Below are 55,629 nucleotides of genomic sequence, written 5' to 3'. Positions count from 1 at the left end.
CTGCTCGGAGCAGGTCAACCGGCCCAGGAGCGCCGGTTCGGCGATGGCGATCGCTTCGGCGTACCGCTCTCGCCAGGTCAGGTGATGAGACTTGGAGGTCGGATCGCAGCCCGCGCAGTCGGAGTTCTCGTCGCGCGGGGCGGCGTCCCACAACCCGTAGTAATGGTCGGCCTGCTCGGCATCGCCCACGTGAGAAGCGACCACATACCGGTACGCGTACACGGCGTGCAGGCTGTGGCCGCCCGATCGGAAACGACGTTCCATGTCGTCGAGGACGGCGTGCGTACGCACCAGCGGCACCTCGGGGAACTTGGCCATCGAGGACACGATGTACTTGAAGAACCAGAGGAGCAGGTGTTCGTCCTGCGCGCTGCGGCGATCCGGGTTGTCGTCGTACTCCTTGAGACACCGTGCGAAGGTGACGAACGCCTTCGCCGGTTCGCCGCCACGATGGAACGCGTTGGTCGCCACCATCCGGGCGTCGAACGCCAGGTCGGCGTCGCCACTCGCCTCGGCGTGCAGCATCGCCTCCTCGACCAGCGCGATCTGCCCCGCACCCTCCGGCGCGTCCCAGGCCGCGGCGATCATCTCGCGGATCTCGTCCTCGCTCGCCATCCTCAGTCCTCCCCCTCCGGCTGCCCGTACTCCGCCGCGGGCACTGCCTGTTGCAGCAGTCCGAGGAAGGACCGGTTCAACAACGCCGAATCGGCCGGGCGCAAGGGGTGGTGACCGAGCAGCAACGCCTGCCCGTACAGCGATTCCACGGCCAGCCCGACCAGTTCCGGCGACGGCAACGCCGTCACTCGGCGTACCAGTGGATTGCGATGATTGAGCACCAGCTGGGGCCGCGTCGCGGCCTCGGCCCGCTCGAAGGCCGCGAGGACCCCGGCCCAGACCTCGTCGACGACCTCCTGGGTCTCGCGAAGCTGGCGCTGGAAGGTCGACTCGCGGTCGACCAGATAGAGGGCCGCGAGGCCGGGCGGATCGAAGGCGCGCACGACGACCTCGCAGCCCAGCGGGTCCATGCGCCGCTGAGCGATCGCTAGGAACGGGCGCAGTGCCAGCTCGGTCGCCGGATCGAGGGTGTCGAAGCGAGTGGCCAGATCGCTCGGATCGAGCCGGTCGACCAGCACCTCCGGGTCGAGCAGCGGCAACCGCTCGATGATGTCGGGCTCGTAGACGTAACCCGCGTTCACGACGGCGAGATCCTGCGCGGCCGCGACCGCCGCGAGCTGCCGGAATTCGTCCACAGTGGTGCAATAGCGCACGGTCGAGTAGCGCCGCCGGAACTCCGCCAGCGGCATGCGGCCCATGTTGGTCTCCATCGGCCACCACTCGTCGACCAGGCGCAACATCTCCAAGTCGTGCAGCGCAAGGGTCTTGACGCCGACATTGTGCACCGACAGGAAGTGCTGCAAGCGTTGCGGCTCCCGGCGAGCGAGCGCCAGCATCCAGCCGCGCAGCTGGTCACCGAGCTGCTCGCGGACCGATTCCAGCAGCCCGTCCTCAAACAGCGCCTCGCGGCTGGCAGTCGGGCGCAGCTCGCTGGTGTCGATCACGCAGCGGACGAAGAACGCCCAATCCGGCAGCAGACCTTCGGTCCCCTCGCCGAGGAGCATGCGCTTGAGGTAGACCCGGTGTCCCGCCTTGGCCGCCGGATTCGCCGGGTGCGGCAGCACGAAGGCGAGACCGCGCAATCCCGCCTCGGGCACCTTGACGTCGATCACGTCGAACGGCATGAAGCCGAAGGTGCGCTGGGCGTACGCGAAAAGCTCGACTCGACCGAGGTCCCACGGCGGAGTCTCCACAGTGATCAGTTCACCGTCGACGCGTACGCCGACCGGCAGCATCTCGCCGAACGTGCGGGCCAGCTCGACGACGCGTTCGGCGGCGAGCCAGTCGGTGGCGTCCGGCCGGGGCACCAGCGTCACCGTCGTGCCGACCTCGGCCCGCTCCGGCCCCGGCTCGACCGAGTACCGCCCGTCGGAGTACCCCGTCCAGTAGACGGTCGGCGTTCCCTCGTGCCGGGTCTGCACCCGAATCTCGTCGGCGACCAGGAACGCCGAGAGGAGGCCGATCCCGAACTGCCCCAGGAACTCCTGCCGGGAAAAGCCCAGTTCATCCCGCTTACCACTACGGCCGATCGTGGCCAGCAGTTCGTGCACCTGATCTTCGGTCAGCCCGACTCCGGTGTCGTGTACGCGCAGCGTCCCGTCCGGCGTCTGCTTCGGCGTCTCGATCCACACGGATGCCGGCGCGCCGGGATGGGCCACTCGACGTGCGGTAATCGCGTCCACCGCGTTCTGCAGCAACTCCCGGACGTAGACCCGTGGGCTGCCGTAAAGGTGATGGCTCAACAGGTCGACGATGCCCCGGAGGTCCACCTGGAACGAGTGACTCACGCGCCAGAGGGTACCGGCGTTGCCGGACAAATGCCGACCCGAGATGCCCTACGGGGGATGAGTGAAGGGCGGCCACCCTATGGGTGACCGCCCTTTCACAGCGTTGTCGGGTCAGCTGACCTTGAGGTCGATCCTCGCCTGGTTGTCGGCAGGATTCTTGTCGCGGATTCCGACAACTCCCTGCTCCCACAGCGAGACGACGAAGACCTGGTCGTATCGAACATCGAACTCGATCTTCAGGATGACGTTCACCGATTCACCGGCTGCCAACCCCGGGTGGACCGTGTTGAATCCCTCCACCAGGTTGCCCCCGCCCGAGTTGGAAAAGAGCATGAACGAGTTGGAGGCAGAGGGCCCGTTGTTCGTCACCTTCGCCGTGATCGTCGCGGTCCGTCGGTGATCCTTGATCTCACCCCAGACGGTCTTGGTCACGGTCACCTTCATGTCGATCGGCTTCGAGTGCGACGTGAAGGTAGTAGGCCCGGCGAGCTGGGCAATCTTGGTTCCGTCCCAGCCGAAGGTCCGGGTCTGGTGCAGTTCCATGATCTTCGGTGTGTCACAGCAAGCCTGAAAGTCGGAGACGTCGACATCGATCCCGCCAGTCGCATTCGCCGTAACGCTCCAGGCATTGCCACTGAAGACCGTGCCTACGGTGGCGATCTTCCCGGTAGCGTCTCGATCGAACGCGACTACCTGGCGCAGCTCCGCCTCGCCGGGTGCGCACATGATCAGCGCTGCGGTCTCCAGTGCCGCATCGGCGTCGAGGTTCGCATAGGCGACTTCCTGCACGTACGACGTCAGCATCGGGTTATGTTCGACGGCCTTGACCAGCTTGGTCCGCCCGTCGTTGCAGGACCCGTCCATCGTCGTCCCGGCCTTGCCCCATTTGGGCAGGTCGACCTTGCCCGCCGTGAGCTGCGCGATCGTGATCCGGCCGTCCGGCGCCGGGCTGGCCGGCGTACTCGGACTCGGGCTGGGCGACTCGCTCACCGACGGAGTCGGCACAACGCTGGTCCCCGGCGTCGGCGGTCCCTGGGACTCTCGTCCGAAGGCTGCGTACCCGGCCACCGGAAGCGCGACGACTAGTGCGGCCACAACGCTCAACGCGACGGCTCGCACCTTGCGCCGGTGCGCCACTTCACCGCGTACGGCCTGTGCGCCGAGCGGGCGCACGGTGGGGGCAGCCGCCGAGGAGAATTCCGAGAAAGCGCCCGTGAGCAGGGCGTCCTGGTCGAACTCGTTCATGATCAGATTCCCTTCTGGGCGGGGTCGGACAGGCGACCGGCGAGCGCGGTACGCCCTCGGCTGAGCCAGGACTTGACGGTTCCTTCGGCGACGCCTTCCTGGTGGGCGATCTCCGCCACGGAAAGCTGCGCCATGTAGTGCAAGACGACGGCCCGCCGCTGCTGGGCCGGGATCTCGGCCAACGCCCTGACGAGCGCGACCCGATCGGGCGACGGCTCGGCCGTCCGTTCCTCCCGTTGGCGGCGCAGGAAGTTCAGCGCCGTCTTCTGCTTGCGGAACCGGCTCGTCGCCAGATTCCAGGCCACTCGGCGTACCCAGGCGACCGGGTCGTCGTAGCGACGGATCTGCTTCCATTTGCCGAATGCCCGGCAGAACGCTTCCTGCACGACGTCCTGCGCCTCGGCCAGATCACCGAGGTACGCGTAAAGCTGCAGCGTGAGCCCTTGAAAACTGGCGGCGTACAGCTCGTCGAAGTCGGCACCCGTCTCGACTCCCACCCCGACGGGTGGTGAGTCGGCCCCGTACATGGTCACTGCGACCATGGCCCCTTTCCTCCCCTGTGCCAACCGGGTCCGTCCCGGTTGTGCCGACATCACGCGCGACGCCGGCCGGCGGTTGCAGGGGAATTCTGAGGCCTACATCGGCATTAGCGTGGGCCGCTTGGCGGTGATGTTGTCGCCGGAGGACCGGCCGGTGAGCCGTCGTTTGACCCACGGCGCGAGGTGTGTGCCCGCCCAGCGGACGTCCTGAGCTCGGGCGATGGGCCACGACCGCTTCCGCGGGTACGCCGGCGGCTCCCACCATTCCGCGGGCGGTTGAACGTCGAGCGCGGTCAGGACATGCGCCGCCACCCGTTGGTGGCCCCGGGGCGCGAGGTGCAGCCGGTCGACGCTCCACATCGCCGGGTTGTCGAACTCCCGGTCGTTCCACAGGTCGACGAGCCGAGCGCCGTGGTTCGCGCCGACCTCGCCGACGGCGTCGTTCAGGTAGCGGACGCGAGGACCGATGAGCTTCGCGCCCGGCAGCCGGTCGACGACGTTCGCGAATCGGAAGATCAGGACGTCGGCACCGGAAGCGCGCAGCTTCTCGATGGTGCCGTCGAACCGCCGCATCAACGCGACCGGATCACACGAACGCCGCAACACGTCGTTTCCACCGGCGGCGAAGCTGACGAGATCGGGGCCCATGGCCAGCGCCGGCTCCACCTGCTCGGTGACGATCGCGTCGTAGAGGCGGCCGCGGATGGCGAGATTCGCGTACCGGAAGTCCGGGGAGCTGCGAGCCAGCTCACTCGCGGTCAGATCGGCCCACCCCCGGAAGACGTCGCGCGCCACCGGATCGGGATCGTCGAGCCCCTCGGTGAAACTGTCGCCGAGTGCCACGTATCGCTGCCACGCCACCGTCCCGGCCTCCTTCCGTACCCGGTAGTAGTTTGTCCCACATCCGGGAATCGCGATGACCGGCGGGTCGTTGGTCTGTGGCGTGGATATCGAGATCTTTTCCGACGTCGTGTGCCCGTGGTGCTGGATCGGCGAGCAGAAAGTGCTGACGGCTGTGTCCGGCTTCACATCGGAGACCGGCGAACCGGTGAAGCTTCGGTGGCGGGCGTTCCAGCTCGACCCGAGCGCCACCTCGGAAGGAATCCCGCTGGTCCAGTGGCTCGGCCGTCGCTACGGCGGCGAGGCCAACGCCCAGCGCATGTTCACCCAGGTCACCTCGGTCGCCGCCGAGGTCGGGCTCACCATGAACTTCGACCGGGCGATCAGCGCGAACACCCTCGACGCCCACCGCCTGATCTGGTGGGCCGGTCGCGACGGCGCCGATCAGCGTCCGATGGTCGAAGCGCTGCACGAGGCTCACTTCACCCACGGCCAGGACGTGGGCTCGCTCGACACGCTGGTCGCGGTCGCCGCGGGTCTCGGTCATGATGCCCGACTGGTACGCGAATTCCTGGAGTCGCCGGGCGGTCTCGAAGAGGTCGAGACTGACCTGGAAATGGGCCGGGAGCTGGGCATCACCGGCGTTCCCACGTTCGTCTTCGCGGGCAAGTACGCCATCAGCGGCGCGCAGGACCCCACGGCTTTGCGCGAAGTCCTGGACGAGGTGTTGCGCCGCGAAGGCCGGTCGCCGCTGACCGTGCTGGCACCGCAGGGTGCCACATGCGACGACGACAGCTGCGCGGTCTGAGTCTCAGTTCTTGCCGAACAAGGCCCTCAAGGCCCCGAGAATTCCGGCCCGCTTCTTCGGTAGCCGCCGTCCTCGGCGGATCGTCGGGCGGGCCGATTCCTTGGCGAGATCGCGGAGCAAGATGCGTAACGTGTCGTCGACTTGACTGACTTCACTCACTTCGACGATCCGCCGATCATCAGACCTTCCAACTCGGGCGCGATCTCCCGCAACCGCGCCAGCGCCTTGGAGGTCTGCGACTTCACGGTGCCGACGCTCACCCCGAGGGCGTCGGCCGCCTCCACCTCGCTGCGGTCCTCGAAGAACCGCAGGACGAGCACGGCCCGCTGCTTCGCGGTCAGCCGCAGCAACGCTGCCCGCAGCGTGATCCGGAGCGTGATCTGCCCGGAGTCTTCCGCGATCTTGCTGCGCTGCCGATCCGGCAACTCCCCGGGCAGCACCTCGGCCACCCGGCGTCGGCGCCACCAGCTCACCTGCAGGTGATACATCACCTTCCGGGTGTACGCCTCGGCGTTGCCGCTGTCGTTCAGCCGGTTCCAGGAGCCGTGCGTCCGCGCGAGAGCGGTCTGCACGAGGTCTTCGGCCAGGTGCTGATCCCCGGTGAGCAAGTACGCCGCCCGCAGCAGCGCAGGCTTGCGCGCGCGGACGAAGGCGTCGAACTCGTCTACGTGCTCGCCCTGATCGGGCCGGACGGCGGTCAGCTGTCCCACGGCGATCAACCCCCTTCAAGGGTGCCTGATGTCTCCATGGTGGGAGACGTTCCAGACGCTGTCGAGGTTGCCGACCCGGGGGAATTCCTTTCCCTTAAGGGTGGGGTTAGCCCGACAGAGAACTCTCCAGGTCGCCGGATTCGGAAAAAGGTCGCAATCTTCGAGCCTTGATCCATGGCGAATTACGCGACGTATCCCGAGGTCTACCGGCGCCCGACGAGCAGTTTTGCCGACGTCATCGGCAACGGCAAGGCCGCTCTGTTCACCCTGGCCGTCTCGGCCGCCTCGATGCTGGTGCTCATCTTCGCGTACGCCGACCAGGTGAATCCTTTCGCGACACCGGCCAGCCTCTACGTGTACGCCGGAGCCAAAGCGGCCACGCTGTTCACCGGAGCGGTGTTCGCGCTGGCGTTCGCCGGTGCCGCCGTCACAACCGGCATCCGCCGCCTCGGCGTACGCCTGGCCGGAATGCCCACCGTTCTGATGAGCGCCTGGATCACCTCGGTGGTCCTCGTCGCCCTCTTCCCCACCGATCCCGGCGCTGGAGTCACCTCCACCTCGGGCTGGATCCATCGGGTGGCGGCAGTCGGCGTACTGGGCATCCTCCCGATCGCCGGCCTGTTCCTGGCGCGCCGCATCCGACCCGAATCCGCCCGCGCGGCGACGGCCGTACGCTGGCTGTCAGCGGTCGGCTGCGCCCTGATGCTCGGCTGCCTCGCGAGTCGGCTGCCCGACATGGCACCGGGCTGGTCCGTGGCGCAGTTCCTGCAGCAGTACCCGGTCGACGGCCTGCTCCAGCGGATGCTGTTCGGTGTGGAGATCGCCGTACTCGCCATCCCCGCCGGAATGGTGGCGCTGGCCCGCCGCAGTTGAGCAGAGGTGCACCGAGTGCATCATGGTCGCGTGGACGCTGTGGCGACGCTAAAAGGACTGCACTCGCCCGCCGAGTACCAGGACCTCGCTCATGATCCGGAGACCGGCGACGAGGTTCTGCGCGCCCTAGCCGACTCCCCGTACTCGTTCGTCTGGACAGCGCTGGCCGCCAACCCGAATACCCCTCGTGACGTGCTAGCTCGGTTGTGCGGCCAGCGAAGCGGCATCTGGAACGACAATCAGCTGCTGTTGCTCATTGCCCTTCATCCCCACGCGGACAGAGCGGTTCTTCTGGAGGTGCTCGACCAATTGCGAGCCAAGCTCGCCAAAAGAGAGAGCCGTCCGTACGCGGCGGTGCTGGCGATGGCCGACCGGGTGGAGATCGACCCAGCAGAGATCTGGGATCTTGGTCGTACTCCGGGCGCATCCGCTCGTATGCGCCGCGGGCTGCGGAGGCGGATCGCGGACCGCTCCGCCAGAGGATCGTGAGGAGTGGAGCCTAGGAGAATCGAACTCCTAACCCCCGCCTTGCAAAGGCGGTGCTCTGCCAATTGAGCTAAGGCCCCGACGCTGTGAACATTTCTACCACAGCGGATTCGGCGACCGGCGAGGCTAGCGAGCGTCTGTGGCGGTGATCGCCTCGTGCCAGACTTCCCGGTCGTGGTTCGCGTCCTTGACCTTCTTCGCGATGAGCGCGGCAGCGCCGACGACACCAGCGATGATCAGAAGCTTCTTCCACATGATGCACACCTTTGTGCTCGTAGAGACGACGCTCGTGCATGGGGTGAAGAGTGGGGCTAGCTGGAATCGAACCAGCGACCTCAGAGTTATCAGCTCTGCGCTCTAACCGACTGAGCTATAGCCCCTCAGCGACAACGAACCTTACCGCACGATCTGGGTCCGACCCAAATCGGTATCGGGTGTGGCGCGGCCGGGTGGTCATGGATACCACCCGGCCGCGTCCGTCGTCGTCAGTCGCGCTCGGCGAGCGTCACCTCGATGCCACCGACCAGGTCGGAGCAGACGTTGTAGATGAACGCGCCAAGCGTGGCCAGCGCGGTGAACAGCACCACGTTGACCGCTCCGATCAGGGCCGCAGTGCCGATGACGCCGCCTGCCGTGATCTTGAAGTCGGCCGCGCCGGTGCCACCGCCGCTGGAGCTCGCCAGCTCACCGATGCTGCTGTTGATGGAGTCGAAGACGCCCATCGCGTTCAGCGCCAGGTAGAGCACCGAGGTCGCGACGATCACGACCAGGAAGAGGACGAGCGACACGGCGAAGGAGAACTTCATCACCGACCACGGATCGATCCGCTTGATCGCCAGACGCGCGCGCCGCGGGCCGCGGGAGGCGGCGGCGCTCACGTTGGATCTGGCGGCGCGGACGGCCTCGGTCACCCGGGCCGCGCCCAGCTGACCGGCCGCCTGGACCGATTTCAGCGGGGTACGCCCGACGGTGGCCGCGCCCCGGGGCGGAGCCCCGGCCGGCGGTCGCTCCGTCGGCGGGTTCATCCCCGGCGGGCGGGTGAAACTCGTCGTACTGCTGCCGGTGGTCTCAGCCTTGGGAGCCTCGGCCGAAGCGGACCGCCCGGAGGCGGTGTCTCCGGAGTCCGCAGCGGCTTCCTCCCCGGTGGACGTGATGCTGTCTGCGGGGACTGTCGCGCGACCGACGGCCGTCCGGGCGGCGGCGGTTGCCTCCGCGTCGCCCTCATCGACCGGATTCGCCGAGGCCCCCGCGGCTCCCGACATCGCCTGTGTCTCCGTCATCCATTAGTCCTGTTCGTCCGGTTCGTCGGCATTGCGAGCAATAGCGACGATGGTTACGCCCTCTGGGAGGTCCATGAGCTTCACACCCATTGTGTTCCGATCGCGCGTCCGCCGTACAGGCTTCACCGGAGTTCGTATAACTCCGCCGTTGCTTGTGATGGCGAAGAGTTCATCGTCCGGGCTGATAACGACCGCGCCGACCAGTCCGCCACGGCGCTCGGTGATCTTAGCGGTGAGAACTCCCTTTCCGCCGCGACCTTGTACAGGATATTCGTCTATCGGCGTCCGTTTGGCGTAACCGCCATTCGTGGCGACCAGAACGTCGAATTCCATGCCCTCCCGGACGACCTCCATGGCCAGCAGCTCGTCTCCGTCGCCGAACCGCATGCCGATGACGCCGGAGGTGGCCCGGCCCATCGGGCGCAGCGCCTCGTCGGTCGCCTTGAACCGGATCGCCTGCGCCTGCTTGCTCACGAGCAGCAGGTCGTCCTCGGAGCCGGCCAGCGCGGCCCCGACCAGTTCGTCGTCGTCCTTGAGGTTGATCGCGATGATGCCGCCGGACCGGTTCGAGTCGAACTCGGTCAGCGCCGTCTTCTTGACCAGGCCGTTCTTCGTCGCGAGCACCAGGTAGGGCGCCACGCCGTAGTTCTGGATCTCGATGACCTGGGCGATCTGCTCCTCCGGCTGGAAGGCCAGCAGGTTGGCGACGTGCTGGCCCTTGGCCACCCGCGACGCCTCCGGCAGCTCGTACGCCTTGGCCCGGTAGACCCGGCCCTTGTTCGTGAAGAACAGGATCCAGTCGTGGGTGGAGCAGACGAAGAAGTGGCTGACGATGTCGTCCTGCCGCAGCGTCGCCCCGGACACGCCCTTGCCGCCGCGCTTCTGCGACCGGTAGAGGTCGACCTTCGTGCGCTTGGCGTACCCGGTGCGGGTGATGGTGACGACGACGTCCTCACGGGCGATGAGGTCCTCCATCGAGACCTCGCCGTCGAACGGCACGATCTTGGTACGCCGCTCGTCGCCCCACTTGTTGACGATCTCGGTGAGCTCGTCGGAGACGATCTTCCGCTGCCGCTCGGGCTTGGCCAAGATGTCCTTGAGGTCGGCGATCTCGATCTCGATCTTGGCCAACTCGTCGATGATCTTCTGACGCTCGAGTGCGGCCAGCCGGCGCAGCTGCATGTCCAGGATCGCGGTGGCCTGGATCTCGTCGATGTCCAGGAGCTGGATGAGGCCGTTGCGGGCCTCCTCGACCGTGGGCGAGCGCCGGATCAGGGCGATGACCTCGTCCAGGGCGTCCAGCGCCTTGACCAGACCGCGCAAGATGTGCGCGCGCTCTTCGGCCTTGCGCAGCCGGTACGCCGTCCGCCGCTGGATGACCTCGATCTGGTGCGCCACGTAGTACCGCACGAACTGGGCGAGGTTGAGCGTCCGCGGTACGCCGTCCACCAGCGCCAGCATGTTGGCGCCGAACGTCTCTTGCAGCTGTGTGTGCTTGTAGAGATTGTTCAGGACGACCTTGGCGACCGCGTCCCGCTTGAGCACGATCACCAGCCGCAGACCGGTACGCCCGGAGGACTCGTCGCGGATGTCGGAGATGCCGGCGAGCTTGCCCTCCTTGATCAGGTCGGCCATGCGCTCGGCGAGGTTGTCCGGGTTGACCTGGTAGGGCAGCTCGGTGACGACGAGGCAGGTACGCCCGCGCTTGTCCTCCTCGACCTCGACCACCGCGCGCATCCGGATGGAACCCCGGCCCGTCCGGTACGCCTCCTCGATGGTGGAGACGCCGACGATGAGGCCGTGGGTCGGGAAGTCCGGCCCCTTGACGATCTTGATCAGCTCGTCGAGCGTGGTGGCCTCGTCGACCTCGGGATTGGCGAGGCACCACTGCACCGCCTCGGCGATCTCCCGCAGGTTGTGCGGCGGGATCTTGGTCGCCATGCCGACCGCGATGCCCTCGGAGCCGTTCACCAGCAGGTTCGGGAACCGGGCCGGCAGGATCGTCGGCTCAGTGGTGCGGTTGTCGTAATTCGGGACCATGTCGACGGTGTCCTCGTCGATGTCCCGGAGCAGTTCCATGGCGAGTGGGAAGAGGCGGGCCTCGGTGTACCGCATGGCGGCGGCCGGGTCGTTACCCGGCGAGCCGAAGTTGCCGTTGCCGTCGATCAGCGGGTAGCGCAGCGACCAGGGCTGCCCCATCCGGACCAGGGTGTCGTAGATCGCGGTGTCGCCGTGCGGGTGGAACTGACCCATCACGTCACCGACGACCCGCGAACACTTCACGTATCCGCGGTCGGGCCGGTAGCCCGAGTCGTACATGGCGTATAGGATCTTGCGGTGCACCGGCTTGAGGCCGTCCCGGACGTCCGGGAGCGCCCGGCTCATGATCACGCTCATGGCGTAGTCGAGGAACGAGCGCTGCATCTCCACTTCGAGCCCGACGGGCTCGATGCGGTTCCGTTCCGTCGCGTCTGCGAGGTTCTCTTCGGCGTTCTCGTCGAACGGAGTCTCAGTCACTTCTGTGATGTCCTTGCGTAGTCAGCCTGCGAGGTCGGGGTGGGGGTCAGATGTCCAGGAACCGCACGTCCTTGGCGTTGCGCTGGATGAACGAGCGCCGCGCCTCCACGTCCTCGCCCATCAGGACGCTGAAAAGCTCGTCCGCTGTTGCCGCGTCGTCGAGAGTGACATGGCGGAGCGTACGCGTGGCGGGGTTCATGGTGGTTTCCCACAGCTCCGGGTAGTTCATCTCACCCAGACCCTTGAACCGCTGGATGTCGTCGGGCTTGGCGTTGGCCCGCTTCTCCTGACGCAGCGCGATGAGTCCGTCGCGCTCCCGGTCGGAGTACGCGTACTGCGCGTCGTCGCCCTTCTTGTTCCACTTGATCTTGTAGAGCGGCGGGGACGCCAGGTAGACGTGGCCCAGCTCGACCAGCGGCCGCATGAACCGGAACAGCAGGGTCAGCAGCAGCGTCTGGATGTGCTGGCCGTCGACGTCGGCGTCGGCCATCAGCACGATCTTGTGGTAGCGCAGCTTCTCGATGTCGAAGTCATCGTGGATGCCCGTGCCCAACGCAGTGATCAGCGCCTGGACCTCGTTGTTCTTCAGCACCCGGTCGATTCGCGCCTTCTCGACGTTCAGGATCTTGCCGCGGATCGGCAGGATGGCCTGGATCTTCGGGTCACGGCCCTGCTTGGCCGAGCCGCCGGCCGAGTCGCCCTCGACGATGAACACCTCGCACTCACGAGGGTCGGTGGACTGGCAGTCGGCCAGCTTGCCCGGCATCGAGCCGGACTCCAGCAGCGACTTGCGCCGGGCCAGCTTGCGCGCCTGAGCGGCGGCGATCCGCGCCCGGGCGGCCTGCGAGGCCTTGGTGATGACGGTCTTCGCCTCGGCCGGGTTGCGCTCCAGCCAGTCGGCCAGCCGGTCGTTGCAGACCTTCTGGACGAAGCTCTTGATCTCGGTGTTGCCCAGCTTGGTCTTCGTCTGACCTTCGAACTGCGGGTTGGCGACCTTCACCGAGATGATGGCGGTCAGGCCTTCCCGGATGTCCTCACCGGAGAGCTTGTCGTCACCCTTGAGCAGCTTCTTGTCGATGCCGTACTTGTTGATGACGGTCGTCAGCGCGGCTCGGAAGCCCTCTTCGTGCGTACCGCCCTCGTGGGTGTTGATCATGTTGGCGAAGGTGTAGACCGACTCGCCGTAGGACTCGTTCCACTGCATCGCGACCTCGAGCGCGTGACCGTCGCCGTCGGCGTTGAACTCGACGACCGTCTTGTGGATCGGCGTCTTGGTCGCGTTGAGGTGCCGGACGAAGTCGGCGATGCCACCCTTGTAGAGGAAGGTGACCTCGGTCGGCTCGGCGTCTTCCTTGCGCTCGTCGCGCAGGCTGATCTTGAGCCCCCGGTTGAGGAACGCCCGCTCCTGGAGCCGCCGGTAGATCGTCTCGAACGCGAACTCGGTGGTCTCGAAGATGTCGCCGTCCGGCCAGAACGTGACGGCCGAGCCCGTCGTGGACGACTTCTCGCCCTTCTCGAGCGGACCCGCCTTGGCCCGCACGAACTCCTGTCGCCAGACGAATCCCTGCTGGCGGATCTCCAGCGTCACCCGGGTCGACAGCGCGTTCACGACGGCCGCACCCACACCGTGCAGACCACCGGAGACCGCGTACGCCTTCCCGTCGAACTTGCCACCCGCGTGCAGCTGGGTGAACGCGACCTCGGTGCCGGGGATCTTCATCTTGGGGTGGATGTCCACCGGAAGACCACGCCCGTTGTCGGTGACCCGCACGCCCCCATCCGCGAGGAGCACCACGTCGATGGTGTCGGCGTATCCCGCCAGCGCCTCATCGACCGCGTTGTCGACGATCTCCCAGACCAAGTGGTGCAGACCCCGCTCACCGGTGGAACCGATGTACATACCGGGCCGTTTGCGCACCGCTTCGAGACCCTCGAGAACAGTGAGTGATGCGGCGTTGTAATCCTGCTTGTTAGACGCGGCCACGCTCGTCCTTCCGTCAGTGCCTGTCGGCAGCCGCGCCCATGCGAGCGCGAGCGACTGCCCCGGCAATCCTACTGGGTGACACCGACATCCTGCTTGCGCGGCACCCGCCGAGTCGCAACTGAATGGCTCCGGCGGGGTATCTGACAGCTCCGTAGCGGCCCGAACACGCCCGTCCGCAACTCCCCCCACGCGGGTACGGTCAGACCGACCGCGTCCGGTCGCCCTGTCCGGCACCGGACAGCCGCCCGAATCACAGACCCCGCGCGGGATAGCGGAGTGTCGGCGGGATGCCGTAGGTTCCCCCCAGCGCACACACCGAAGGGGACTGACGATGGGGCTGGACAACGTCGCCGTGCAGTGGCCGGCGACCGGCCGCTTCTACGACCCGGTCGCCCCGGCCGAGTTCGTCGACTTCGCCGGCATCGCGGAGAAGCCTTCGACCGAGGCGCCGACCGCTGCCCTGGCCGGGCACATCGCCCGCACCGGCACCGTCCGGGCGACGGCGTACACCGAGCTCATCGACCTCCTGCTCGGGCTGGAGGGCGTGCTCTACGCCACCGACGCAGCAGCCGAGGACGAAGATCCGGTCATCGATCCGGACACCTGCGCGTGGATCGCAGGCGGCCTGGAGAAGTTCGTCGCCGGGCATGCCGGTCTGGGGCCGACTGTCACCTTCGACACGGTCGCGGACGTTCTGAGAACAGCGCTCTCGGAAGGTCGGCTGGCCGAGCAGCAGCTCAAATGGCTGGAAGGGCGGCTCGACGCGCTGCGCGACGACGACGGTGGTGCACCGCAGTGGAGCTTCCCGCTCTCCGAGCTTGCCGTGCTCGCCAGCTTCTACCGGCGCTGCGCCGACCGCGGCTTCGCCGTCTACGCCGAGTTCTGAGCCGGCGGCGGATCAGCCGTAGGTATCGCCCGGCCCCTGTCCGCGTACCCGTCGAGGGCCCTTGGACCAAGACGGCGCGGCCGGACCGTGGATGCGGACCCGGACCACGACGTTGTTGCCCACCTCGGCGGCGATCCGCCGGATGATCGTCGGTGCGATCGCCCGCAGCTGCGTCGCCCAAGCCGTGGACTCGGCCTCGACCGTGAGCTCTTTCTCCTCGAGCTTGACCGGGCGGCAGCGAGCGGCGATCTCCGGGCCGACCACCTTCTCCCACGCGCCGAAAACCGTGCCCTCGGCCGCCGGCTTCTGCCAGCCGCGGGCCTTGATCAGGCGGGCCAGCACATCGCCGAACTTCGCCGGGTCGCGCGGGTCGGGGCCGGCTCCGCTGTAACCGCGCGGCCGATATTCCTCCGGCGACTTGCGCGGCTGGGACGCGCGCGCGACCCGCTTGGCCTTCGCCGCGTCGAGCACGGCTCGCGCCAGCTCGGGGCCCTTGAGGTCGTCGTCACTCACGGTTCACCTCTCCAGGGGTGACGGTGAAGCGAGCGCCCGCCAGCTCGGCGGGCACGTCGGCCGCGACGGCGCACGTCACGATGACCTGGGCCGCGTCGCCCACCAGCGCCGCGAGCCGCTCACGCCGCCCGGTGTCCAGCTCGGCGAAGACGTCGTCCAGCGCCAGAACCGGTTCCAGGCCGTCCGCTCTCAACAACTCGTACGCCGCCAGTCGCAACGCCAATGCGAAGGACCACGATTCACCGTGACTCGCATAGCCCTTCACGGGGAGCTGCCCCAGCGACAGGGCGAGTTCGTCACGATGCGGGCCGACCAGCGTCATCCCCCGGTCGACCTCGGACGAACGTGCCTCCAGCAACGCCGAGAGCACTGCTTCCGGAGTCGGTTCGGGGACGGTGCTCTGATACACCGCGCTCGCGGCGGCGCCCGGCATCGCTCCCCCACCCGACACCGCGTCGTACGCCTTGGCCAGGTGCGGCGCCAGCGCGTCGACCAGCGCCAGCCGGGCGGCGAGCAGGGTCGCGCCGTGCTGAGCGAGATGCTGATCCCAGACGTCGAGGGTGGAAAGATCGCCCGCCGTCCGGGTGACCCGCCGGGTCAGATAGGAACTGCGCAGCAGAGCGTTGCGCTGTTTGAGCACGCGTTCGTAGTCCGAGCGTACGGCCGCCATCCGGGGCTGCCGCAGCACCAGCAGCTCGTCCAGGTACTTGCGGCGTTCGGCGGGATCGCCACGAACCAGCGAGAGATCCTCCGGGGCGAACAAGACGAGGCGCAGTGCGCCGAGGACGTCCCGCGCCCGGCGTACGGGAGACCGGCCCAGCCGGGCACGATTGGCCTTGCCCGGCACGATCTCCAACTCGACGAGCAGCTCGCGACCCTCGTGCACGATCGCGCAGCGGATCACGCCACTTCCAGCACCCGCCCGGACCAGTGGAGCGTCGGTGGCGACTCGGTGGCTGGACAGCGTCGCGACGTATCCCATCGCCTCGACGAGGTTCGTCTTGCCGACGCCGTTCGGGCCGACCAGCACGTTCGGACCCGGCTGGAGGTCGACGGCCACCCGCGCGTACGAGCGGATGTCGACGAGCTCCAGCCGGCGGACGTACATGGCTAGCTCTTGGTGACGGCGTGCCCGCCGAACTGGTTACGCAGCGCCGCGATCGCCTTCATCGCCGGGGAGTCGTCCTGGCGGGAGGCGAACCGGGCGAACAGCGAGGCGGCGATGACGTGCATCGGCACCGCGAGGCGAATGGCCTCCTCGACCGTCCAGCGACCTTCGCCGGTGTCCTCGGCGTAGCCCTTGAGCTGGTCCAGGTGCGGGTCGGCGGTCAGCGCGTTGTCCATCAGGTCCAGCAGCCAGGAGCGGATGACGGTGCCCTCCCGCCACGACCGGAAGACCCCGGGCACGTTCTGCACCAGCTCGGACTTCTCCAACAGCTCGAAGCCCTCGGCGTACGCGTGCATGAGGCCGTATTCGATGCCGTTGTGGACCATCTTGGCGTAGTGCCCCGCACCCACCGGACCGGCGTGGACGAAGCCGAACTCACCGGCCGGCTTCAGCGACTCGAAGATCGGCATCAACCGGGCCACGTCGTCGTCGGAGCCGCCGACCATCAGCGCGTAGCCGTTCTGCTTGCCCCACACACCACCGGAGACGCCCGCGTCGATGTAGCCGATGCCCGACTCGGCGAGCTTCTCGGCCCGGGGTCCGTCGTCGGAGAATCGGGAGTTGCCGCCGTCGATGACGATGTCGCCCGCGCTCAGCAGCGGAGCGAGCGCTTCGATCGTGGCCGTCGTGACACCGGCGGGCACCATCACCCAGATCGCCCGCGGTGCCTGCAGCTTGCCGACCAGCTCTTCCAGGCTCGCGGCGTCCGACAGGTCGGGGTTGCGGTCGAAGCCGACGACCTCGTGACCGGCGTCGCGCAGGCGGTCACGCATGTTGCCGCCCATCTTGCCGAGGCCGATGAGTCCGAGTTGCATGGTCACTCCACTCAGGTGTGCTTGCCGTGATCGAGACGGACGCCGGACGCGGCGATCTTCGGCGCGCGGCCCGCCCCCCTGAAGGTTCAGGCTAGCGCCCTACCCGAATCGGCATGATCAGATAGCGGTATCCCGGCACAACCTCGCCGTCGTCGCCGGCCGGCATGAGGACGGCGGGCTTGAACGCGTCGGTGAAACCGAAGACGGCGGTCGCGGAGCCGAGCGCGCCGAGGCCGTCGATGAGATACTGCGGATTGAACGCGATCGTGAACGGCTCACCGGTGAAGGTGGCCTCCATCGCCTCGCTCGCCCGCGCCTCCTCGGTGCCACCCGCCTCGACGACGAGGCCTTCCTCGGTGAACGACAGCCGGATCGGGGTGGCCTTCTCGGCGACCAGCGACACGCGCTTGACGACCTCGACCAGCGCGCTCACCGGCACGCGGGCTTCGGCGTTGAAGGACGCCGGGAACAGCGATCGCACCGGCGGGTAGGACTGGCCGTCGAGCAGGCGGCTGGTGGTCTTGCGGGCTCCGCCGGCGAAACCGATCATGCCCTCGCCCGCACCGGCAGTGGCGAGCGCGACGGTGACGCTGCCGCCCAGCGGGCCGAGAGTCTTGGCGGTGTCGGCCAACGTGCGGGCCGGAACGAGGGCGGTCGTCTCGACGTCGTCGGCGGCCGGCTCCCAGGTGATCTCGCGGACGGCCAGCCGATACCGGTCGGTGGCGAGCAGCGCGATCGTGGAACCGGACAGCTCCAGGCGTACGCCGGTCATCATGGGCAGCGTCTCGTCGCGACCGGCTGCGATCGCGACCTGAGCAACGGCGGAGGCGAACGTGGCCGCGTCGACCGTCCCGGCGCTCTGCGGCAACTCGGGCAGGGTCGGGTAGTCCTCGACCGGCATCGTCGGCAGGGTGAACCGGGCGCTGCCGCAGACGAGCTCGAGGTGCGAGCCGACGGCGGCGATCTCCACCGGCTTGGCCGGCAGCGCCTTGGTGATCTCGGCGAGCAGCCGGCCGGAGACGAGCGCGGCTCCGTCGGCGTCGGCCTGGACCTCTACGTCGACTTGGCTGGACACCTCGTAGTCGAAGCCGGAGACGTGCAGGCGGCCGTCGGCGACGCGCAGCATCACACCCGCGAGTACCGGCACCGACGGCCGGCTGGGCAGGCTCTTTGCGGTCCACGCAACGGCGTCGGCAAGCGCGTCGCGCTCAACACGGAACTTCATGCGAGGCCTCCGGAGATCTCAAGTCAGGGCGTCGGGTCTGGGTCGGCTCGGTGAGAGCTTCTTACGGACTATCGACCCTAACGGCGAGGTGTGACGGTGAACCACCCTATGGCTTCTCGGTGCGGGTGCTCTCGGAGGGTCGGCCCGACGGCAGCCCACCAACATCCACACAGCGAAGATTGGTTTTTCTTCTTCTTAGAAATCTCTACCGTCGTAATAGTAGGGGCTGTGGAAACTGGGGATAACTGCCGTTTCCGCTGCTCATCAGGGTTTAGGGCCGGTGGATAACCGGTGGACGGAGCCGTGGAAAAACCGCTCCTTCATCCACAGGACATTCGGTGTACACAGAGTGTCCCGGCTTACCCACACGTTCCCCACAAGCCTTCCACAGGTTATCCACCGGGTTATCCACCGATCGGGCGGACCGCCGGAAGGCCGTTGTACACAGGGATATCCACGGATCATGGAAACCTGTCCACGGATCTTGGTCGGTTGTCCACACTGAATCCACAGGGACAATTTTTCATCCACACATATCCACAGCCAATCCACAACCTTCATCCACCGTCTGGGGATAACTCGACGAGACTCGTCGATATAAAGCTGCGGGCGGCGCGACCGACTGGTCACACCGCCCGCAGGAATGTCCTTTGTGCAGGTCAGGGCGTTTGCTTGATGCGGTTGGTGAGTTCCGCTATCTGGTTGTAGAGCGACCGTCGCTCCGCCATCTGCTGCCGGATCTTCCGCTCGGCGTGCATCACGGTGGTGTGATCGCGGCCGCCGAACGCCGATCCGATCCGGGGTAGCGACATCGCCGTCAGCTCCCGGCACAGGTACATGGCGACCTGCCGGGCGTTGACGAGCACCCGGGACCGGGAGTGGCCGCGCAGGTCTTCCAGGCTCACCCCGAAGTAGTCCGCTGTGGACACCATGATCTGGTCGGCCGTGATCTCCGGGGCGGTGCCGTCCGGGATGAAGTCGCGGAGCACCTCCTCGGCGATCTGGAGACTGACGGGCGATCGCGACAGCGACGCGTACGCCGTCACCCGGATCAACGCGCCCTCGAGTTCCCGGATCGAGTTGGAGATGCGCGAAGCGACGAACTCCAGCACCTCGGGCGGGGCGAACAGCCGATCCTGAGCCGCTTTCTTCTGCAAGATCGCGATACGCGTCTCCAGATCCGGCGGCTGGATGTCGGCGAGCAGGCCCCACTCGAACCGCGTACGCAGCCGGTCCTCCAAAGTGGCCAGTTGCTTCGGCGACCGGTCGGAGGTGATCACGATCTGCTTGTTGGCGTTGTGGAGGGTGTTGAAGGTGTGGAAGAACTCCTCTTGCGTCCGCTCCCGGTTCTCGAGGAACTGGATGTCGTCGATCAGCAGGATGTCGACGTCGCGATAGCGGCGCTGGAAGGCGCTCTGCTTGTCGTCGCGCAGCGAGTTGATGAAGTCGTTGGTGAACTCTTCGGTCGAGACGTACCGCACCCCTCGGGCGTTGCCGAGCTGTTGCGCGTAATGGCCGATCGCGTGCAGCAGGTGCGTCTTGCCCAGCCCCGAACCGCCGTAGATGAACAGCGGGTTGTACGCCTTCGCCGGCGACTCGGCGACCGCCACCGCCGCGGCGTGCGCGAACCGGTTGGACGAGCCGATGACGAAGGTCTCGAACATGTACTTCGGATTGAGCTTGTTACCGCCCGTCTCCTGAGCCGGCTGCCTTCCGCCGAGCGGGCCGCGTCCTTCGTTGGGCGACACCGAGGGTGCCGGGGCGACAGGCGAACCGATCCGGCCCGGCCCACTCTCGGGCGCGCCGTCTGACACGGGCTCCCGGGGCGTCGGCTGGGTCGGCACGGCGAACAGCGCGTCTTCCCCGTCGGGCGGCGGAGTGATCGCCACCGGGGGGTACGCCCCACTTGGATACGACAGCGCCTGCTGAAGATCCTTCCGAGGTTCCTCCGCCGGGATGACGCGGGTCACGGGCGGGCTCGCCGGAGCCGGAGTGCCGTAACCGCCGCCCATATATAGCGGAGCGCGCTGAGTGTCGTCCTCCGGCGGGCGGACCGTGACGGCCACCTGGATCGGCCGGCCGAGGTTCCGGGAGAGCGCATCGGTGATCTGCGGGCGCATCCGGCTTTCGATGAAGTCCCGGGTGTACGGGTCGGGTACCGACAGCAAAGCGGTGTCCTCGACGATCGCCCGCAGCCGAGTGAGCTGAAGGTACGCCCGCTGCTGCGGCGAGATGATCTGGTCGGCGAGATCGTTGACGGCATTCACCCAGACCGCGTCGAGGTCTCCCACTCTTCTCGCCCCCCAACCTTCTCCCCGGACGCCCGCGGCGTCGACGATGCGCACAACGGCATCGAGCTAAGTTATCCACAACCCCCGCGCCGCGTGGCCCCGGGGCAGCCTCGTGGCACTGACTGCAGTTCGCGTACCGGGCCCCCACCCGGGTCCCAGCAGGATAACGAGGCAGCGACCACAAGACCACCGTGCTTTGGCCGCAGATCGACGCAGCGTGTACCCTGGACAGGTTGCTCCGCTGCTTAGCGCTCCTGACAAGGATGCTAGGGTGGCGGCCGAAGAGACCTCCCCCGCCGCCGTCCAGGGGCGGGGATGACCGCAGGAGAGCCTGACGTGAGCAAGCGCACGTACCAGCCGAACAACCGTCGGCGCGCCAAGACCCACGGCTTCCGGCTGCGCATGCGCACCCGGGCCGGCCGTGCCGTCCTGTCCGCCCGCCGGGGCAAGGGTCGCGCCCGCCTGGCCGTCTGAGCCGAGCGGGGCGGTGCCGCATGCTGCCGGCCGCGAATCGACTGCGGAGCAGCCGCGAATTCGCTGACGCCGTCCGTACCGGCCGACGCGTCGGCCGTGGCACCGTGGTTGTCCACTTGAAGATCAGCATTGACCAGCCCGGGACCGTAGAGGCCCCGGGCTGTGTCATGTCCGCTCCCCGTGCCGGTTTTGTGGTATCGAAGGCCGTCGGCGGCGCGGTTGTCCGGAACAAGGTCAAGCGCCGACTCCGTCACCTTGTGGCGTCTCGGCTCTCTGCGTACCCGATGGGCACGACTTTGGTAGTGCGCGCGTTGCCGGCGGCGGCCCGCGCACCGTTCGACCAGCTGAGCACGGACCTGGACGCCGCGCTCGCGGCCGCCGCCCGACCACGCCGGCCGAGGGAGGGCTCGTGAAGACCCTGCCTGGGGTGGCGCGACCTGCGACACTCCCCAGTCGCGTGCTGGCGCTGGGAGTTATCGCGTACCGTCGTTGGATAAGTCCGGGCCTGCCGGCCCGCTGCCGGTTCTATCCGTCCTGCAGTGCTTACGCATTGGAGGCGCTGAGCGTCCATGGCGCGCTGCGTGGGAGCTGGCTCGCGATCCGGCGGATCGGGCGGTGTCACCCCTTCCACCCTGGTGGGTTCGATCCGGTTCCGCCGGCCGCCCACCGTCGTAACGAGGCGACTGGAGCGCAACCCTAATGCTTGATCCGATCTACTACGCGGTGTCGTGGGTCATGCTCGCCTGGCACTGGGTCTTCGATGAGATCGGCGTCGGCGAATGGCTGTCGACCAACTGGGACTGGGTCCTCTCGATCGTCTTCCTGGTGCTCACCGTCCGAGGCATCCTCTTCCCCCTCTTCGTCAAGCAGATCCGCTCGCAGCGGGCGATGCAGGCGATCCAGCCCAAGATGAAGGCGCTGCAGGAGAAGCACAAGGGTGACCGGGAGACGCTCCAGAAAGAGATGATGGAGCTCTACCGCACCGAGAAGGCGAACCCGCTGATGGGCTGCCTTCCGCTGCTGATCCAGATGCCCATCTTCCTCGGCGTCTTCCACGTCATCCGGCGGCTCGACGGTGGTGCGCACAACCCCACGCTCTACGGGTGGACCGACGCGCAGTTCCACAGCGCGACCGACGCCGAGCTCTTCGGAGTCTCGATCGGAGCCACTCTCCGCAACGGTGGCCTGGCGACCGTCCTGTGCGTGATCTTCGGCATCATCATGATCGCGACCACCTACCTCACCAGCCGCCAGATGATCCTGAAGACCGGCTGGAGCGAGGACCCGCAGCAGCGGATGGTTCAGAAGCTGATGCTCTACGGCATCCCACTGACCATGATCATCTCGGTGTCGGCCTTCCCCCTCGGCCTGATCCTGTACTGGACGACGACCAACATCTTCTCGCTGGGCCAGCAGTTCTGGGTGCTGAAGAAGTACCCGCCGCTGGTGAACGGCAAGCCGGTCGAGCCGAAGCCCAAGGCGAAGAAGGGCGACGACCTCGATCTGATCGAGGCGCAGCGCAAGGCGCTGGCGCCCAAGGTCGGAGCGAAGCCGACGAACCCGAAGAAGGGCGGCTCGAAGCCGAAGGTCGGCTGACCCGCCCCCTAAGCCATCGCAACAACCAACGGAGACAGCAGCGTGACCGAGACGAAGACCGAGGCGTTGGCCGCCGAAGATCAGGCGGACGTGGCGGCGACCGAGGCGGAGCAGAGTTCGGAACCGGCCGGCGACGAGGAGCTCTTCCGCCAGAGCGAGATCGCGGCTGACTATGTCGAGGGTCTGCTGGACATCCTCGACTTCGACGGCGACATCGACGAGCTGGTCTCGGGCGGACGCCCGATGGTCGAGGTGGTCGGTGAGCGCCTGGGCGCGCTCGTCGGGCCGCGTGGCGCGACCCTCGAGGCCCTGCAGGAGCTGACTCGGCTCGCGATCTACCGCGAGACCGGCTCGCCGAGTCGGCTGCTGCTCGACGTCGGCGGCTACCGGGCGAACCGCAAGAAGGAGCTCGTCGCGGTCGCCAAGAACGCGATCGAGAAGGTCCGCGAGCACGGCGAGCCGGTGCGTCTGGACCCCATGTCGGCGTTCGAGCGCAAGTGCGTCCACGACGTAGTCAACGCGGCGGAGGGCGTCGAGAGCGAGTCCGAGGGCGTCGAGCCGAACCGCCGGATCGTCGTCCACCCGGTGTGACGACCGCGATAATGGATCACATGACCCATGACCCCGCCGCGCCGGACGCTCCGGCCGGCGGGGTTCCTGCTTCCCTGGAAAGCGCGGCCACGCGCTTGTTCGGGTCCCGGCTCGACCTCGCCGCCCGCTACGCGCATCTCCTTGCCACCGAGGGTGTGGTACGCGGACTGATCGGTCCGCGCGAAGCACCTCGGATCTGGGATCGGCACCTGCTCAACTGTGCGGTGGTGGCCGAGTTGATTTCCTCCGGGGAAACGGTGGTTGATGTCGGCTCCGGAGCCGGTCTGCCGGGTATCGTGCTCGCAGTGGCTCGGTCCGACATTTCGGTCACCCTTATCGAGCCGCTGGCGCGACGCACCGCTTTCCTCACCGAGGTGGTGGAGGCTCTCGACCTCGGCAACGTGACCGTCCATCGAGGACGGGCTGAAGAGGCGGCCGGCGCGGAGGCGGATGTGGTGACGGCCCGTGCGGTCGCACCGCTCGATCGCCTGGCCGCGTGGTGCTTGCCGCTGGCCCGGATCGGTGGCCGGATGCTGGCGCTTAAGGGCTCCTCCGCGGCAGAGGAGATCGCCGAGCATCAGGCGGCGGTCACTCGTCTCGGCGGTGGCCCCGCCGTGGTCCTTCGCTGCGGCGAAGGGCTTCTCGAGCCCCCGACCACCGTGGTCGAGGTGGAGTGCGTCGGGCGGACGAAGTCGAAGCCGTCTCGGAAGGCGGCTCGCTCGGGGACGCGGTCGCGGCGGTGATCTGACCCCGGGCGTGAAGCGCGATGGGGGTCGAAAGTGGGGGTACGCGGGGGTCGGCGCCCGACGAGTCTGGCCGACGTCGAACGTCTTTCACGTCCGGCCCTCGCGCGCCCGCCTCGGTCTCAGGGTGTGGGATGGCCCACAGGCGCCGCACCCCGGGTTGCCGGTCGCCTGCTGCTGGTAAAGGGATTGGCGGTGTTCACCCCGCCGGTTCGTCCCGTTGCCGATGCCCGACCGGTGGACTCAACTGGAATCACAAGCGCGAGCGCCGTAGGCTGGCCGCGCGTCGTTTGTGTGGACCCCCATGTGGCGCGGGTCAACGACGCGGTCGAGCCGTCATCCACCAGGGGCAGGGATGTGACCGTGCAGAACGATGTTTCACGTGAAACATCGGTGCCGCAGCCGCGGACACCGACCTTTCTAGCACCCGAGTACGCCGAGCCAGTGCCGCCGGCGGCCGTGAGTGCGGAGGCTGAACCGCCGCGAACCGTCACCGGTTACGCCCCCGCTCCCCCGAATCCGCCCGGCACCCGGCCGAGCCCGTCCCCCCGTCCTGTCAGCGCGGTCCCCGGCGCGACCGCATCCAACGCTGCGCATGTCGAAACCGAGGTCCCCGTGGCGAACACTTACGGTGCAGAGGAAGTCGCGGCCGCCGAGCCGCGGGAGGACGACCCGCCGCTGGCGATGGAGGCTATGCGAGCCGTGCAGATTCTGAACCCGAGCGGTGAGATCACCATGCCTCGTCCGGCTCGGCCCCGCGTGATGTGCGTGGCGAACCAGAAGGGGGGCGTCGGCAAGACTACGACGACCGTGAACCTGGCGGTTGCGCTCGCCCTCCACGGCAACCGCGTACTGGTCGTCGACCTCGACCCACAGGGCAACGCCTCCACCGGTCTGAATGTGCCGCACCACGCCGGGATCCCGGACGTCTACGACTGCTTGATCGAGAACGTGCCGCTGGCCGACGTGGCGCAGCCGGTCGAGGGCATCCCGAACCTGCACTGCGTACCGGCGACGATCGACCTGGCCGGTGCGGAGATCGAACTCGTCTCGGTGGTGGCGCGGGAGTCTCGCCTCGGGCGGGCCATCCAGGCGTACCCGAACGAATTCGACTACGTCTTCATCGACTGCCCGCCCTCGCTCGGCCTGCTGACGGTCAACGCGCTCGTGGCGGCGCAGGAGGTGCTGATCCCGATCCAGTGTGAGTACTACGCGCTCGAGGGTCTGAACCAGCTCCTCAACAACATCAACCTCGTGAAGGCTCACCTGAACCCGACGCTGGACGTGTCGACGATCCTGCTGACCATGTACGACCGCCGCACTCGGCTGGCCGACGCGGTGGAGCAGGACGTGCGCAACCACTTCGGGGACAAGGTGCTCACCTCGGTGATCCCCCGGAACGTACGGGTGTCCGAGGCGCCCAGCTACGGCCAGTCCGTCATGACGTACGACCCGGGCTCCCGAGGGGCGACGAGCTACTTCGAGGCAGCCCAGGAGATCGCCGAACGCGGCGCGAAGATCGGAGTCACCGCATGAGTGCCGCTGCACGGCCGAAGGGCGGGCTGGGGCGTGGCCTCGGCGCGCTGATCCCGACCGGGCCGGCGCCGGCCCCTGTCGCCGAGGAGCCGGCTGCCGCCGCGCCCCGGCAGAGCACGCCGGCTGCCGACGCCGCACCACCCGCTCCCCCAGTGGCGGCGCCCGATTCTCGTGAGCTGGCTCCTGTCCCGGGCGCTCGGTTCGCCGAGATCTCGGTGGATTCGATCGTCCCCAACCCGAAGCAGCCCCGGACGGTCTTCGACGAGGAGGCGCTGGAGGAGCTGAAGATCTCCATCCAGGAGGTCGGCTTCCTGCAGCCGATCGTCGTACGCGACCTCGGTGCGGACAAGTACGAACTCGTCATGGGCGAGCGCCGTTGGCGGGCCGCCCAGGCCGTCGGCAAGGACCTCATCCCGGCGATCATCCGCGACACCCGAGACGACGACATGCTCCGGGATGCCCTCCTGGAGAACATCCATCGGGCGCAGCTGAATCCGCTCGAAGAGGCTGCGGCGTACCAGCAGTTGCTGGAGGAGTTCGGGGCGACGCACGAGGAACTCGCCCGCCGGATCGGACGGAGCCGCCCGCAGATCTCGAACACGATCCGTCTGCTGAACCTGCCCGCGCAGGTTCAGCGGCGAGTTGCGGCGGGAGTACTGAGTGCCGGGCACGCCCGCGCGCTGCTGGGTCTCGACGATTCCGCGAAACAGGAAGAGCTCGCAACCCGAATCGTCGCGGAGGGGCTTTCCGTTCGTGCGGTCGAGGAACTGGTGACGCTCGCGATCTCCGACGGTACGCCCGCCGAGAAGGCCGCCCCGAGCCGGCGAGCCAAGCCGCATGCCCCGGCCCTGAGTGATCTGGCCGACCGCCTCTCCAACCGGTTCGACACCCGGGTGAAGGTGGACATCGGCCGGTCCAAGGGGAAGATCACCATCGAGTTCGCGACGGTGGACGACCTGGAGCGCATCGTTGGCATCATCGGCGTGGATCGCCAGGAGTAGCCACCCTGCTCGGTTTGACGGCCCGGTCGCTCCCGCGATCGGGCCGTTCTCGTTGTGGATCTTCTTGTTTCACGTGAAACAGCGCCTTCGAGGGGCGTCGGTTGTTTCGGCTTGGGGCTGGGCTCCCTCACTCGGGCTCGACCTCGCATGCCGGATTCCGCATTCTCGGTTCGACCTTTCGAGCATGGCTGCTTGGGCTTCGGCTTGGTGTTTCTGGGCTCGGTCCGCTTGAGCTCGGTCCGCTCGGGCTCGGTCCGCTCGGGCTCGGTTCGCTCGGCTGTTTGGCTTCGGGGTCGGTGAGGTGTCGCCCCATCGCTCTGCTGTCGGGCCGACTGGCGCTGCCGCTCCTCCATCGGGTTGCCCATCGTGGTGCCGACCAGTACCGGTCGCTTCAGATCGCCGGGCTGGCCCCTGTTGGAATCTGCCCTGAAGCGCGTTGTGGGTCGGCGTGGGGGTGCTCCCCCGCCGTAGCCGTGGTGGCACGTCGCCGTCGCCATCCTCTGGGTCCGCCCCCGCTGCTTCAGTGCGGCTCGCGGTAGGCCTCTAGGCGGCAGCGCGCTCGTCATGGGCGCGAGGTAGTTCGTAGCTGCGAGGCCAGGCTCGGCAGGCCGTCGAGATCGGTGGCGGTCGGCGGCGGATACTTTGAGCACCCGAACATCTGCAGCATCCCGCCGCGCGGCGGTTCGTTCGATGCCGCGCTTCGGTGCCATTCGGTTGGTGCTGTTCGGTCGGTGCCGTTCGGATGGCGCGCGAGCCAACAGGGGCCAGGCGGATCGCGCCTCGCGTACTCCGCACTAGAGCTTCGGCGCGGCGGGGCCGCACTTCGATGGGCGCACCAGTTCGAGGCGCCGATCGGATGTTGGGCGGATCGCAGTAACTGCCACCGAGGACGGGCGAACGTCGACCTAGCCACGGTCGGAGTTGGCCGCGGCCGCAAGTAGTTGGCACTGCGCGGCGCTCTGCTGTTCTACGGTGCGGCTCAGTTCTCCCGTGCCGAATCCCCGTCCTCGGCAGTGCCGTGCTCCCTGCGGACTGACTTGCACTGTGGAGATCCAGCCCTTTGCGGTTCCGTTGAGGGCTGTCCCTCCAGCCAGCTCGGTGGTCGAATCGTGGTCGCCGGCGTACGCCGGGCGAGTTGCCGCTAATGCCATGGCCGCTCACCGCCAGGACTACGGCGGCCGCTCCCCCGAGTTCCATGCCGGCGACGTCGACAACCACGGCTGATCGCTCCCGCCGACGAACCGAACCGTCGTGCGAGGGGTCGAACGGGGAGAGACTCGCCTGTGAGGCCGCAAGATTCCCGTGCGTTCCCGCGCCCGCTGTGAGTGAGTCGCGGCGGTCGACAAGGTGACGCTATTCCGTGCGGCTGGGCACCGCGATGCACGGTGCCCGTCACTCCGCTGGCGGGCCGGGTCGGTCCGCGGGTCCTGTTCTAACCGCGTCACTCTTCATCCGCAGCCGTGCTACTCGCGGCAGCCTTGTTCGGGATTCCGTGCGACCGACCTGACCTTCAGGCCTCTGCACCTTCGAGTACTGACTCTGGTGGTGCGCAGCCACGAGGCAGCGCTGAGGCAAGTGGATCTCCGTGTTTCACGTGAAACATGACCGGTGGCCGTCGTTTCACAGCGGCGGATCGGGATCTCTTCGGTAGAAGTGGCCGTCGGGGCTCTCCCAGACGAAATGGCCCGGCTGGGGCTGGTGCAATCGGTAGCCGCCCTCGTGCTTCAGCCGATGGTGATGCCGACACAGCAGGCCCAGGTTCTCCTCCGACGTTGGGCCGCCCAGCGCGTAGTCGACCGTGTGGTCCGTGTCGCAAGTCCGGGCTGGATTCGTGCATCCGGGCGCCCGGCAGGTGTCGTCGCGGGCGGCTATCCACCGCCGCGTTGCGGCGTCGGGGAAGCGGGCCTCGGCATGGTTCGCGGGCGGCGGGCACGGGTCGAGCGGGCGGAGGCGCAGTACGCCGGGCGCCACAGGTTCTCCGCGGCACGCTGCAACACGCGGCGAACGGCGAGTGCTTCGCCCGTGTGTGCGCCGATCGGTGTCGCGGAACGCGGGATCTGGCGGTTCGTCGTGCGCCGGTTTCGGTGCATCGCCAAGAGCAGGATCCGAAGGCTCGCCGGGCACCGGCTTCGGTGGTCTGTCATGCGTCGGATCTGATGCGCTGTCGGGCGCGGGCGACTGGTCTACCGCCGAAGTCTCGGACGGAGACGTGCGATCGTCGGCTACCTCTGCCGTGGCTTCGTCGGGCTGGTGACTCATCGGTTCTGCGATGAATTCCGTCGGCGAGAAGAGTGGCGGCTGCTCGGCGGCGGTCGGCGAGAGGTCATCGTCCGGCGCGGTCGGGCGAGCGCGGGTGGTGCCGGCGTACAGGAGTTGGCCGTCGCTGTCGTAGACCCGGTAACGCCATCGGCTGGCGAGCGACTCCCCCAACTTCTGCCCACGCGCAACGGCCCGTGCGTCGGCTCTGCGTTGCGTGGCCTCTTGGTCGGCCTGCCGTGCTGCGACCTGACGCGCGATGTCGGCGATCACGGGCCCGTATCCCGCGAGGTGCGCCGGAGCGTCGGACTGTCGAATCAAGGTTTCCAGCGGAACGAGCAGTTCGACGACTCCGGCCCGAGCGATGGCGGTCGCACCGCAATCCACTCCGGCGAGGAGATCACAGAACACGTCGGCGCGCAGCTGGTCGAGCGTACGGGTGTCACCGTCACGCTTCAGGCCGCGGGCAAGGGCGTCGACGCGCTCGAAGGCGGTGACAGCTTTAGCTGAGGGTAGGAAGATGCCGGACAGGCAAGCCGTGGTGTCGTCGTTCGGCGAGAGGCATACTCGACGCTCCGACACCGAGCGTTCGTAGCGCTCCCGGGCGGCATCGGGATCCGCCGTGAGCAACTCCTTCTGCAACCGTGCGCGGAGTTGGCCCGCCGTCATGTCGCCGGCGGACGGCAAGACGCGGGTGGCCACGTCGCGGGCGACTTCGTCGGAGGCCACGATGAGCACATCGGAGAAGACACGGGCCCGCGCCAGGCACAGCTCGCCCCGATCAAGCGCGACCCACACCATCGGCAGTCGGGTGAGAAGATCCTGAGCGAGAGCGACTTGGTTCTGTGCACCGCGCCGAGTCAGATGCAAAGCGAAGGCGACCTCATCGGAGTCGAACCCCACCCCGGTAGATCTGGCGGCTACGGCGGCCATCCCCTGTAGCAGCCGGGCTTGGGCGTGAGCGGTCTGCCGAGCCAGCGCGGCGAGCATGTCGACATGCTCGCCGCGGCCGAGCTCCTCGGGGTCGATGGGTTCGAGCGCGGCCGCGAGCTCAGCCCCGGTCGGCAGCGTGGCCAGCCCGGAGACCACCGAAGTGCGGCGCGACTCGAACACATGTTTGATCCTAGGCCTTCGCCAACCCGATCACCAGGCCTGTGGAACAAGCAGGGATTACCTGTGGATGAACGACTGCCTCGGATGCCCTGGACCTGGGAAATCCCCAGGGTTGGGTGAAGTTATCCACAAGATTGATGGAGTTATCCTCAGGCACTGTTTCACGTGAAACGGCGCGTGAATCGCGCTCACGGTTACCCTCCGAAGCCGATCGTGAGCGCGGAAAACCTGTGTTGACGGGCCATTTCTCGGGACGCCGTGCGGTACGCCCATCGCCGACTGTCGGTCGCGTGACGCAGGGTGCGTCGCGTTCTCCACAGAGTTATCCACAGGGCGGCGTGCGTACCGGTGGATAACTCTGTGGATTGTGGACGACCGGGGCTGGTTTCACGTGAAACCGGGTCGTCGGGAGGGTGAGGGCACTCCCGAAGGGGAGACAGCCGATGACCCGCTCCGATAGTGTTCCCTCGTGGCTGAAACACCCCTCCCCCTCCCTGCCTTCACCTCCTGGGACACGTTCCCGTTCGAAGGCGATCTGAAGGTCAAGGCGCTGGATGCGCCGGTCGACGTCGAGCCCGCCCGCAAGGGTGAGGAGATCGCCGACTGCAAGGCTTGCCAGTCCGGCGACGACTCGTACATCTGGGTGAACGAGCGCTGGCGGGTTCGCTCGATGGACCGCCCCACCGGACTGCCGATGATCCTGATCCTCGAGCCGCGATCGCATCTGGACATCGGTGATCTGCCCAACCTGCTCGCCGCCGAACTGGGCGTGATGACGGTACGCGTAGAGCGAGCGATCAGGTCACTCGACGACGTGGCAAGGGTGCACGTGAACCGCTGGGGAGACGGCGCCGCGCACCTGCATCTGTGGTTCATGGCGCGGCCGAAGGGCCAGCTGCAACTGAGGGGATCGTTCCTCCCGATGTGGGACGACATTCTGCCGCCGGTCGAAGAGCGCAAGTGGCGGGAGGACCTCGCGCTCGTCGCCGCCTGGCTCGCCGACTTCGGCGGTACGGCACACGCCCAGCCGCCGCGGATCGAATGGCAGGCGCCGTCGAGCTTCGTCGAGGGCCTCGGGGCGTTGTCCATCGATCCGGCGCAGCCGGCTGACGAAGCTGTCGTCATCCCGCCCGCAGCCACAAGTGCTCCCGAGACTCCGGCGGTGCCCGCAACCGGCGGCGCGGCGGTCGGCGGCTCGACGATCAGTAGTTCGGCGATGGGTGTTGCGGCGACCACCGCCAGCGAGGCAGCTGCCGATGACGGAACGGGGCAAGCTGCGTCTACCGGCGAGCGAGTCGAGCTACCGACCGCGACGTCGGAGAGCACCTCGCACGCGAGCGCATCGGAGGTGAGCGCGCCGCAGCCGAGCGCAGGACAGAGGGAGAGCCAACCGACTGATCAGCCGGCAGTAAGCCAGCCGCCGGTGGGCCAGCAGCCAGCCGAGCACCCGCAGACGGGCGTACAGGCGGGCGAGTACACAGGCCCGAGGACTCCCGGCAGTCAGACGGAAGTCCGGCCAACCGGTGCAGCGGTGGGAGTGGCGTCAGTCCCCCGCCCCAACCAGATCCCCGGTCAGGCGCTTCCCAGCCAAGCCCCCGCACCTGCGGACCCGGCCCCTGTGGTCCCCAGCCAGCCGGTTCCCGGCCAGGCGATACCCGGCCAGGCAATACCCGGCCAGGCAATACCCGGACAGGCAGTCTAGAGACGGGCAGTCTAGAGGCGGGCAGTACCCGCCTTGCAGTCCAGAGAAGGCCGACGAGCGCGCCGGGACAGCGCAAGCGCGCCGGAACGGGCAAATACCCGGGACAAGGCAAGCGATCAGCAAGAGCGGGCGACCCGACCGAATAGCAGGCAAGCTCAAGACCACCGAACAAGCGAACGGCGGCCGGTTTCACGTGAAACCAGCCGCCGTTCGTCAGTCAGGGCCCACCGTTTCACGTGAAACGTGAGCGTGGACAGCCGGGCAAGCGGGGATAGCGGGACAGCCATGCCAGCGGGACAGCGAAGCCACCGGGACACCAAACCCAGCGGGACGGGAGAAAGAAGGCCCACTACCAGGGCAGCGGCCCAGCCTCGTTGAAGAACTGAGCCGTCGGCCCGTCCGCCCCGATCTGGGCGAGGCGTACGGCCACACGGGCTCCCTCCTCCGGCGTCTTGAAGCCGGACATCCCGTTGAGGTCGGTCGCGGTGTAGCCGGGGCATACCGAGTTCACCTTGATGGGAGTGTCCCAGAGCTCTTTGGCGTACTGGGCGGTGATCATGTTGACCGCCGTCTTGGAGACCGGGTATCCCAGGCTTACGAGCGACCAGTACGGGCTGGACTGATCCAGCGTCAGGGCGAACGAGCCGACCTCGCTTGCCACATTGACGATGCGCCCGGCGGGCGCGCGGCGGATCAGGGGCAGCATCGCGTTGGTGACGGAGATGAGACCGAAGACGTTCACCTCGAAAACGGCCCGGATCGAGTCGAGCGATTGGCCGCTCGGGGCCCAGGCGGCGGGGTCGAGTGCTCGGTCGTCGCCGTCGGGGCGGGCGATGCCGGCGTTGTTGACGAGGACGTCGAGGTGGGCGTACGCGTGCTCGATGTGCTTGGCGGCGGCGGCCACCGAGGCTGGATCGGTCACGTCCAGCTGAACCAGGTGCGCGTCGAAACCGGCGGAGGTCAACGAGTCCACAGCGGACGCGCCACGAGCACCGTCTCGTGCGCCGACCAGGACGGTGTATCCGGCCGCGCCGAGTCCTCGGGCGATCTCGTAGCCGATTCCCTTGTTGGCACCGGTGATGAGGGCGATCGAAGTCATGAGATCCACTTTCGTCGGCGAGCATGCGGACGGGGAGGCCCGGCCGATGGTGGTATCGGCGGTACCTGGTTCGCCCGGGCTGAACGAGAGAAGCTGGAGGCATGAACCGTGCGGAGCTCGCCGAGTACCTGAGGGCCAGAAGGGCGCGGCTGCGGCCGATCGACGTGGGTCTACCGGACAACGGCCGCCGGCGTACGCCGGGACTGCGGCGTCAGGAGGTGGCCCAGCTCGCCGGGATGTCGGTCGAGTACTACACGCGTCTCGAGCAGGCCCGGGGTCCCCGGCCGTCCCGGCAGATCCTGAACGCCTTGGGCCGGGCGCTGATGCTGAGCATCGACGAGCGGGCGTACCTGTTCCACCTGGCCGGTGAGACGGTCTCCCCCGCCAGCCGGCCCGGCGACGACGTCCCGCGCGGCATTCTCAACCTGATCGGCGCGATGACGGACCAGCCCGCGTACGTGATCGACGCCAAGTACGACATCCTCGCTTGGAACGAACTGGCGACGGAGTTCATCGGCGACCTCAGCGCGCCCGGGGTGGAGCGGAACATGCTGCGCTGGATCTTCCGGGCGCCGCATCTCGCGGAGTACCTCTGCGACCTCGACCATTCGGTCTTCGTCCGGTCCGCCGTCGCCGATCTGCGGGCCGCCTCGGCGCGCTACCCCGACGACGCGAGCATCAACGGTCTGGTCGACGAGCTGCTGCGGACCAGCCCGGAGTTCGGCGAGCTATGGGCCAACCATGAAGTCCAAGTACGCCGGGGCATGCGCAAAAGCTTCGAGCACCCCGTGGTCGGCACCGTCGACTTCCATTGCGAGGTGCTGCTGATCCCCGATCGGGATCAACGGCTCATCGTCTACACGACCGAGCCGGGTTCGCCGTCGTGGCGGGCCATGCGGGAGCTGCGGGAGCGGCAAACCAAGATCGTGAATTGAGTACGCTGGCCGGGTGGGCGCGCGAAGCAGGGTTCTGATCGGCTCGCTCGCCGTCACGTCACTGGTGGGCTACGGCTGCCTCTTCTACGCGTACTCGGTGCTGTTGACGCCGATGTCACGCGACCTCGATGCCAGCCCGACCAGGGTGACCTTCGCCATGACCTTGTGCACCCTGGCGTCGGCGGGTACCGCGGTGCTGGCGGGGCGATGGATCGATCGGCGGGGCGGGCGCGGGCTGATGACCGCGGGGTCGATCGGCGCGACCCTGCTGCTCGCGGCAGCGTCCCAAGTGGACGATCTCATGACGCTCTATCTCGTCTGGGCTGGAGTGGGCGTGACCTGGGCATTGGTCCTCTACGAACCGGCCTTCGCGGTGATCGTTCCGCGACTGCCGGCCGAGCGGCGGGCGTTGGCGCTGCTCACGGTGACTGTCGTCGGCGGCTTCGCGAGCACGATCTTCCTGCCGCTGACCGGCGCGCTGGTGGACAATCTGGGCTGGCGCGCGACGCTGCTCTGGCTGGCCGCGATCCTCGGCGCGACCACGATCCCCCTCCACTTTGTCGCGGTGCCGAAGGGTCCGGCGACAAGTCGCACCCACGCGCACGCGAGCCGGGCGGTGATCGCGCAGACCATGCGGCGGCCGCGTTTCTGGCTCTACGCCGTGGCGTTCACCGCGAACAGCGCCGTCGTCACCACGTTGGGCATCCAGCTCGTCAGCATTCTGCGCGACCTCGGCCACTCCACGACGGTCGCCGCGGGCATCGCCGGGCTCATCGGCCTGCTTTCGGTGACCGGCCGCATCGCGATCACCGCGTTGCAGCGCTGGATGCAGCCGGTCGGCGTCGTGTGCGGGCTCTTCGGCGTACAGGCGTGCGCGCTCGCGCTGCTGCCGTTCGTCGGCCGCGACACGATGGGCGCGGTGCTCTGTGTGGTCACGGTCGGTCTCGGGTTCGGCGTTGCGACGGTCACCCGGCCCGCGCTGGTCGCCCAGCACTTCGGCACCACCCATTTCGGCACGGTCGCGGGCATGCTCAACACCTCCGGCGCGATCGGCGCGACCACCGTCCCGCTCGCGTTCGCGGCGCTCCGGGGCGCGGCCGGATCGGTGGTGCCAGTCGAGGTCTGCGCGTCACTCTTCGCGCTGGCCGGCCTTCTTCTCTTCACGAGTACGCGGACAGCAGCGACCGCCGTAGGTGACTAACGGAGCGCAGCGCGCTGCACGAGCGTTGCGAGCACCTGGCCGAAGTCCAGGCCGGCGGCCTGAACCGCCATCGGCAGGAGCGACGTCTCGGTCATCCCGGGCGCGACGTTCACCTCGAGAACAGTGCACTCGCCGTCCGGGGCGACGATGAGGTCGACCCGGGAGAGGTCGCGGAGCCCGAGTGCCTGGTGGGCGGCGAGCGCCGCCTTGGCGACCTGCTCGGCGACCTCCGGACTGAGCCGGGCCGGGGTGTGCCACGTCGTGACGCCCGCCGTGTACCGGGCAGCGTAGTCGTAGACGCCGCTGTTCGGCACGATCTCGACTGCCGGGAGCGCCAGCGGCCCCTCCCCCAGATCGATGACCGAGACGGCCACGTCCACCCCGGCGACATAGCGCTCCACCAGGGCGGTCTGGTCGTACGCGAAGCAGCCCACCATCGCGGCGGGCAGGGCGTCCGCCGTACGCACGACGGAGGCGCCGAGGCCGGAACCGCCCTGCGCGGGCTTCACCATGAGCGGCAGGCCGAGGCGATCCACGATCCGCTCCAGCACCGCTACCGCGCCGAGCTCGGAGAAGCGCTCGTGCGGCAACGCGACCCACTCCGGAGTCGGGATGCCGGCCTCCGAGAGCACTGCTTTCGCCGAGGGCTTGTCCCAGGCCAGCCGGGCCGCCCGAGCATCACAGCCGACGTAAGGCACCCCGCAGAGATCCAGTACGCCACGCAGCGAGCCGTCCTCGCCGATCCCGCCGTGCAGGGCGATGACGACCGCGTCCGGCGGGTCCTCCCGCAGCAGCGGCAGCAACGCGACGTCGGGGTCGTGGAGCTCGGCCTCGACGCCGACCGCCTTGAGCGCGTCGATGACCCGCTGGCCTGAGCGCAGCGAGACGTCCCGTTCGTAGGACAGTCCCCCGGCGAGGACGAGGACCCGGTCGACTTGGGCGGAGCGCGGCATGGACTCGATCATGCCAGGCCGGGGTTGTCGGCCCCCGGCCAACTGCTGCCCGGCGTCGCACCGCCGCCCAGCCCGCTGGTCGAGCCGAAGACGGCCCGCATCGCCATCTCCTGCTCGATGACCCCGGCGAGACGGCGTACGCCCTCACGGATGCGCTCAGCGGGCGGGAAGGAGAAGTTCAGCCGCAGGTGCCGCTGGCCGGTGCCGTCGGCGTAGAACCCCGTTCCGGGCACGTACGCCACGCGGGCGGCGATCGAGCGTGGGACCATCGCCTTCGCGTCCATGCCTTCGGGCAACGTCGCCCACACGAACAGCCCGCCGTCCGGCCGGGTCCAGGTCATCCCGGCCGGCATCAGGTCGGCCAGCGACTCCAGCAACGCGTCCCGGCGCTCCGAGTAGAGCTGGGCGAACGTCTTGATCTGCTCTCGCCAGGGCATCGTCGCGAGATAGGTGCTCACGGCGTACTGCGAGAAGTGCGGTGGGCAGAGGATCTGCGCCTCGGTCGCGATCACGAGCTTGTCGCGTACCGCATGGGGAGCCAGAATCCAGCCGACCCGCAGCCCGGCCGCGATGGTCTTGGAGAACGTGGAGAGGTAGAAGACCCCTTCGCGGCGGCGGGCCCGCAGTGGGCGCGGGGCCTGACCGCCGAAGCTGAGCTTGCCGTACGGGTCGTCCTCGATGACCAACAGCCCAGCGCGCTCGCAGATGTCCAGGACCTGCTCGCGGCGCTCCTCGGTGAGGGTGACGCCGGCCGGGTTCTGGTAGGTCGGGATCGTGTAGAGGAACTTCGCCCGGCGACCGGCCGCGGTGGTGGCCTTGATGGCCTCTTCGAGCGCGGCGGGGATCAGGCCGTCGTCGTCCATGGCCACGTGCACCACGCGCGCCTGGGCCGCCTGGAACGCGCCGAGCGCGCCCACGTAGGTCGGCCCCTCGGCCAGCACGACGTCGCCGGGGTCGAGGAAGAGCCGGGCGACCAGGTCGAGTGCCTGCTGCCCGCCGATGGTGACGACGACGTCGTCCGGTGACGCGCCCATGGCGGCGTCGATCCCGCTGTCGGCCATCACCTCGCAGATCTGTTCCCGCAGCTCGGGCACGCCCTGACCGATGCCGTACTGAAGCGCCTGCGCGCCCTGGTTCGCGATCAAGTCGCGCAGCATCTCGCCGATGGCGTCCAGCGGGAGGGCTGAGGTGTACGGGGCGCCTCCGGCGAGGGAGACGACTTCGGGACGGTTGGCGACGGCGAAGAGAGCTCGGATCTCGCTGGCGGTCATCCCGGCGACGCGCTGGGCGTACACCCCGGTGTAGTCGTCCAGCGTCGTTCCGCTGCTGTCACCCCAGCCGCTCATGCCAGCCTCGCCTCCTAGCGCCCCTGGCGAGGCGCGCATACAAGCTTCGATAGTAACGGCGCGTGGGGGCCTCGGTAGCGGCCACTTCGGGGAAGCTGGCTCTTCGTCCCGGTAGATGGACGCGAACGGCGGATCGCGCCCGGATCTGCTCGCCTTTGGTCATTACAGCGCGTATTTTCGAGAGGTCGGCATATTCCAGCATCACTACCCAGAGCGGGCACGCCATGTCGCGACGCGTGGTCAATCTGACCCTGGACACCCTGGAAGACCTGCCCCGCAACTGCCGGGGCTGCGTCTATTGGGAGCTGGACCCGGTCTCGGCCGAGCGGGCCTGCGCCAACGGCGACCCGGGGCTGGAGAAGGAGGCCTGGGTCTCCCAGACACTGCTGGAATGGGGCTCCTGCGGCAAGATCGTCTATGTCGACGGCATGCCGGCTGGTTTCGTCATGTACGCCCCGCCGGCGAACGTCCCGCGTAGCCACGCCTTCCCGACCTCACCGGTCTCCCCCGACGCGGTGCTGTTCATGGCGGCCAACGTGGTCGCGCCCTTCGCCGGAGGCGGTCTGGGCCGCATGCTCGTCCAGGCGATGGCGCGTGACCTGGTCAAGCGTGGGATCAAGGCGATCGAGGCGTTCGGCGACGCCAAGTTCGGCGAGCTCGATGCCGAGTCGGGCCAGGTGGGCTGCGTGACCCCGGCCGACTTCTTCACCGCCGTCGGCTTCAAGACCGTACGGCCGCATCCGCGCTTCCCCCGGCTCCGCATGGAGCTGAGAACAGCGCTCTCGTGGAAGTCCGACGTCGAGTACGCCCTGGAGAAGCTGCTGGGCTCGATGAGCCCGGAGGGACTGCTCCGCCCCGTACGCCCGGCGACCCGGTCGCTATCGAGCTAGCTCGGCCCGCAGCGCACTGACGTCGATCGAGCCCGTGAGCACGTCCGCGTCGACGGGGTAGTACATCCGCTGAACCGCCGCCACGATCGCCTCCACGACCCGGTCCCGGAACCGGGGATCCGTCAGCCGCTCGCGGTCCGACGGTGAGGTCAGGTAGCCGATGTCCACGCGTACGGCGGGCATCCGGGTCAGTTTGAGGACGTCCCAGCTCTTGGCGTGCACCTGGCAGTTGCGCAGGCCGGTCCGGGCCACGATCTCGCGCAGGACCAGCCCGGCCAGGCGCTCCCCCATCGTCGAGGTGACGCCGTTGTCGGTGCCGTAGTGGAAGGCGGCCACTCCGTCGGCCTCGGGGTTCGCGTGGCCGTCGAGGTGCAGCGAGATGAGCAGATCCGCGCCGAGGTCGTTGGCCAGCTGAGCGCGCTGGAGACTGGAGACCTCCGCAGGCGGGTTGGGCCCGCGCGTCAGGTGGACCCGCATGCCGCAGGCGGCCAGCCGGCCCTCCAGCCGGGCGGCGAGGTCGTACGCGAGATCGGCCTCGGACCAGCGCAGCGGTCCCTCCGGAACCACTACTCCGGGGTCCTCGGCGCTGCCGTGCCCGGGGTCGATGACGATCTGCCGTCCGACCAGCACCGGCCCGTACGCCCGGAAGACCTGCTCCTCCCGGAGACGCAGCGGAGCGCCTCCGGTCACCTTCCGGCCGAGCCGGCGCAGCGCGTGCAGCGTCTGCGGGCCACAAGCGCCGTCCGGCGTCAGGCCGACCTCCCGCTGGAACTGCGCCACCGCCCGGGCGGTACGCGGACCGTAGACCCCGTCGGCCCGGCCGACGTCGTAGCCCATCTCCAGCAGACGTTCCTGCAGTTGGCGTACGTCGTCGCCGGTCAGCGCGTCGGGCACGGCGTGGTAGAGCGTGCGCGCGCCCAGATGCCACTGCGCGGCGAGCAACGCCCGCCACGTCTCGTCGCCGACCTCGCCGTCGACGGACAGCCCTCGGCTCTGCTGGAAGGCCCGGACCCCGCGTTCCATCTCCTCGGTGAAGAAGGACGCGTCGTCACCTTTGTCGTCGGTCAGGTTCAGGCCCACGAGGATGCCGCGGATCTCGAGCACCGCCGCTCCCCGGTCGCCCCGCCGGATCGGACGCACAGACCACCTCCTGCCGAAACCCTTCCCCGGACCATCCCCCGCCTCGCCACCGACCTAACCAGGGGTACGGTGTCCGGCTTGGCCGGATGTGCGAGGAGAAGGCCCACGGGAGCGTACCGTGCGCATCGCCGAAATCGTCACACGAAACGGCTTCGGCCCCACCGGCGAGCGCCGACGGGGCCGAAGAACGACTGCGATGCGGGGATTACAGGGCCGACTCGATGAGCCGGACCAACTCGCCCTTGGGCTTCGCACCGGCCACCGACTGCACCGGCTGGCCGCCCTTGAAGACGGTCAGCGTCGGCACCGACATGACCCGGTACGCCCGGGTGGTCTCCGGGTTCTCGTCGATGTTGACCTTCACGATGCGTACCCGGTCGCCCATCTCGTTGGCGATCTCCTCCAGCACCGGCGACACCTTGCGGCACGGCTGGCACCATTCGGCCCAGAAGTCCACCAGAACCGGCGTGTCCGACTGGAGCACGTCGCTGACGAAAGTGTCGTCGGTGACGACCTTGGCACCCATGGGGGTCTCCTTTGCGGTTGCTGCTGATCAGTGGTGGTGGGCCAGCCAGCGCTCGGCGTCGAGCGCGGCGGCGCAGCCGGAGCCGGCCGCGGTGATGGCCTGGCGGTAGGTGTGGTCTACCAGGTCGCCGGCGGCGAAGACGCCGGGCAGGTTCGTGTAGGTCGAGCGGCCCTGGGTCACGACGTAGCCGTCGTCGTCCAAGTCCACCTGGCCCCGGAACAGCTCGCTGCGCGGGTCGTGGCCGATCGCCACGAAGACGCCGGTCACGTCGAGCTTGCGCTGCTCACCGGTGACGGTGTCGTGCAGCGTGATGCCGGTGACCTTGCCGTCGGAGCCGAAGATCTCGTCGATCGCGGAGTTCCAGGCGACCTTGATCTTCGGATTCGCCAGCGCCCGCTCCGCCATGATCTTGCTGGCGCGGAACTCGTCGCGACGGTGGACGATCGTCACGGTCTCGGCGAACTTGGTCAGGAAGGTCGCCTCCTCCATCGCGGAGTCGCCGCCGCCCACGACCACGATGTGGTGGCCGCGGAAGAAGAAGCCGTCGCAGGTCGCGCAGGACGAGACACCGTGGCCGAGGAACTCCTGCTCCCCCGGTACGCCGAGCGGCCGCCAGGCGGAGCCGGTGGACAGGATGACCGCGCGACCGGCGTACTCGGTCTCGCCGACCCACACCTTCTTGACCTCGCCGCTCAGGTCGACCCGGGTGGCGTTGTCGGTGAGGAACTCGGCGCCGAAACGCTCGGCCTGCTTACGCATCTGGTCCATCAGCTCGGGACCCATGACCGCGTCCGGGAAGCCGGGGAAGTTCTCGACCTCGGTGGTGGTCATGAGCGCGCCGCCGGACTCGAAACCCTCGATCACGAGCGGGTTCAGGTTCGCCCGCGCGGCATAGATCGCCGCCGTGTATCCGGCGGGACCGGATCCGATGATGATCAAGTTCCTGACGTCGCTCACAGTTGCTCCTCGGGCATCTGCCATGGGGACGGACCGCGTCACCGACCCTAGAAACGCCATCGTACGGATGCGGAATTCCCGGACCGCGCAGGCGTGCGCGAGGTCACCCGACGCGCTTGCTCAGCACGAGGTCGGCGTCGGCTCCGGTGCCGCAGTCCGGCCCGGCCACCGCCACCCAGCGGGCGTCGTCGACGGTACGCGTCACGACGATCAGCGCGGGCGAGCCGGCGTACCGGGCGTAGTCGACGCCGACCACGTCGCCCGGCAGGCCGGTCTGCCTGAGCAGGTAGAGGCAACGGCTCAGGGTCGGCTCGTCGAGCAGGCGGGACAACGCGTCGGGCACCGGTGAGGCGAACGAGGAGAAGGGCGCGGGCGCGCTGGCCGCCTTCTCCGAGTTTCCCCCGCTAGTGGTCGGCTGACGGCTGGCGAGAGTGTTCGCGTTGCCGAAGTCGGTGGCGAGCACGAGCGTCGTGGCTGAGTAATCGCGACCGGTGGCGAACCGGGCCGCGGCCAAGCCGGCCGCGTCGGGCGCTGACGCGGTCAGGCCGGTGCCAGCGGTGTCGCTCCCCGAATCGGTCAACGGGCGCAACGCCGAGATGCCGATCCCCAGCGCCGCCAGGACGGCGAGGCCGACCAGCACTGGCGCCCAGATGCGACGCCGTCTGCTCGCGCGCCCGGCGGGACGATTGTCGGCCGGGCGGTTGTCGATCGGCCGGACCGGGGCATCCGGATCGGGCGCGCCGATCGGGGGCTCGGCCAGCAGCGCGGCTTCCAGCCGGCCCCACACGTCCTCCGGCATCGCTTCCGGCACGGCACCCAGGTCCTGGAGCCGACCCTGGACGTCGTCGGTGGCGGCGACCAGTTCGGCGTGCGCCGCGGCCCAGGCGATGTCGGTGCGGATACGCTCGCCGACCTCGGCGGCCTCCGGCGTACCGTCCAGCGCCCCGCCGACGTAATCGGCGAGCAGATCGAGGTCGGACTGGTTGATGAGGCTCATGCCGACCGACCTCCCGCCTGATCTAGCCCTGCCCGTGATATGCCTGAGACGTCGTCGTGACCTGGTGGGTTCCCGCCGTTGCGTAGGTCACTCAGCATCGTCGCGAGCCGGGCTCTCCCGCGTGAGCAGCGACTCTTCACCGTACCTTCGGCGACGCCCAAGATCGTGGCGACTTCCGCGACGGGATACCCCTGCACGTCGACCAGGATCAGGGCGGCGCGCTGCTCCTCCGGGAGCTGGGCCAGCGCTTGGCGTACGACGAGATGCATGTCGTGGTCGATCGCCGGGGAGGCGGGCTCCGGCCGGCGGCGGCCCTCGTCTTCCATCGACTCACCGGGCAACGGGACGGTCGGCCGCGCTTGGCGACGGCGTACCCGGTCGAGGCAGGAGTTCACGACGATGCGGTGCAGCCAGGTCGTCACCGCCGCTTCGCCACGATACCCACCCGCCGACCGGTACGCCTTGAGCAGGGCGTCCTGCAGCGCGTCGGCGGCTTCCTCCCGGTCGTGCAGCGTACGCAGAGCGACCGCCCACAGCCGGTCGCGGTGCCGCCGGACGAGTTCGGCGAAGGCCTCCCGATCTCCGGCGACGTGCGCGGCCAGCAGATCGGAGTCCGACAGCGGCAGCTGCATCACTTCACCCGGACCGTGATCTCCTGAATGCCGATCTGGTACCGGTTGGCGCCGTCCTCGGAGTCCCTGGGGATGCCGCTGATCCAGAGCACCAGGTACCGCACCTGGGCGGCGTCCTCGGTGCTGAAGATCATGTTGGTCCCGTTGAACTCCTCGAGCGCACCGCCGATCTGGGCGAACGAGGTCAGCGAGCCCTGGTTGGGCGGGGTGGTGCCGCCGAGCACCTTCACCGAGGCGCCGTTGTCGGACAGGACCACGGTGACGTCCGCGACGGCCTTGGCCTCGCCGAGGTCGATGACCAGCCCCATGCCGGGCTTGATCCCGCCCGGGCCGAAGTTCTGGTTGTAGTGGTCGGTCTTCCAGCCGGTGCTGTTCTTGCCGTCGACCGCGTTCGCCAGGCCGTCGGTCTCATCCTTGCCGCCGTACGGGTCGAACAGGGCGACCTGCGAACCGGAAAGGGTGAAGACGACCGGATCCACCACTGGGGTGGCGGCGGACGACGGGCGGTTGCTCGCGGTCGGTCCCCCACCGTTTGGCTCGTCCTTGCTGGTCAGGGCCTTGGCGCTGATCGTCAGACCGACGACGGCGAGGACGACCGCGGCCGCGACGCCATAGAGGAGCTTGCGAGGGGCCTGACGAGGCGGCTCCGGCAGCGAGTCGCTGAACCGCAGGGTGCCGTACGCACGCTCCTCGGGACCGACGTCGAGCCGGCCGAGTTCGGCAGCCAGCACGTCGGAGCTGGGCAACGTCACCTTCGGGTCGAGCAGGTCGTAGACGAGGTCGTCGACATGCGTGGCAATCCCCGCCCGCACCTGCCGCGGGGCAGCCAGTACGCCGTATTCGTCGCGGACGGCGTCGGGCAGCGCGGTCGGCCCGGCCTCCTTCTGCGGCCACTGCTCGGTCAGCGCGTAGTAGAGCAGCCCGCCGATGGCGCGGACGTCGCCGTCGTTGGTGGCCGCACCCGCCCGGGCGTCGGTCAGCACCACCCGGCCGTCGTCGGCCAGGAGCACCGTGCCGGGGTGGACGTTGCCGTGGGCCATGCCGCTGGCGTGCAGCGCCGACACCGCGTCGGCCACGGCATGGCACATGCTGATCGCGCGATCCGAATCCAGGGCGCCGTCGCCTTCGACCAGCTGTCGCAGTGAGGAGCCCTCGATCCACTCCCGGACGACGTACGCCCGATCGACCTCGTCGATGGCGTCGTAGACCCCGATGAGGTTCGGATGCACCACGCGGCTCGCCGTCACGGCAGCGGCCAGCATCTCCTGGGCGGCGTCGCCGCCCGGCGACCGCAGCACGACCGCGATGGGGCGCAGGAGCATGATGTCCACGCCGCGCCAGACCTGCCGGCCCGCGGCGTCGTCGTTGATGTGCTCCTCGAGGCGGTAGCGCTCGGCCAGGACCTCACCGATCTCGGCGGGTCGCCCGACTACGGGCGGACTGTCGGAATCCGCATCCGCGTCCGCACTGAGCTCGGCTTCCGCAGGCGGCTGGTCGGCTGGGCGGCGTTCCCGCTCCGCCACCGGCTGACCTTCGTCGACCTGGGTCACCCCGTCCTCCCTCGGTGCTGGGCCATCTGCGGACTGGCGGTCTCGCTCATCTCGTAGCCTAAGCGCTCTGAGCGCACACTGGGTGCGACCTTACCGGTCTGAAACAAACTCGCGACACCTCGCTGTCCTCGCGCGGGTACGTCATGCGGAAGATGTCGTATTTGGACATGCAAAGCCCCTAGATCCGGAAAACTTGGGATGTAACCGGATGAGAGGGGGCAGCGTGAGCGCTGAGCAGGTGGAGGTCGTCAAAACCGGGTACGCGTTCGACGGCCCGGCGCTGGACCTCGGCGCACTCGTGGTGGACGGCTCCGCGGTCGACGCGTCCGCCCCGATCCGCGTACCGCTGGCGATGTTGAACCGGCACGGGCTGGTCGCCGGGGCGACGGGCACCGGCAAGACGAAGACGCTGCAGGTCATGGCCGAGCAGCTCAGTGCAGCAGGCGTACCGGTGTTTCTGGCCGACATCAAGGGCGACGTCAGCGGCATGGCGGTCGCCGGCGAGGCCAACGACAAGATCACTGCTCGCATGAAGGAGATGGGCCAGGACTGGACGCCTACGGCGTACCCGGTCGAGTTCTTCACACTCGGCGGGCGTGGTACCGGTACACCCATTCGGGCGACGGTCACCAGCTTCGGCCCGATCCTGCTCAGCAAGGTGCTCGGGCTGACCGACGTCCAGTCGTCCTCGCTCAACCTCGTCTTCCACTACGCGGACAAGAAGGGCTTGCCGCTGCTGGACCTGAAAGACCTCCGCTCGGTGATCCAGTTCCTCGGCTCGGACGAGGGCGCCGAAGAGCTCAAGAGCCTGGGCGGCCTGGCCAAGCAGACCGCGGGTGTGCTGCTCCGCGAGCTGATCGCCTTCTCCGACGCCGGCGCGGAGGACTTCTTCGGCGAGCCCGAGTTCACCTCGGCCGATCTGCTCCGGACGACGCCGGACGGCAAGGGCGTGGTCTCGGTCCTGGAATTGCCCGGCGTCGTGCAGCAACCCGCGTTGTTCTCCTCGTTCCTGATGTGGCTGCTCGCCGACCTGTTCCAGGACCTGCCCGAGGTCGGCGACCCCGACAAGCCCAAGCTCTGCTTCTTCTTCGACGAGGCACATCTGCTGTTCAAGGACGCCTCGAAGGCGTTCCTCGAGTCGATCACCCAGACCGTCCGGTTGATCCGGTCCAAGGGCGTCGGGGTCTTCTTCGTCACCCAGACCCCGAAGGACGTCCACCCTGACGTGCTGGCTCAGCTCGGCAACCGGGTCCAGCACGCGCTGCGGGCGTACACGCCGGACGACGCGAAGGCGCTCAAGGCGACCGCCTCCACCTTCCCGAAGTCGGCGTACGACCTGGAAGAGGTGCTCACCCAGCTCGGCACCGGCGAGGCGATCATCACCGTCCTCGGCGAGAAGGGCGCTCCGACTCCGGTCGCGTGGACCCGGCTCCGCGCGCCGCAGTCGCTCATGGCCGAGGCGCCGGCCGAGCTGCTGGCGGAGAGCACGAAGAACTCGCCGCTCTACGCCAAGTATGCCCAGCCGGTGGATCGGGAATCGGCGTACGAGATGCTGCTGTCCCGGCTGAATCCACAGGTGAACACGCCTGAGCAAGGTAGTTATCCACAGGACGGTCCACAGGCTGCGACCCCGAAGCCGACGAAGGCCGCCAAGCCGGAGCCGGGCATGGTCGAGCAAGTGCTGAAGTCCCGGACGACGCAGAACCTGATCAAGGGCGCCGCCGCTGCGGCGGGCGCGGCGATCGTCCGCTCCATCTTCGGGACGGCTCGACGAGCCAAGAAGTGAGCAGTGCTCTTTGTCGCTAGCGGCGGATCAGCTTTCGGCGTACTCGCTGAAGGAGGTCGAAGACCTCGTCGATCTCCCGGACCCGCAGCGCCTTCGCGGCAGCGAGATAGGTGACGACGATCAGCGTGCCGCCGAGAATGAGCTGGACCCAGGCGTTGTCGATCCCGACGGCCCGCAGGCCGAGCGTGGAGCCGTAGCCGACGAGCCCGGCGGCGACCATGGCCGCGGCGACCCGGGCGAGAACCATCGCCGTGCCGCCGAGCCCGAGCGATCCGAGGCGGTTACGCAGCTGCCACGCGCTGAGGCCGATCGCCAGGACGTACGAGATGCCGTTGCCTAGCATCACACCGCCGGCCGCGAGCGAGCCGAACAGCGCGACCTGCGCGATGATCCGCAGCAACACGACCGGGATGTTGAGGATCGCGGGCATCCTCGTGTCGGGCAGCGCGTAGAACGCGAACGTGAAGAGCTGGCTCAAGGAGAACGGAATCAGCGAGATTCCAGCCATGACCAGCACGGACGCGCCGTCCTGCGCATTGGCCGCGGTGAACGCGCCGCGGACGAACAGGGCGGTCATCGTGGGACCGGCCAGGAAGATGAAGACCACTGCGATCGGCGCGAGCACGGCGGACGTGGTGCGGACGCCCTTGGCCAAGTCGTCGACGACGTCACCGAGCCGACCGGCCGCCGACGCCGCCGACATGCGTGGCATGAGCGCCGTGACGATCGAGACTGCGACGATGCCGTGCGCCATCATCATCAACAGGAACACGTTGTTGTAGATGAGCAGGCTGTTACCGCTGAGCAGGCGGAGCAGCACCAGGACGCCGACCTGGCTGACCGCGACATAGCAGAACATCCAGCCGCCGAGGTGGGCCAGGTGCCGCAGACCCAGCGCCCGGAAGTCGAAGCGTGCCCGCCACCGGAATCCCGCCCGGCGCAGCGCCGGGAGCAGGCCCGCGGTCTGGACGATGATGCCGAGCAGGGTGCCGCCGCCCAGCAGGACCACCATGCCGGGGCTGACGTCGCCGGCCGTCCGGGCGACTGCGCCGAAGAACGCGATGAACAGCGCGCATGTCGTGATCACGACGACGTTGTTCAGGATCGGCGTCCACATCGGCGGGCCGAAGCTGCCGCGCGTGTTCAAGTACGCCGCCAGAATCGCCGAGACGCCGAAGAAGAAGATCGCCGGGAGTGTGAAGTAGGACAGTGCGGTGACGAGCTCGCGATAGTCCTGCCCCGTGTCGGCGGACGTGAAGATGAGCGTCAGGATCGGCGCGCACAATGTCGCGATGACCGCTGCGCCGCCGAGCACAAGGGTGGCCAGCGTGAGCAGACGCTGGGCGTACGCCTCTCCCCCGTCGGGATCGCGATCGCGTGCCCGGACGAGAACGGGGACGACGACGCTCGACAGCACACCGCCGATGAGGAACTCGTACACCATGCCCGGGAAGAACTGCGCCGCCGTGTACGCGTCGCCGAGCCCGAGCGCGGCACCGCCCAGCGTCGCTGCGATCATCGCCGTACGCAGGAAGCCCGTACCCCGGCTGACCAGCGAACCGATCGCCATCACGGCGGAGTGGCCGGCGGCGGTGGTCTCTTCCTTTTCCGGGGCGTTCTTGGGACCTGACTGGGGTGGCGGCACGATCATCGTGCGTTCGGCGGCCGACTCGGTCTCCCCCGCCGGTGACGGATCGCTGATCCGGGGCAGCAACACGGTCGAATCCGGGTCGAACCGGGGAATGGTCCCCGTCTCGTCCCACGGGAACCAGTCGTGCTCGGGATCTCTGCTCACCGCGCCACCCTAACGGGCCTCGGCGCCCTTTGCGTTGCGCGCTGTGCCCGGGGTGCGCGCGTTGTGCCCTCGCGGAGCGGGCGCTCGGCGCTTGCACTTGCACTTGCACTTGCTCGCTCGGGCAGACGCCGGCGCGCGGCGCTCGCGCGCGGGGCACACGGGCGGGTGCTCGGCGTTATCCCGGGATAACGTCCCTTCGCGGGCGCGGATAAGCGCGTTATCCGGCGTACGGCGATGATCATGGCCCGCGCCTCAGACCTGGCGGCCCGTGCCCGGTAGGCTGGCTGACCGATGTCGAACACGAACGCCCTGACGACCGCCCAGCGTGACGCCGTGCATGCGCTGCTGGCGCGCTTTCCCGTCGCCGACGAACTTGGCCGCCGGTTCGCCCGGGCCGGACACGACATCCACCTCGTCGGCGGCTCGGTACGCGACGCGCTGCTCGGCCGGCTCGGCGACGACCTCGATTTCTGCACGGACGCGCATCCGGACGAGACATTGCGCCTCGTCAAGGGCTGGGCCGAGGCCACCTGGGAGACCGGGCGGGAGTTCGGCACTATCGGGGCGTTCCGCGACGGGCTGCGGCTGGAGATCACCACTTATCGGGCGGAGTCCTACGACGGGGTGAGCCGGAATCCGGCGGTCCAGTACGGCACCTCGCTCGAGGACGACCTCAGCCGCCGCGATTTCAGCATCAACGCGATGGCAGTCAGCCTGCACGATCACCGCTTCACCGACCTCTACGGCGGACTTCGGGACCTGCGGGAGCGGATGATCCGTACGCCGGCCGCGCCGGAGCAGAGTTTCGGCGACGACCCGCTGCGGATGCTGCGCGCCGCCCGGTTCGCGTCCCAGCTGCGCTTCGTGGTCGACGAGCCGGTCATCCGCGCCATGTCCGACATGTCGGGGCAGCTCACTCGGATCACGGCGGAACGCGTACGGGAGGAGTTCAGCAAGCTGCTGCTGGGCGAGGACCCCGTCACCGGACTGCGACTGCTGGTCGAGACCGGGCTGGCCGAGATCTTCCTGCCGGAGCTCATCGACCTCAAGATGGAGATCGACGAGCACGCGCAGCACAAGGACGTCTACGAGCACACCCTGACGGTGGTGCAGAACGCGGTGGATCTGGACACCGCCGACACCGGGCCCGACCTGGTCCTGCGTCTGTCCGCACTGCTGCACGACATCGGCAAGCCCGCGACCAAGGCGGTCGGCGCGGACGGCCGCGTCAGCTTCCATCACCACGAGCTGGTCGGCGCGCGCATGGCCAAGCACCGCCTCAAGCTGCTCAAGTACCCCAAGGACGTGATCAGCCCGGTGGTCGGCCTGATCTCGCTCCACCTGCGCTTCTACGGTTACGGTCGGGGCGAGTGGACCGACTCCGCCGTGCGGCGCTACGTCCACGACGCCGACGACCTGCTCCTCCGCCTGCACAAACTCACCCGGTCGGACTGCACGACCCGGAATCGGCGCAAGGCCGCGCAACTCGCCGCCGACTACGACGCGCTCGAGGACCGCATCGCCCGGCTCGCCGCGGAGGAGGACCTCGCCAAGGTCCGGCCCGATCTCGACGGCAACGCCATCATGGAGCTGCTCGGTCTGCCGCCGGGTCCGTTGGTGGGCAAGGCCTGGAAGCATCTCAAAGAGGTACGCCTAGAGCAGGGGCCGCTCAGCCGGGAAGAGGCCGAGCACGAACTGCGCGCGTGGGCTGAAGAGAACCTCTAGGTCGTCTCCTCGGTCGGGGCCGGTTCGGCGCGCCGCCGCCGCAGTGCCCCGGCGAACCAGGCTGCGAGGAGGGCGTACCCGATGGCGATGCCGATTAGAGCGACCGCCGAGCGGCCGTCGGGCGGGAGGGTCAGCGCGGCCAGGAACAGGCCGAGCACCATGACCCCGTTGAAGACCGTGTCGTTCAGGCTGAAGATGCGGCCGCGATAGTCGTCCTCGCACTCGTGCTGGAGCGTGGCGTCGACGATGATCTTCATGCTCTGCGACGCGACGTTCATGAGCGCCGCCGCGATCAGCAGCAAAGGCGCGATGAATGGCAGCCCGAGGGCGACGATGGCGACGGCGATCCCGGCGAGGAGCAACGTGATCCAGCGCTGCGGCCCGAATCGTCGGCTGGCGGCCGGGGTGATCAGCGCGGCGATGCCGGCGCCCGCCGCGCCCGCGATCACCACCTGGCCCAGCGACCACAACGATTGTTCGGTGTGGTTCGCGGTTCCGTGGCCGAAGTAGCGGCTGTAGAGCAGCAGTACGGCGAGGGTCAGATAGCCGTAGAGGAACCGGTGCCCGCCGGTCAGCACCATCGCCCGGGCCGCGGGCGGCCGCTCGGCGAGGTGACGCAGGCCGCGTACCATGCCGCGGGCCACGTCGACGACGGCGGTCCACACGCCGATCGTCGGCCGTTCGTCGTCTTCCGGGCCGAGCCGGCCGGGCCGGAACGACGTGTAGGTGAGCAGGCCGGACGCGAGGTAGCCGATCGCTGCGATCGCTGTGATCCCGGCGTACCCGTGCTGAGTGGTGTGCACCAGCGAGGCGGCGACGAGCGCGGCCGAGGAGAAGAGGCCTATCGAGTAGCAGATCGTGCCGGCCGTCGACGACAGCGCGTTCGCCGTGACCAGCCTCGAGTCCTCGACCACCTTGGGTAGCGACGCGGACAGCCCGGCGAGGAAGAACCGGTTGATCGCGATCACCAGAAGGGCGGCTAGCGCGAACCGTGGACCCTGGTCGCCGATCCAGATGAGCGCGACCGCCGGAATGACGAGGACGGCACGGATCAGGTTCGCCAGCGCCAACGCGATCCGGCGGTCCCAGCGATCGAGGAACACTCCGATGAACGGGCCGAGCATCGAGTACGGGAGCAGCAGAACGGCGAATCCCGAGGCCACCGCCAGCGCGCTCGACTGCTTCGCCGGGTTGAACAGCAGCGAGCCGGCCAGCCCGGCCTGGAACCACCCGTCGGAGAGCTGGCTGAACAGCCGGACCGTGAGCAACCGCCGGAAGTCTCGTCCGCCGAGGATGGCCCGGAGGTAGTGGCCGTCGACCTTGCGCTCCAGGTCAGCGGTGACGGCGGGCGAGCTGGTCGGCGGCGGCACGCGACCTAGCGTATGTGACGGATCGGGGAATCGGGACATCCAGCGCGAGCTGTTCACCCGCCTGCTTGGTCACTCGACGAGCCAGGCGATCGCCCGGATCGCGCCGACTCCGGCGAGGGCCACGACGATGCCCAGCGCGATCGCGGTGAACAGGCACGGCACCAGCGAACCCCGGCTCTTCACCGGGGCCCGGTAGGAACCCACCCAGATCTCCGGCGGGCCCGAGCGCTCGGTCTCGGCGAGCAACTCGGTCAGCCGCTCCTGAACCGCTGCGGGCAACGACGCCGGGTCACCCGGCCAGCGGAGGAGGCGTACGCGGGACCAGGGATCGGCGTGGACCCGGGCGAACGCGGCCAGTTCCTCGGGGCGTACCTCGTCGGTCAGAAATCCCCAGCGGCCGGCCTCGGCGAGGTTGCCGGTCTGCCGGTAGACCGAGGAGAGCAGCCGGTAGATCTCCAGATCGTCCGGGTGCGACGCGACGAGCGTCCGTAACCGCTGCGTGGCGAGGTAGGTATGACCAGCGGCAAGGTCCCGCTTGACCCGGGCGAGGACATCGGATTTTGCCACTCACACATGATCTGGGTTGACGACAGTGGATGCTAGGCGCGAATGTAACAAAACCGCAACACAGCTCTCAGAATGCCTGAAGCACGGTCACAGCGCCCAAGACGACCAAGGCTGCTACGACGACTGCGGCAGTGCCGGTGAGCAGCACGGTTGTGATTCGCCACCAGCGGGGCTCCACCTCGACTGGCGGCGTGTCCTGGCGCGCGGCCTCGGTCAGGTCGAGGAGGCGTTGCCGGGCGTGCTCGGTCGGGGCCAGATCGGCTGATCCCTGCCAGCGAAGCGCGGCCAGGCGACGGGGCGCCGACGGGAAGGCCCGCTCGAACGCACCGGTCTCCGCCGGTTCGGCGGTCGGGTTCAGGTAATCCCAGCGACCGGCCTCGACGGCGTTGCCGGTCATCCGGTGCACGGCGGCGAGGCGGTGGCGCAGATCGAGGTCATGGGGGTACGCACTGACCAGACTGCTCAGCCTCTGGATGGCGGGCTGGGTGTGACCGCGGGCGAGATCCACCGCGACCTTGTCCAGCACGGGTGCCTTAGGCATGACCCCACTGTGACAGGAACCCGCCGATCCGGTAAAGGCCTTCTTGGCGGGTTCCCATTTCCGTAGCCGATCGATGACTCTCAGTGGAAGGCGACGTTGTACAGCCGTGCCTTGTAGAACTCGGCTCCGTAGGACAGCGAGCGGGTGAACGACTTGGCTCCGGCGGCGTCGAAGAACTGCACGCTGGGGCTCACCCAGTCGCGGGTGTCCCCGTGGTACGTGGCCCCGGTCGCCTGCACCCAGAACCGCTCCCCCGAACTGTGCTGGGAGTACGACTTCACGGAGTTGTCGCCATACGCCTGCGTCACGGCGTACGACGTCTTGTCGATGGTCATGACCTTGCTGCCGTCCGTCGCGAGCAGCAGGTTGCTGTCGGAGTAGCTCGCGTCGAGGCTGTGGCCGAGATGCGCGCCGATCGAGATCGATCGCGACAGCGCCAATCGCGTGCTCCGGTAGGTGCCGGACACCGTGTAGACGCGGGCGTAGTCCTGGCCGATGGCCCACAGCTTGCCGGTGATGTCGTCCCACCAGACGCCGTGCGCGCCGGGGAACGAGATGGTCTGGACCAGCGCGAGCGTGCTCGGATCGCTGATGGCGGTGGGTCCGTAGAGATAGAGGTATCCCCCGGAGGAGGCGACGACGATCGCGCCGATGTTCGGGATGCGCTCGATCGCGTGCGGGTTGTTGCCCGGCGTCGCCGACCACAGGACGTCGTTGAGCTCCTGAGCGGCCTCGGTGGTCTTGTCGACGATGCCCACCTTGCCGCCGGACGCGGTGACGAGGGCGACCTCGCCGAAGGCGGCGGTGTTGCGGAACTTGACGTCGGACAGGTTCGACCAGCCGTTCGCGGTGCCCGGGCTGAAGCTCCATTTCAGCGTGGTGGTGCTCCACGCCGAGCTCGACGGGTAGATCTGGACCTGGTTGTGGTACTGCTCGCACACGGCCACGTCGTAGCTGGCGTAGGCCTGGGCGGCCGACTCGCCGAGCAGCGCCGCCGCTGGAGCGGCCGCCGCAGCGACTGCGGCGGCTTTGAAAATCGTCCTTCTACGCAAAGCATCCTCCCCAGAAAATCCTGAATGGACCTTGCCGGGGAGGATGCTAACCCGTCGATCTGTTCGCCGGGGTGGTTCAGCGCTCGACTTCGCCGCGGATGAAGGCCTCCACAGCCTCGTGCGCGTCGTGGTCGTTGTACTGGACCGGCGGCGACTTCATGAAGTAGCTCGATGCCGACAGGATCGGGCCGCCGATCTTGCGGTCGAGGGCGATCTTCGCCGCGCGTACCGCGTCGATGATGACGCCGGCCGAGTTCGGCGAGTCCCAGACCTCGAGCTTGAGCTCGGCGTTGAGCGGGACGTCACCGAAGGCACGGCCCTCGAGCCGGATGTAGGCCCACTTGCGGTCCGACAGCCACGGCACGTGGTCCGACGGTCCGATGTGGACATCACCCTTGTTGATCTCGTGCGGGATCTGGGACGTGACCGACTGGGTCTTCGAGATCTTCTTCGAGACCAGGCGGGTGCGCTCCAGCATGTTCATGAAGTCCATGTTCCCGCCGAAGTTCAGCTGGTAGGTCCGCAGCAGCTCGACGCCGCGGTCCTCGAACAGCTTCGCCAGCGCGCGGTGCACGATGGTCGCGCCCACCTGCGACTTGATGTCGTCACCGACGATCGGCAGACCGGCGTCTTCGAACTTCTTCGCCCACACCGGGTCGGAAGCGATGAAGACCGGCAGCGCGTTCACGAAGGCACAGCCGGCGTCGATCGCGGCCTGCGCGTAGAACTTGTCGGCCTCCTCGGAACCCACCGGGAGGTAGGAGACGACGACGTCGACCTCGGCCGCCCGCAGGGCCTCGGCCACGTCGACCGGCGCCTCGTCGGACTCCTGCACGATCTCCTTGTAGTACTGACCCAGTCCGTCGAACGTCGGACCACGCTGGACGGTCACGCCGGTCGGCGGGACGTCGCACAGCTTGATCGTGTTGTTCTCGCTGGCCACGATGGCCGCGGCGAGATCCTGGCCGACCTTCTTCGCGTCGACGTCGAACGCCGCCACGAACTCGACGTCACGAACGTGGTAACCGCCGAAATCGACATGCATAAGACCGGGTACGCGCTCGCTGGGGTCGGCGTTGCGGTAGTACTCGACGCCCTGGACCAGGGACGAGGCGCAGTTGCCGACGCCGACGATGGCTACGCGGACGGAACCCATCTGGGTGCCTCCTTCTTGTTCACATCCGCCTCGGCGTCTGGCCAGGCGGTTCTTCTTCGTGGCCCGGTTGGACCGCGGAAGTCTCGGGATCGGTCGCGCGCTGCGACGGCGGCCGGCCGGATCGCTCGTTGGCGATCAGCTCCTCCAGCCAGCGGACCTCGCGCTCGGCCGCGTCCAGCCCGTGCCGCTGCAATTCCAGCGTGTACGCGTCGACGCGCTCGGCAGCACGGGCGAGCACGTCGCGCAGGCCCTCGCGGCGTTCTTCGACCTTGCGGCGGCGGCCCTCGAGGATGCGCAGCCGGATGTCGGCGTCGGTACGCGCGAAGAAGGCGAAGTGCACGCCGAACCCAGGGTCGTCGTAGGTCTCGGGGCCGGTCTGGGCGAGCAGCTCCTGGAAGCGTTCCTTGCCCTCGGCTGTGATCTTGTACACGACCCGGCCGCGCCGGCTGGTGAGCGGTGGAACGGCCTCGTCGTCGGCCGAACTCTCGCCGGCCTCGGTGATCCAGCCGCTGGACTGGAGCCGCCGGAGGGTCGGGTAGAGCGAGCCGTAGCTGATCGCAGCCCGCATGGGGCCGATCTTGAGGGCAAGTTGTTTCCGCAGCTCATAGCCGTGCATGGGGGCCTCGTGAAGGATGCCGAGGATGGCGAGGTCGAGCACGGGCCCTCCTTCCCCACTGCCGTCGGCGCGCCGATGTATCGGCGCGATACATCCGTAGGTTAGAACGCGAAGATACCCCGAGGCAATCCTGGGAAACCTGGTGGGTTCGCTCACTGTGGCGGAAAGATCGCAAGGGCCTTCGCCTGATCACTGAGCGTGACGGATGTCGCGGGCGCCCAGCGGAGCCGTTACCCTTCTGAAGCATGCGAACGCAGCGGCAGGTAGTTGACTATGCGTTACAGCGCCGTGCGCTGTTACGTGAGGTCTACGCCGGCCATGTCGGGACCTACGAGGTCTGCGACGCCTCGCCCTATCTGAAGACGGCGGCCCGGTACCACGGAGAGGCGACCGAGGAACTGTGTCCCATCTGCCGACGTGAGTTCCTGACGCTCGTCCACTACATCTACGGCGACGAGCTGAAGCAGTCGGCCGGGCAGGCCCGCTCCCGGGCCGAACTGGCGACGTTGGCAACTTCCCTACGGGAATTTCAGGTCTACGTGGTAGAGGTGTGCCGCGGGTGTTCGTGGAACCACCTTGTGGAACAGTTCCTGCTGGGAACAGCGGGTGCGCCCGCACCCGAAGACGTGACAACGGGAGCGATCCCGGCCTCCCCCGGCCGGGCAGCCACGGCGTGAGCCGACGGCTGAAGCCCCCGCCGCCGCGCCGCCCTCCCCGGGCGGCAAGGCGAATCCGACCAGGCGGAGCCCCCGCCGTGACCGGAACGGTGTGACAGATGAGTTCGTACGGCGACCCCAACGCCGGTTGGCCCGGCGACGCCGGCGGCAGCCGGCCCGCCGGCTCCGGCAGCGCCGGACGCGGCCGAGCGCAAGTCAACAGTGATGGCTACGGCTATCAGTACGACGACGATCCCGCTCGCCGGGGTGGACAGCCGTCCCCCTCGGCCCGCCGCGACGAGTGGCCCGACAATGGCGCCGGCTACGGCCGCGCAGCCGGGTCGGCCTCAGCAGGGTCGGCCTCCGGTTCTGCGTCCGTCGGTTCCGCCTCGGTTCCGGGTGCGGCCGGTCGCGCTTCGGTCGGCCGGGCCGGCGTACCGGGGTCTTCCGGGCGCGCCAGCGTTCCCGGCGCGCCGGTGTCACCTGCCGGGCGGGCGAGCGTACGCCCTCGGGGGTTCGAGGACGGCCCGGGCGGCGACGGCCGT

General features: G+C 68.4%; 51 protein-coding genes, 2 tRNA genes and 3 pseudogenes. 21 read left to right on the top strand and 35 right to left on the bottom strand.

Annotated features, from left to right (window positions below; genetic code table 11):
- From HOV77_RS01380 to HOV77_RS01360, 5 genes and pseudogenes are all read right to left on the bottom strand, one after another.
- A pseudogene (locus tag HOV77_RS01380) lies at positions 1-615 on the bottom strand (hypothetical protein); the annotation flags it as partial.
- Positions 616-617: 2 nt separating this feature from the next.
- The gene (locus HOV77_RS01375; RefSeq protein WP_290856318.1) at positions 618-2,402 is read right to left on the bottom strand and encodes an HSP90 family protein; all 1,785 of its coding nucleotides are present in this window, start codon (positions 2,400-2,402) and stop codon (positions 618-620) included.
- A gap of 111 nt (positions 2,403-2,513) precedes the next feature.
- Positions 2,514-3,647 (bottom strand): hypothetical protein, encoded by a 1,134-nt coding sequence (locus HOV77_RS01370; RefSeq protein ID WP_290856315.1) that lies wholly within the window; start codon positions 3,645-3,647, stop codon positions 2,514-2,516.
- Between the two features lie 2 nt (positions 3,648-3,649).
- Positions 3,650-4,174, bottom strand: a complete 525-nt coding sequence (locus tag HOV77_RS01365) for a SigE family RNA polymerase sigma factor (RefSeq protein WP_290856334.1) — start codon at positions 4,172-4,174, stop codon at positions 3,650-3,652.
- Positions 4,175-4,282: 108 nt separating this feature from the next.
- The gene (locus HOV77_RS01360) at positions 4,283-5,047 is read right to left on the bottom strand and encodes an SGNH/GDSL hydrolase family protein (protein WP_290856312.1); all 765 of its coding nucleotides are present in this window, start codon (positions 5,045-5,047) and stop codon (positions 4,283-4,285) included.
- 82 nt (positions 5,048-5,129) lie between these two features.
- On the opposite strand from HOV77_RS01360, the gene HOV77_RS01355 reads away from it, so the two are divergent.
- Positions 5,130-5,834: a DsbA family oxidoreductase gene (locus HOV77_RS01355; protein WP_290856310.1), complete on the top strand. Its 705-nt coding sequence runs from the start codon at positions 5,130-5,132 to the stop codon at positions 5,832-5,834.
- A 3-nt stretch (positions 5,835-5,837) separates the two neighbouring features.
- On the opposite strand, the gene HOV77_RS01350 is transcribed toward HOV77_RS01355, so the two are convergent.
- Together HOV77_RS01350 and HOV77_RS01345 are read right to left on the bottom strand one after the other, a co-directional pair.
- Positions 5,838-5,993 (bottom strand): hypothetical protein, encoded by a 156-nt coding sequence (locus tag HOV77_RS01350; RefSeq protein ID WP_290856308.1) that lies wholly within the window; start codon positions 5,991-5,993, stop codon positions 5,838-5,840.
- Positions 5,990-6,544: a SigE family RNA polymerase sigma factor gene (locus HOV77_RS01345; RefSeq protein ID WP_290856306.1), complete on the bottom strand. Its 555-nt coding sequence runs from the start codon at positions 6,542-6,544 to the stop codon at positions 5,990-5,992. The genes HOV77_RS01350 and HOV77_RS01345 overlap by 4 nt, the downstream gene beginning before the upstream one ends.
- 174 nt (positions 6,545-6,718) lie before the next feature.
- Here HOV77_RS01345 and HOV77_RS01340 point away from each other — a divergent pair, with 174 nt between their 5' ends.
- Both HOV77_RS01340 and HOV77_RS01335 read left to right on the top strand, forming a co-directional pair.
- Positions 6,719-7,417, top strand: a complete 699-nt coding sequence (locus HOV77_RS01340) for a DUF998 domain-containing protein (protein WP_290856303.1) — start codon at positions 6,719-6,721, stop codon at positions 7,415-7,417.
- A gap of 30 nt (positions 7,418-7,447) precedes the next feature.
- On the top strand, positions 7,448-7,906 hold the full coding sequence (locus HOV77_RS01335; protein WP_290856301.1) for a hypothetical protein: 459 nt from the start codon (positions 7,448-7,450) through the stop codon (positions 7,904-7,906).
- A 4-nt stretch (positions 7,907-7,910) separates the two neighbouring features.
- Here HOV77_RS01335 and HOV77_RS01330 read toward each other — a convergent pair.
- The 6 genes from HOV77_RS01330 to gyrB form a co-directional block, all read right to left on the bottom strand.
- Positions 7,911-7,983 (bottom strand) — tRNA-Ala (locus HOV77_RS01330).
- A 46-nt stretch (positions 7,984-8,029) separates the two neighbouring features.
- The gene (locus HOV77_RS01325; RefSeq protein WP_290856298.1) at positions 8,030-8,158 is read right to left on the bottom strand and encodes a DLW-39 family protein; all 129 of its coding nucleotides are present in this window, start codon (positions 8,156-8,158) and stop codon (positions 8,030-8,032) included.
- A 51-nt stretch (positions 8,159-8,209) separates the two neighbouring features.
- Positions 8,210-8,283: transfer RNA gene (locus HOV77_RS01320), tRNA-Ile, on the bottom strand.
- Between the two features lie 105 nt (positions 8,284-8,388).
- On the bottom strand, positions 8,389-9,183 hold the full coding sequence (locus HOV77_RS01315; protein WP_290856296.1) for a DUF3566 domain-containing protein: 795 nt from the start codon (positions 9,181-9,183) through the stop codon (positions 8,389-8,391).
- 3 nt (positions 9,184-9,186) lie between these two features.
- Positions 9,187-11,709: a DNA gyrase subunit A gene (gene gyrA / locus HOV77_RS01310; RefSeq protein ID WP_290856331.1), complete on the bottom strand. Its 2,523-nt coding sequence runs from the start codon at positions 11,707-11,709 to the stop codon at positions 9,187-9,189.
- A 37-nt stretch (positions 11,710-11,746) separates the two neighbouring features.
- The gene (gene gyrB / locus HOV77_RS01305; protein WP_290856293.1) at positions 11,747-13,684 is read right to left on the bottom strand and encodes a DNA topoisomerase (ATP-hydrolyzing) subunit B; all 1,938 of its coding nucleotides are present in this window, start codon (positions 13,682-13,684) and stop codon (positions 11,747-11,749) included.
- A 331-nt stretch (positions 13,685-14,015) separates the two neighbouring features.
- Here gyrB and HOV77_RS01300 point away from each other — a divergent pair, with 331 nt between their 5' ends.
- The gene (locus HOV77_RS01300; protein WP_290856290.1) at positions 14,016-14,570 is read left to right on the top strand and encodes a hypothetical protein; all 555 of its coding nucleotides are present in this window, start codon (positions 14,016-14,018) and stop codon (positions 14,568-14,570) included.
- Between the two features lie 12 nt (positions 14,571-14,582).
- On the opposite strand, the gene HOV77_RS01295 is transcribed toward HOV77_RS01300, so the two are convergent.
- From HOV77_RS01295 to dnaA, 5 genes are all read right to left on the bottom strand, one after another.
- On the bottom strand, positions 14,583-15,083 hold the full coding sequence (locus HOV77_RS01295; RefSeq protein WP_290856288.1) for a DciA family protein: 501 nt from the start codon (positions 15,081-15,083) through the stop codon (positions 14,583-14,585).
- Positions 15,076-16,191 carry a DNA replication/repair protein RecF gene (recF, locus tag HOV77_RS01290; protein WP_290856285.1) on the bottom strand — a complete coding sequence of 372 codons (1,116 nt, stop codon included), beginning with the start codon at positions 16,189-16,191 and terminating at the stop codon, positions 15,076-15,078. Before recF ends, HOV77_RS01295 begins: the two co-directional genes overlap by 8 nt.
- A gap of 2 nt (positions 16,192-16,193) precedes the next feature.
- Positions 16,194-17,066: a phosphogluconate dehydrogenase (NAD(+)-dependent, decarboxylating) gene (gene gnd, locus HOV77_RS01285; RefSeq protein ID WP_290856282.1), complete on the bottom strand. Its 873-nt coding sequence runs from the start codon at positions 17,064-17,066 to the stop codon at positions 16,194-16,196.
- Positions 17,067-17,157: 91 nt separating this feature from the next.
- Positions 17,158-18,291, bottom strand: coding sequence for a DNA polymerase III subunit beta (gene dnaN, locus HOV77_RS01280; protein WP_290856279.1), 1,134 nt, complete (start codon positions 18,289-18,291; stop codon positions 17,158-17,160).
- Positions 18,292-18,950: 659 nt separating this feature from the next.
- On the bottom strand, positions 18,951-20,582 hold the full coding sequence (gene dnaA / locus HOV77_RS01275) for a chromosomal replication initiator protein DnaA (protein ID WP_290856277.1): 1,632 nt from the start codon (positions 20,580-20,582) through the stop codon (positions 18,951-18,953).
- Between the two features lie 336 nt (positions 20,583-20,918).
- Here dnaA and rpmH point away from each other — a divergent pair, with 336 nt between their 5' ends.
- The 9 genes from rpmH to HOV77_RS01230 all read left to right on the top strand — a co-directional run bounded on the left by rpmH (position 20,919) and on the right by HOV77_RS01230 (position 27,747).
- The gene (rpmH, locus tag HOV77_RS01270; protein ID WP_020522716.1) at positions 20,919-21,056 is read left to right on the top strand and encodes a 50S ribosomal protein L34; all 138 of its coding nucleotides are present in this window, start codon (positions 20,919-20,921) and stop codon (positions 21,054-21,056) included.
- A 20-nt stretch (positions 21,057-21,076) separates the two neighbouring features.
- Positions 21,077-21,469 (top strand): ribonuclease P protein component, encoded by a 393-nt coding sequence (gene rnpA, locus HOV77_RS01265; RefSeq protein WP_290856271.1) that lies wholly within the window; start codon positions 21,077-21,079, stop codon positions 21,467-21,469.
- A gap of 44 nt (positions 21,470-21,513) precedes the next feature.
- Positions 21,514-21,756, top strand: a complete 243-nt coding sequence (gene yidD, locus HOV77_RS01260; protein WP_290856329.1) for a membrane protein insertion efficiency factor YidD — start codon at positions 21,514-21,516, stop codon at positions 21,754-21,756.
- Positions 21,756-22,652 carry a membrane protein insertase YidC gene (gene yidC / locus HOV77_RS01255; protein WP_290856269.1) on the top strand — a complete coding sequence of 299 codons (897 nt, stop codon included), beginning with the start codon at positions 21,756-21,758 and terminating at the stop codon, positions 22,650-22,652. The genes yidD and yidC overlap by 1 nt, the downstream gene beginning before the upstream one ends.
- 90 nt (positions 22,653-22,742) lie before the next feature.
- On the top strand, positions 22,743-23,243 hold the full coding sequence (locus tag HOV77_RS01250) for a R3H domain-containing nucleic acid-binding protein (protein ID WP_290856326.1): 501 nt from the start codon (positions 22,743-22,745) through the stop codon (positions 23,241-23,243).
- A 20-nt stretch (positions 23,244-23,263) separates the two neighbouring features.
- Positions 23,264-23,986, top strand: a complete 723-nt coding sequence (rsmG, locus tag HOV77_RS01245) for a 16S rRNA (guanine(527)-N(7))-methyltransferase RsmG (RefSeq protein ID WP_290856265.1) — start codon at positions 23,264-23,266, stop codon at positions 23,984-23,986.
- A 393-nt stretch (positions 23,987-24,379) separates the two neighbouring features.
- Positions 24,380-25,522, top strand: coding sequence for an AAA family ATPase (locus HOV77_RS01240; protein ID WP_290856263.1), 1,143 nt, complete (start codon positions 24,380-24,382; stop codon positions 25,520-25,522).
- Positions 25,519-26,523 (top strand): ParB/RepB/Spo0J family partition protein, encoded by a 1,005-nt coding sequence (locus HOV77_RS01235; protein ID WP_290856260.1) that lies wholly within the window; start codon positions 25,519-25,521, stop codon positions 26,521-26,523. The genes HOV77_RS01240 and HOV77_RS01235 overlap by 4 nt, the downstream gene beginning before the upstream one ends.
- 1,098 nt (positions 26,524-27,621) lie before the next feature.
- On the top strand, positions 27,622-27,747 hold the full coding sequence (locus HOV77_RS01230; protein WP_290856258.1) for a hypothetical protein: 126 nt from the start codon (positions 27,622-27,624) through the stop codon (positions 27,745-27,747).
- Positions 27,748-28,143: 396 nt separating this feature from the next.
- On the opposite strand, the gene HOV77_RS01225 is transcribed toward HOV77_RS01230, so the two are convergent.
- Positions 28,144-29,892, bottom strand: a complete 1,749-nt coding sequence (locus HOV77_RS01225; protein WP_290856256.1) for a hypothetical protein — start codon at positions 29,890-29,892, stop codon at positions 28,144-28,146.
- Between the two features lie 694 nt (positions 29,893-30,586).
- Between HOV77_RS01225 and HOV77_RS01220 the strand changes: the two are divergent.
- Positions 30,587-31,174 (top strand): annotated as a pseudogene (locus HOV77_RS01220) (hypothetical protein); the annotation flags it as partial.
- Between the two features lie 769 nt (positions 31,175-31,943).
- On the opposite strand, the gene HOV77_RS01215 reads toward HOV77_RS01220, so the two are convergent.
- Positions 31,944-32,693: an SDR family oxidoreductase gene (locus tag HOV77_RS01215; RefSeq protein WP_290856254.1), complete on the bottom strand. Its 750-nt coding sequence runs from the start codon at positions 32,691-32,693 to the stop codon at positions 31,944-31,946.
- 101 nt (positions 32,694-32,794) lie between these two features.
- On the opposite strand from HOV77_RS01215, the gene HOV77_RS01210 reads away from it, so the two are divergent.
- Entirely contained in the window at positions 32,795-33,628 is an 834-nt protein-coding gene (locus tag HOV77_RS01210) for a helix-turn-helix transcriptional regulator (protein ID WP_290856252.1), read from the top strand.
- A gap of 13 nt (positions 33,629-33,641) precedes the next feature.
- Positions 33,642-34,829, top strand: a complete 1,188-nt coding sequence (locus HOV77_RS01205; RefSeq protein ID WP_290856250.1) for an MFS transporter — start codon at positions 33,642-33,644, stop codon at positions 34,827-34,829.
- Here HOV77_RS01205 and HOV77_RS01200 read toward each other — a convergent pair.
- Both HOV77_RS01200 and HOV77_RS01195 read right to left on the bottom strand, forming a co-directional pair.
- Positions 34,826-35,782, bottom strand: coding sequence for a D-alanine--D-alanine ligase (locus HOV77_RS01200; protein WP_290856247.1), 957 nt, complete (start codon positions 35,780-35,782; stop codon positions 34,826-34,828). The genes HOV77_RS01205 and HOV77_RS01200 overlap by 4 nt on opposite strands.
- Positions 35,783-35,790: 8 nt before the next feature.
- Positions 35,791-37,128, bottom strand: coding sequence for a PLP-dependent aminotransferase family protein (locus HOV77_RS01195; RefSeq protein ID WP_290856245.1), 1,338 nt, complete (start codon positions 37,126-37,128; stop codon positions 35,791-35,793).
- Between the two features lie 224 nt (positions 37,129-37,352).
- On the opposite strand from HOV77_RS01195, the gene HOV77_RS01190 reads away from it, so the two are divergent.
- The gene (locus HOV77_RS01190) at positions 37,353-38,018 is read left to right on the top strand and encodes a GNAT family N-acetyltransferase (RefSeq protein ID WP_290856243.1); all 666 of its coding nucleotides are present in this window, start codon (positions 37,353-37,355) and stop codon (positions 38,016-38,018) included.
- Here HOV77_RS01190 and HOV77_RS01185 read toward each other — a convergent pair.
- The 6 genes from HOV77_RS01185 to HOV77_RS01160 form a co-directional block, all read right to left on the bottom strand.
- Complete coding sequence (locus HOV77_RS01185; RefSeq protein WP_290856240.1) at positions 38,007-39,158, bottom strand: N-acetylmuramoyl-L-alanine amidase; 1,152 nt, start codon at positions 39,156-39,158, stop codon at positions 38,007-38,009. The two genes, HOV77_RS01190 and HOV77_RS01185, sit on opposite strands and share 12 nt — an antisense overlap.
- Positions 39,159-39,363: 205 nt before the next feature.
- Positions 39,364-39,684 (bottom strand): thioredoxin, encoded by a 321-nt coding sequence (gene trxA / locus HOV77_RS01180; RefSeq protein ID WP_290856238.1) that lies wholly within the window; start codon positions 39,682-39,684, stop codon positions 39,364-39,366.
- 27 nt (positions 39,685-39,711) lie between these two features.
- Complete coding sequence (gene trxB, locus HOV77_RS01175) at positions 39,712-40,641, bottom strand: thioredoxin-disulfide reductase (protein WP_290856235.1); 930 nt, start codon at positions 40,639-40,641, stop codon at positions 39,712-39,714.
- Between the two features lie 103 nt (positions 40,642-40,744).
- Positions 40,745-41,638 carry a hypothetical protein gene (locus HOV77_RS01170; protein WP_290856233.1) on the bottom strand — a complete coding sequence of 298 codons (894 nt, stop codon included), beginning with the start codon at positions 41,636-41,638 and terminating at the stop codon, positions 40,745-40,747.
- On the bottom strand, positions 41,635-42,270 hold the full coding sequence (gene sigM, locus HOV77_RS01165) for an RNA polymerase sigma factor SigM (protein WP_290856231.1): 636 nt from the start codon (positions 42,268-42,270) through the stop codon (positions 41,635-41,637). Before sigM ends, HOV77_RS01170 begins: the two co-directional genes overlap by 4 nt.
- Positions 42,270-43,820, bottom strand: coding sequence for a protein kinase family protein (locus HOV77_RS01160; RefSeq protein ID WP_290856229.1), 1,551 nt, complete (start codon positions 43,818-43,820; stop codon positions 42,270-42,272). The genes sigM and HOV77_RS01160 overlap by 1 nt, the downstream gene beginning before the upstream one ends.
- 223 nt (positions 43,821-44,043) lie before the next feature.
- Here HOV77_RS01160 and HOV77_RS01155 point away from each other — a divergent pair, with 223 nt between their 5' ends.
- The gene (locus tag HOV77_RS01155; RefSeq protein WP_290856227.1) at positions 44,044-45,606 is read left to right on the top strand and encodes a helicase HerA-like domain-containing protein; all 1,563 of its coding nucleotides are present in this window, start codon (positions 44,044-44,046) and stop codon (positions 45,604-45,606) included.
- Positions 45,607-45,622: 16 nt separating this feature from the next.
- On the opposite strand, the gene murJ is transcribed toward HOV77_RS01155, so the two are convergent.
- On the bottom strand, positions 45,623-47,401 hold the full coding sequence (murJ, locus tag HOV77_RS01150) for a murein biosynthesis integral membrane protein MurJ (RefSeq protein WP_290856220.1): 1,779 nt from the start codon (positions 47,399-47,401) through the stop codon (positions 45,623-45,625).
- A 291-nt stretch (positions 47,402-47,692) separates the two neighbouring features.
- On the opposite strand from murJ, the gene HOV77_RS01145 reads away from it, so the two are divergent.
- Complete coding sequence (locus HOV77_RS01145; protein WP_290856215.1) at positions 47,693-49,126, top strand: CCA tRNA nucleotidyltransferase; 1,434 nt, start codon at positions 47,693-47,695, stop codon at positions 49,124-49,126.
- Here the strand turns inward: HOV77_RS01145 and HOV77_RS01140 are convergent.
- The 6 genes from HOV77_RS01140 to HOV77_RS01115 all read right to left on the bottom strand — a co-directional run bounded on the left by HOV77_RS01140 (position 49,123) and on the right by HOV77_RS01115 (position 54,470).
- Positions 49,123-50,496: an MFS transporter gene (locus HOV77_RS01140; RefSeq protein WP_290856213.1), complete on the bottom strand. Its 1,374-nt coding sequence runs from the start codon at positions 50,494-50,496 to the stop codon at positions 49,123-49,125. The genes HOV77_RS01145 and HOV77_RS01140 overlap by 4 nt on opposite strands.
- A gap of 69 nt (positions 50,497-50,565) precedes the next feature.
- Positions 50,566-51,063 (bottom strand): DUF6584 family protein, encoded by a 498-nt coding sequence (locus HOV77_RS01135; protein ID WP_290856211.1) that lies wholly within the window; start codon positions 51,061-51,063, stop codon positions 50,566-50,568.
- 67 nt (positions 51,064-51,130) lie between these two features.
- Positions 51,131-51,604 (bottom strand): DUF6584 family protein, encoded by a 474-nt coding sequence (locus HOV77_RS01130; protein ID WP_290856208.1) that lies wholly within the window; start codon positions 51,602-51,604, stop codon positions 51,131-51,133.
- A gap of 80 nt (positions 51,605-51,684) precedes the next feature.
- Positions 51,685-52,656 (bottom strand): hypothetical protein, encoded by a 972-nt coding sequence (locus HOV77_RS01125; RefSeq protein ID WP_290856206.1) that lies wholly within the window; start codon positions 52,654-52,656, stop codon positions 51,685-51,687.
- Positions 52,657-52,732: 76 nt separating this feature from the next.
- Complete coding sequence (locus tag HOV77_RS01120; protein ID WP_290856204.1) at positions 52,733-53,812, bottom strand: inositol-3-phosphate synthase; 1,080 nt, start codon at positions 53,810-53,812, stop codon at positions 52,733-52,735.
- Positions 53,813-53,831: 19 nt separating this feature from the next.
- On the bottom strand, positions 53,832-54,470 hold the full coding sequence (locus tag HOV77_RS01115) for a PadR family transcriptional regulator (protein ID WP_363259423.1): 639 nt from the start codon (positions 54,468-54,470) through the stop codon (positions 53,832-53,834).
- A 203-nt stretch (positions 54,471-54,673) separates the two neighbouring features.
- Between HOV77_RS01115 and HOV77_RS01110 the strand changes: the two genes are divergently transcribed.
- Positions 54,674-55,105: a DUF5318 domain-containing protein gene (locus tag HOV77_RS01110; protein WP_290856202.1), complete on the top strand. Its 432-nt coding sequence runs from the start codon at positions 54,674-54,676 to the stop codon at positions 55,103-55,105.
- 98 nt (positions 55,106-55,203) lie between these two features.
- Positions 55,204-55,629: pseudogene (locus HOV77_RS01105) on the top strand (penicillin-binding protein); the annotation flags it as partial.

This window comes from Hamadaea sp. (assembly GCF_013362815.1).
Lineage (GTDB): Bacteria > Actinomycetota > Actinomycetes > Mycobacteriales > Micromonosporaceae > Hamadaea.
Note: the sequence above shows the minus strand (reverse complement) of the source record. Positions and strands in the feature narration are given on the sequence as shown.

What these genes read in the sequence shown, in the direction of transcription:
- rsmG (WP_290856265.1), top strand. Translation starts at nt 23,264, where the DNA reads ATGACCCATGACCCCGCCGCGCCGGACGCTCCGGCCGGCGGGGTTCCT.
- HOV77_RS01365 (WP_290856334.1), bottom strand. Translation starts at nt 4,174, where the DNA reads ATGTACGGGGCCGACTCACCACCCGTCGGGGTGGGAGTCGAGACGGGT.
- HOV77_RS01340 (WP_290856303.1), top strand. Translation starts at nt 6,719, where the DNA reads ATGGCGAATTACGCGACGTATCCCGAGGTCTACCGGCGCCCGACGAGC.
- yidC (WP_290856269.1), top strand. Translation starts at nt 21,756, where the DNA reads ATGCTTGATCCGATCTACTACGCGGTGTCGTGGGTCATGCTCGCCTGG.
- HOV77_RS01200 (WP_290856247.1), bottom strand. Translation starts at nt 35,782, where the DNA reads ATGCCGCGCTCCGCCCAAGTCGACCGGGTCCTCGTCCTCGCCGGGGGA.
- rnpA (WP_290856271.1), top strand. Translation starts at nt 21,077, where the DNA reads ATGCTGCCGGCCGCGAATCGACTGCGGAGCAGCCGCGAATTCGCTGAC.
- HOV77_RS01170 (WP_290856233.1), bottom strand. Translation starts at nt 41,638, where the DNA reads ATGAGCCTCATCAACCAGTCCGACCTCGATCTGCTCGCCGATTACGTC.
- dnaN (WP_290856279.1), bottom strand. Translation starts at nt 18,291, where the DNA reads ATGAAGTTCCGTGTTGAGCGCGACGCGCTTGCCGACGCCGTTGCGTGG.
- HOV77_RS01325 (WP_290856298.1), bottom strand. Translation starts at nt 8,158, where the DNA reads ATGTGGAAGAAGCTTCTGATCATCGCTGGTGTCGTCGGCGCTGCCGCG.
- HOV77_RS01370 (WP_290856315.1), bottom strand. Translation starts at nt 3,647, where the DNA reads ATGAACGAGTTCGACCAGGACGCCCTGCTCACGGGCGCTTTCTCGGAA.
- HOV77_RS01315 (WP_290856296.1), bottom strand. Translation starts at nt 9,183, where the DNA reads ATGACGGAGACACAGGCGATGTCGGGAGCCGCGGGGGCCTCGGCGAAT.
- HOV77_RS01300 (WP_290856290.1), top strand. Translation starts at nt 14,016, where the DNA reads ATGGGGCTGGACAACGTCGCCGTGCAGTGGCCGGCGACCGGCCGCTTC.
- trxA (WP_290856238.1), bottom strand. Translation starts at nt 39,684, where the DNA reads ATGGGTGCCAAGGTCGTCACCGACGACACTTTCGTCAGCGACGTGCTC.
- HOV77_RS01215 (WP_290856254.1), bottom strand. Translation starts at nt 32,693, where the DNA reads ATGACTTCGATCGCCCTCATCACCGGTGCCAACAAGGGAATCGGCTAC.
- HOV77_RS01110 (WP_290856202.1), top strand. Translation starts at nt 54,674, where the DNA reads ATGCGAACGCAGCGGCAGGTAGTTGACTATGCGTTACAGCGCCGTGCG.
- HOV77_RS01145 (WP_290856215.1), top strand. Translation starts at nt 47,693, where the DNA reads ATGTCGAACACGAACGCCCTGACGACCGCCCAGCGTGACGCCGTGCAT.
- recF (WP_290856285.1), bottom strand. Translation starts at nt 16,191, where the DNA reads ATGTACGTCCGCCGGCTGGAGCTCGTCGACATCCGCTCGTACGCGCGG.
- HOV77_RS01190 (WP_290856243.1), top strand. Translation starts at nt 37,353, where the DNA reads ATGTCGCGACGCGTGGTCAATCTGACCCTGGACACCCTGGAAGACCTG.
- HOV77_RS01195 (WP_290856245.1), bottom strand. Translation starts at nt 37,128, where the DNA reads ATGAGCGGCTGGGGTGACAGCAGCGGAACGACGCTGGACGACTACACC.
- sigM (WP_290856231.1), bottom strand. Translation starts at nt 42,270, where the DNA reads ATGCAGCTGCCGCTGTCGGACTCCGATCTGCTGGCCGCGCACGTCGCC.
- gnd (WP_290856282.1), bottom strand. Translation starts at nt 17,066, where the DNA reads ATGCAACTCGGACTCATCGGCCTCGGCAAGATGGGCGGCAACATGCGT.
- HOV77_RS01130 (WP_290856208.1), bottom strand. Translation starts at nt 51,604, where the DNA reads ATGCCTAAGGCACCCGTGCTGGACAAGGTCGCGGTGGATCTCGCCCGC.
- HOV77_RS01120 (WP_290856204.1), bottom strand. Translation starts at nt 53,812, where the DNA reads ATGGGTTCCGTCCGCGTAGCCATCGTCGGCGTCGGCAACTGCGCCTCG.
- HOV77_RS01235 (WP_290856260.1), top strand. Translation starts at nt 25,519, where the DNA reads ATGAGTGCCGCTGCACGGCCGAAGGGCGGGCTGGGGCGTGGCCTCGGC.
- HOV77_RS01210 (WP_290856252.1), top strand. Translation starts at nt 32,795, where the DNA reads ATGAACCGTGCGGAGCTCGCCGAGTACCTGAGGGCCAGAAGGGCGCGG.